This is a genomic window from Pseudomonas sp. SZ40 (genome assembly GCF_052958135.1).
This window is the reverse complement of sequence record NZ_JBQWIF010000004.1, coordinates 168,525-223,862: the sequence shown is the minus strand read 5'-3', so window position 1 is coordinate 223,862 and position 55,338 is coordinate 168,525. Positions and strand designations below refer to the sequence as shown.

Here is a 55,338-nt window from a genome sequence, read left to right as displayed (position 1 = left end):
AGGTGCGCGCGGGTGATGCCGATGCGCTTGACGGTACCGTCTTCCAGGGTGATGTCGAGGAAGCCCTTGCCGACGATGGGGTGGTCCATCTGGCTGGTCTGGTAGCCCTTCGGCAGGTCCGGGTAGAAGTAGTTCTTGCGGGCGAAGACGTTACGCTCGGCGATCTCGGCGTCGATGGCCAGGCCGAACTGGCAGGCCATGCGCACGGCTTCGGCGTTGAGCACCGGCAGGGTGCCGGGCATGCCGAGGTCGACCAGGCTGGCCTGGGTATTGGGCTCGGCGCCGAAGGTGGTGGCGCTGGCCGAGAAAATCTTCGATTGAGTGCTGAGCTGAGCGTGGATCTCGAGCCCGATCACTGTTTCCCATTGCATATCTTGATCCTTCCTCAGAAGCCGCTCGGTGCTTGTTTGTGCCAGTCGCTGACCTGCTGGTACTGATGTGCGACGTTCAGCAGGCGGCCCTCCTGGAAGTAGTTGCCGAGCAACTGCACGCCGACCGGCAGACCGTCGACGAAGCCCGCAGGCATCGACAGGCCCGGGATCCCGGCGAGGTTGGCGGTGATGGTGTAGATGTCTTCCAGGTAGGCCGACACCGGATCCGCGTTCTTCTCGCCCAGTTTCCAGGCCAGGTTCGGCGTGGTCGGGCCAAGGATCACGTCGACGTCCTTGAAGGCGGCGACGAAGTCGTTCTTGATCAGGCGGCGGATCTTCTGCGCCTTGAGGTAGTAGGCGTCGTAGTAGCCAGCGGACAGCGCGTAGGTGCCGACCATGATGCGGCGTTTCACTTCTGCGCCGAAGCCCTCTTCGCGGGAGCGCTTGTACAGGTCTTGCAGGTCCTTCGGGTTTTCGCAGCGGTAGCCGAAGCGCACGCCGTCGAAACGCGACAGGTTGGAGCTGGCTTCCGCCGGAGCGATCACGTAATAGGCCGCAATGGCGTGCTGCAGGTTCGGCAGACTGATGTCCTTGACGGTGGCGCCGAGCTTTTTCAGCGCCTCGACCACGGCCAGGATCTTCTCGCCGATGCGGGCGTCGAGGCCGGCGCCGAAGTATTCCTTCGGCAGACCGATGCGCAGGCCGCTCAGGGGCTGGGCGAGGGTGGCCAGGTAATCATCCACCGGCTGATCGACACTGGTCGAATCCTTCGGGTCGAAACCGGCGATGGCGCCGAGCAGCAGGGCGCAGTCTTCGGCGGTGCGGGCCAGCGGGCCGCCCTGGTCGAGGCTCGAGGCGTAGGCGATCATGCCCCAGCGCGAAACGCGACCGTAGGTCGGCTTGATGCCGGTCAGGTTGGTCAGCGCGGCCGGCTGGCGGATCGAGCCGCCGGTGTCGGTGCCGGTGGCAGCGGGCAGCAGGCGTGCAGCCACCGCGGCGGCCGAGCCACCCGACGAGCCGCCAGGTACGCGGGTCAGATCCCAGGGGTTCTTGACCGGGCCATAGTGGCTGGATTCGTTGGCCGAGCCCATGGCGAACTCGTCCATGTTCAGCTTGCCCAGGCTCACGGTCCCTGCGGCGGCGAGCTTCTCGACCACGGTGGCATCGTAGGGGGCCTTGAAGCCGGTGAGGATCTTCGAGCCACAGCTGGTCAGCACGCCCTTGGTGCAGAACAGGTCCTTGTGGGCGATCGGCGCGCCGAGGAGCGAATTGTTTTCACCAGCGGCGCGGCGCTGATCGGCGGCCTTGGCCTGCTCGAGGGCGAGGTCGGCGGTCACGGTGATGAAGCTGTTGAGCTGCGGATCGAGCTGTTCGATACGCGTCAGCAGGCTCTGGGTCAGCTCGGTGGATGAGAACTGCTTGTCGGCGAGTGCGCGAGCGATCTCGGCCAGGGTCATTTGATGCATGGCAGGGCGCTTTCCTTACTCGATGACTTTGGGAACCAGATACAGGCCGCTTTCCACGGCTGGGGCGATGGCCTGATAGGCGTCGCGCTGGTTCGCTTCGGTAACGGCGTCGGCGCGCAGGCGCTGAGTGGTCTCCAGCGGATGCGCCAGAGGCTCGATGCCGTCGGTATCGACCGCCTGCATGCTGTCGATCAGGCCGAGAATGTTGTTCAGGGTTGCGGTGGTGTGTGGCAGTTCGCCTTCACTCAGGCCCAGTCGGGCCAGGTGTGCGATCTTTTCCACCTCGGAGCGTTCAAGCGCCATCGGGTTCTCCTATAAAGGCAGCCACCAGAGGGCTGCCAGTGAAAATATGAGCGGTTGCCATGCACGGGGGGCAGGGAACGGATGCGTCTGGCCGGCGGTCAAAGGCGGCGATATGTGGCTTGGGGCGAGCCTGGTAGCGCATGACAGGGTTTCGCCGCTGTCGCCGCCAGTGTCGAAGATGCCTCAAAGCCGCGGAAAAACAGGCAATCTAACATATTGGTGCCTTGCTCAAAATCCCTGCCGTTGTTAGAGTTTGCCGCACTTTTTTACCTGCGTGTTTTCTTGCGCTGTATCTTTACCCACGCGTTGCCTAGGGTCCCTATCCCATGTTCAAAAAACTGCGTGGCATGTTTTCCAGCGATCTGTCGATTGACCTGGGCACTGCCAATACCCTTATTTATGTTCGCGAGCGCGGCATCGTCCTGAACGAGCCGTCGGTCGTCGCCATCCGTACCCATGGCAATCAGAAAAGTGTTGTAGCCGTCGGCACCGACGCCAAGCGCATGCTTGGTCGTACGCCAGGCAATATCGCCGCCATCCGTCCGATGAAGGACGGTGTGATCGCCGACTTCAGCGTCTGCGAAAAGATGCTTCAGTACTTCATCAACAAGGTTCACGAGAACAGCTTCCTGCAGCCTTCGCCGCGCGTGCTGATCTGCGTGCCGTGCAAATCGACCCAGGTCGAGCGCCGTGCTATCCGTGAATCCGCGCTGGGTGCCGGCGCTCGCGAAGTGTTCCTGATCGAAGAGCCGATGGCCGCTGCCATCGGTGCCGGCCTGCCGGTCGAAGAAGCCCGTGGTTCGATGGTCGTCGATATCGGTGGCGGTACCACCGAAATCGCGCTGATCTCCCTGAACGGCGTGGTTTACGCCGAATCCGTACGGGTCGGTGGCGACCGTTTCGACGAAGCCATCATCACCTACGTACGCCGCAACTACGGCAGCCTGATCGGCGAGTCCACCGCCGAGCGCATCAAGCAGGAAATCGGTACCGCCTACCCGGGTGGCGAACTGCGCGAAGTCGACGTACGTGGTCGCAACCTGGCCGAGGGCGTGCCGCGCAGCTTTACCCTCAATTCCAACGAGGTGCTCGAGGCGCTGCAGGAATCTCTGGCGACCATCGTTCAGGCGGTCAAGAGCGCCCTGGAGCAATCGCCTCCAGAGCTGGCTTCGGATATCGCCGAGCGCGGCCTGGTGCTGACCGGTGGCGGTGCGCTGCTGCGCGACCTGGACAAACTGCTGTCCCAGGAAACCGGCCTGCCGGTGATCGTCGCCGAAGACCCGCTGACCTGCGTCGCCCGTGGCGGCGGCAAGGCGCTGGAAATGATGGATCGCCACACCATGGATCTGTTGTCCACCGAATAAGGCGCACGCCTTTCGCTGCAGCAGTCAGGACGCCGCATGCAGCTCCCGGAAATCAGTCGTCGATGTTTCGGCGCGATGTTTCCGGGAGCGCGGTATCCTGCCATGCGTTGCCGGAGCACCTGGCAAGGGAAAACCACGGACGGCTAGTCCATTCCCTGCGTTCTGAGCCTGATCGGCTGCTGTCCGTGCCCAGGTAGCAACGCGGCTTGCGCTGAAACGTCAACAGACCCTAGCTGCGAGGTAATCGTCATAAAGCCGCTATTCGCCAAAGGTCCTTCGCTCGGTATCCGCCTGTTGGTGTTCGCCGTGCTGTCGTCTGCGTTGATGGTCGTCGATGCTCGCCTGACCGTTCTGCAGTCGGTACGCAGCCAGATTGGCCTGATCGTCGAGCCGGTGTACTGGCTGGGGCGTTTCCCGGTGACCCTGTGGGAAAGCGCGACCCAGGAGCTCAGCTCGCGCAACGAGCTGGCGGCCGAGAACGAGAAGCTCAAGGCCGAGCAATTGATGATGCAGCGTCGCCTGCAGAAGCTGGCCGCCTTGACCGAGCAGAACGTGCGCCTGCGCGAACTGCTCAATTCGTCTGCCCTGGTCGATGACGAGGTGCTGGCCACTGAACTGATCGGTATCGACCCCAACCCCTTCACTCACCGCATTCTCATCGACAAGGGCGAGAAGGATGGTGTCGTGCTTGGTCAGCCGGTGCTCGATGCCCGCGGGCTGATGGGCCAGGTGGTCGAGGTCATGCCGTACACCTCTCGCGTCCTGCTGCTCACCGATACCACCCATAGCATTCCGGTGCAGGTCAACCGCAACGGCCTGCGCGCCATCGCCACCGGCACCGGCAACCCGGAGCGCCTGGAGCTGCGTCATGTCGCCGATACCGCGGATATCCGCGAGGGCGATCTGCTGGTCAGTTCCGGCCTGGGGCAGCGCTTCCCGGCCGGTTACCCGGTGGCGACGGTGACCGAGGTGGTGCATGACTCCGGCCAACCCTTCGCCATTGTCCGTGCCGTGCCGACCGCCAACCTCAATCGCACCCGTTACATGCTGCTGGTGTTCACCGACCCGCGAACGCCGGAACAGCGCGCTACCGAGTCGGCCGAAGCCCAGGAAGAGGTCGACCGCAAGGCGCTCGAAGGCGAAATGCCGTCCGAGGCCATCACGCCGCCTGCCGATGAACCAAGCCCGGCGCCTGCCAACGGTGAGGAGGCCAGCCAATGATCGCTGCTCGCTCGAACAATCTCTGGGTGATCTGGGCCAGCATGGGGCTTGCGCTGCTGCTCAGCGTATCCACCCTGCCGCGCTTCATGGAGATCGGTCGGCCGCTTTGGCTGGCGCTGTTTCTCACCTACTGGGTGCTCGCCGTACCGCACCGTGTCGGCATGACCAGCGCCTGGTGCGTCGGTCTGCTGGCTGACGTGCTCAACGGCACCCTGCTGGGGCAGAACGCGCTGATCCTCACGTTGACCACGTTCATGGTGCTGAGCCTGCATCAGCGTTTGCGCATGTTCCCCATGTGGCAGCAGAGCATGGTGCTGCTGGTGGTGTTCGGCGTGGCGCAACTGGTGCAGTTGTGGCTCAACGCATTGACCGGCAACCGGCCGCCGATTCTGGTGTTCATACTGCCCGCGCTGGTCAGTGCCCTGCTCTGGCCGTGGGTCTGTACCCTGCTGCGTGCCGTGCATCGTCGTCTGGGTGTCAACTGAAACGCGCTGCGGCGCCTGCTTGTGAGACGTCTGCATGGCAACGCTTTACCTGGCTTCCGCTTCACCGCGCCGCAGTGAGCTGCTGACGCAGATCGGCGTTACCTTCACCACCCGGATCGTGCCCATCGATGAAACGCCGCAGCCTGGCGAGGCGCCGGCGGCCTACGTCGAGCGCCTGGCACGGGCCAAGGCGGCGGCGGTGCTCGATAGCCTGCCCGAGCGTGAGGGTGCGGTGGTACTGGGTTCCGATACCGCAGTGGTGCTCGATGGGCGCATCCTCGGCAAGCCTCTCGACCGTCACGATGCGGTGGCCACGCTGACCGCCTTGTCCGGCCGTGAGCATCAGGTGCTCACCGCCGTCGCGCTGATCAGCGACGAGCGCAGCAGCGCACGGGTGGTGACCAGCAGCGTACGCTTCAAAGCGCTCGAGCAGACACAGATCGAAGCGTATTGGGCCACCGGTGAGCCGCGCGACAAGGCAGGCAGTTATGGTATTCAAGGGTTGGCTGCGGTCTTCGTCAGCCAGATGCAGGGCAGTTATTCAGCGGTGGTCGGCCTGCCGTTGTGCGAGACTGCCGAACTGCTCGCGGAATTCGCGATTCCGTGCTGGCAATGACTGCCAGCGCATAACCCAGAGGTTGCAGGCCGCGATGGGCCGGGCTCGACTGAGTCTGCCGCTGCTTTCAGCTTCATCTCAAGCAGAGATGGGCGCATGAGTGAAGAGATTCTGATCAACATCACGCCGATGGAGTCGCGCGTGGCGGTGGTGGAAAACGGTGTCCTGCAGGAAGTGCACGTCGAGCGCACCCAGCGTCGCGGCATCGTCGGCAACATCTACAAGGGCAAGGTCGTGCGCGTGCTACCCGGCATGCAGGCAGCCTTCGTCGATATCGGCCTGGAGCGGGCGGCGTTCATTCACGCCTCGGAAATTTCCAGCCGTGAAGGCAGCGCGGTGGAAACCATCAGCGCGCTGGTGCACGAGGGCCAGAGCCTGACGGTGCAGGTCACCAAGGACCCCATCGGCAGCAAGGGCGCACGGCTGACCACGCAGTTGTCCATTCCCTCGCGCTATCTGGTGTACATGCCGCGCACCAGTCACGTGGGCATTTCCCTGAAGATCGAAGACGAATCCGAGCGCGAGCGCCTCAAGCAGGTGGTCGCCGACTGCGTGGCCGCCGAAGGCATCGCCGAGGCCGGTGGCTTCATCCTGCGCACTGCCGCCGACGGCGCGCGTGCCGAAGAGATCCTCGTGGACATCCGTTACCTGCGCCGCCTGTGGGCGCAGATCGGCGAGCAGATGAAGAGTGCGCCGACCCCCTCGGTGATCTACGAAGACCTCAGTCTGGCCCTGCGCACCCTGCGCGACCTGGTCGGCCCGCGTACCGAGAAGATTCGCGTCGACTCCCGGGAAACCTTCCAGAAGATCACCGGGTTCGTTGCCGAGCTGATGCCGGAGATCTCCGATCGCCTGGAACATTATCCGGGCGAGCGGCCGATCTTCGACCTGCATGGCATCGAAGACGAGATCCAGAAGGCACTGGAGCGCAAGGTGCCGCTCAAGTCCGGTGGCTATCTGATCATCGACCCGGCCGAGGCGATGAGCACCATCGACGTGAATACCGGCGCCTTCGTCGGCCATCGCACGCTCGAAGAAACCATTTTCAAGACCAACCTCGAGGCGGCCACCGCCATCGCCCGGCAACTGCGCCTGCGCAACCTGGGCGGGATCATCATCATCGACTTCATCGACATGGAGGACGAAGAGCATCAGCGCCAGGTGCTGCGCACCCTGGAAAAGCAGCTGGAGCGAGATCACGCCAAGACCAACATCATCGGCATTACCGAGCTCGGCCTGGTACAGATGACCCGCAAGCGCACCCGGGAGAGCCTCGAGCAGGTGCTGTGCGAGCCGTGCAGTCACTGTCAGGGCCGCGGCAAACTGAAGACGGCGGAAACCACCTGTTACGAGATCTTCCGCGAGATCCTTCGCGAGGCCCGCGCCTACCAGCCAGAAGGCTATCGCGTGCTGGCCAACCAGAAGGTGGTCGACCGCCTGCTCGACGAGGAGTCGGGCAACGTCGCCGACCTCGAAGCATTCATTGGACGAACCATCAAGTTCCAGGTCGAAACCATGTACTCCCAGGAACAATACGATGTGGTGCTGCTATAACGGGGCCCGGCCGGGCCGGGGCGTGAACTGAATGGAGCGGCTGGGGCTGGCCTTCGCCGCGCTGCTGCGTTGGAGTCTGGGGCTGTGCGCCCTGGGTTTGGTGCTGGCCGCCTTTTACGTGAGCCTCGGTCGTCAGCTGGTGCCGCTGGTCGCCGAGTACCGGGTAGAGGCGCAAGCCCAAGCCACCCAGGCACTGGGCTTGCCGGTCACCATTGGCGCACTCGAAGGTCACTGGAGCGGTTTCTCGCCATTGCTGACGGTGCGCGATCTTCGCCTTGGCGAGGGTGATCAGGGCCTGGCTCTTGAGCATGTGCGGGTGGTGCCCGACCTGCTTGGCAGTCTGATGGCCTGGCAGCCGCGTATCGCCGAGCTGCAACTCGACGGCCTGAGCCTGACGCTGCGCCAGGACGCGCAGGGCGCATGGCGCGTGGAAGGTCTGCCTCAGCGGCAGAATCAACCGCCGCTGGACATCGCCAAGGTGCTGCGCCAGTCGCAGATGGTCAGCCGCATCGCGCTCTTCGACAGCCAGGTGAGCGTCCAGGCTCAGGATCTGAAACCCTTCAGCCTTACCGCCATCAACCTGAGCCTGAGTAATGGCAGCTCTCGCCAGCGTCTGGATGCCCGCGTGCAACTGCCGGACGGTCAGCCACTCGCCCTGCAGGTGCGTACGCGCATGCAGGCCGAGCACTGGCAGGACATGCGCGCCGAGTTCTACCTCAGTGCACCGCAGAGCGACTGGGCCACCTGGCTGCCGCCAGCCCTGACCCGCGAGTGGCACCTCGATCACTTGCAACTCGGTGGCGAGGCGTGGGGGCTCTGGGACAAGCGCAACCTGCAACGTGCCGTCACCCGCCTGCACGCCCCGCAGTTGGCAGGGCGTTATGGCGAGCGCAAGGCCGTGGCACTGAACGACCTGTCCCTGAATGCTTATTTCGAGCGCAAGGAGGGCGACTTCGATCTGTTGCTCGACGACTTCGCCTTCAGCCGTGGCGACGACCGCTGGGGTGAGGCGCGTATTGCCCTCGGCCATCAGGCGGCCAGTGGCGAGCAGTCGCAGCGCTGGAGTCTGAGCGCCGATCGCCTCGACGTCGGGCCCCTGGTGCCTTTGGTGGAGGGCCTGGCGCCGATGCCGGAAGCTGCCCTGGACCTGCTGCAGACTCTCAAGCCCCACGGTGCCTTGCGCAACCTCAATGCCAGCTTCCGCCCCGAGGTCGAAGGGCCGGAGCGCCTGCAGTTTTCAGCCAATCTGGAGCGTGTCGGCTTTTCCGCCTGGCACGCCTCGCCTGCCGTCGAGAATGGCAGCGGCAGCATCACCGGCGATCTGGGCCAGGGCGAGCTGAAGGTCGACAGCGAAGATTTCTCACTGCACCTCACCACCCTGTTCCCAAAAGCCTGGAAGTACCAGCAAGCCAAGGGCCGGCTGACCTGGACGCTCGACGATCAGGGCTTCACCCTGCGCGCGCCGTACCTGCAGGTGGAAGGCGAGGAGGGCAAGATCGCTGGCGATTTCCTGATTCGCATGCTCAAGGATCCCGAGCGCGAGGACTACATGGATCTGCGTGTCGGCATGCGTGACGGCGATGCGCGGTTCACCGAGAAGTACCTGCCGACGCCAGTGCTCAGTCCGGCCCTGGACGAGTGGCTGAAAACCGCGATTCGCGGTGGCAAGGTGGAAGAAGGCTATTTCCAGTACCAGGGGTCGATCAACCGCAACCCGGATCCTGCCGTGCGCAGCATCAGCCTGTTCTTCGCGGTGCAGGACGCCGAGCTGGCCTTCCAGCCCGGTTGGCCAGCGCTGCACGATGCCCGTGGTCAGGTGCTGATCGAGGACAGTGGCGTTCGGGTGCGCGTCTCCGAAGGACGTATCCTCGACAGCCAGGTGCGTGAGGCCTATGCCGACATCCCTCATGTCGAGGCTGGAGAAACACCGCACCTCAAGCTCAAGGGCAAGCTGCAGAGCAGTGTCGGCGATGGCTTGAAGATCCTTCAGGAAACGCCCCTCGGGGTTGCCGATACCTTCGCCGGTTGGAAAGGCACAGGTGCCCTGAGTGGCGCGCTGGATCTGGATATCCCGCTGCACAAGGGCGAACAGGCCAACGTGGTCGTCGACTTCAGTGCCGACAAGGCGTCGCTGAAAATCAGCAAGCCGGCGCTGGAGCTGAGCGACGTGACCGGAGACTTTCGTTTCGACACCAGCAAGGGCCTTAGCGCACCCTCGATCAGTGCCCGCGCGCTGGGCCATGCGGTGACCGGCAAGGCCATTGCCGATGGCCGGCCCGGTCATTCGCGCAGCCGCATCGAGGCCAATGGCATCATTCCCCTGGCCAATCTCACTGGCTGGCTGGGTGTCAAGCAGCCGTTGCCTGCCCAGGGAAATGTGCCGTATCGCTTGCGCCTGAGTCTCGAGGGGGCGGACAGCCAACTGCGTGTCGACTCCAACCTCAAGGGCCTGAGCATCGGCCTGCCTGCGCCGTTCGGCAAAACCGCCAGCGAGGAACGCTACGCCGACTGGCGCATGACGTTTGGCAGTGGCGAGCAGCGCTACTGGCTCGATTACGCCAATGTCGCCAGCTTTACCCTGGCAGCGCCGCCCGGGCAGTTCAACCAGAGCCGTGGCGAGCTGCGCCTGGGCGACGGCCCGGCGATCCTGCCAACCGCGCGTGGCGTGCGGGTTCGCGGTCGGGTAGCGGAAGTGAACCTGGCGGCTTGGCAAGAGGCCATCAAACCCTACGAGCAGACTTCGCGTCAGGATGCCCAACAACTGTTTACCGATGCCGAACTGCGCATTGGCCGTTTCGAGGGGCTTGGTCAGAAGCTCGACGATCTCGACGTCGGCTTCCGGCCCATCGATGGCGGCTGGTCGCTGAGTGTGGACAGTGCGCTGGCCAAGGGCCGTGTCGACCTGTTCGAGGCCAGTGGTCGGCCTATCGTCGCCGATCTGGAATATGTGCGTCTGCCTGCCGCCAAGCCGAAAACCGCTGATGCGCCGGAGCCCGAGGCGCCGGACCCGTTGGCTGATTTCGATCCGCGGCAGATTCCGGCGCTGGATCTGCGCGTCGCCCATGTGTTCCAGGGTGAAGACGACATGGGCGCCTGGTCGTTGAAAGCCCGTCCGGATGCCCAGGGCGTGCAGTTCAGCGATCTGGATATCAACCTCAAGGGATTACGCCTTGGCGGTGCCATCGGCTGGCAGGGCGTGCCGGGGCAGACGCGCAGCTGGTACAAGGGGCGCATGCAGGGCGAAAAGCTCTCCGAAGTCCTCAAGGCCTGGGGCTACGCCCCCTCGGCGACCAGCGAGAGTTTCCGTCTGGACGCCGACGGGCACTGGCCCGGCTCACCGGCCTGGTTCAGCCTCAAGCGTTATTCGGGCAGCCTCGATGCGGCTCTGCGCAAGGGCCAGTTCGTCGACGTGCAGGGCTCGGCGTCGGCGCTACGGGTATTCGGCCTGCTCAATTTCAATTCCATCGGCCGCCGTCTGCGCCTGGACTTCTCCGATCTGCTCGGCAAGGGCCTGAGTTATGATCGGGTGAAAGGCAATCTGAATGCAACGGATGGCGTGTTCGTCACTCAGGAGCCGATCACCATGACGGGCCCGTCGAGCAATCTGGAGTTGAATGGCACCCTGAACATGATCGACCAGGGCATCGATGCCAAGTTGCTGGTGACCCTGCCGGTCACCAACAACCTGCCGCTGGCCGCGCTGATCGTCGGCGCTCCTGCCATTGGGGGGGCCCTGTTCATCGCCGACAAGCTGCTCGGTGACCGCGTGGCGCGTTTCGCCAGCGTGCAGTACGACGTCAAGGGCACCCTGCACGATCCGCAATTGACCTTCGACAAACCGTTCGAGAAACCCAACTGACCCTGGAGGCCAGCATGTCTTTCGCCGTGATCCAGATGGTCAGCCAGGACGATATCGCCGCCAACCTGCTGCAGGCCCGTCGCCTGCTCGAAGAAGCGGCCTCCAGCGGCGCGCGCCTGGCGGTGCTGCCGGAAAACTTCTCGGCCCTCGGGCGGCGCGATGCCGCCGACCTGGGGCGTCTGGAAGCCAGCGGTCAGGGCCCTGTACTGCCCTGGTTGAAACGCACGGCACGTGACCTCAACTTATGGATAGTGGCCGGCACCCTGCCGTTGCCGCCGGCCAGTCAGCCGAATGGCAAGCCAAGAGCCTGCTCGCTGCTGCTCGACGATCAGGGGCAAACCGTCGCCCGTTACGACAAGCTGCACCTGTTCGACGTGGATGTCAGCGACAGCCGTGGCAGCTATCGCGAGTCGGACGATTACGCCCACGGTGAACAACTGGTGGTCGCCGATACACCCGTTGGGCGTCTGGGTTTGACCGTATGCTATGACCTGCGCTTTCCTGAACTCTATGGGGCCCTGCGTGAAGCGGGTGCCGAGCTGATCAGTGCGCCGTCGGCGTTCACCCGGGTCACCGGTGCCGCCCACTGGGATGTACTGATCCGCGCACGTGCAATCGAAACCCAGTGCTACCTGCTGGCGGCAGCTCAGGGCGGCGTTCATCCTGGCGGTCGGGAAACCTATGGCCACGCGGCCATCATCGACCCCTGGGGACGCAAGCTGGCGGAACGGGCGGATGGCGAGGCTGCGTTGCTGGCCGAGCGCGATATCACCGAGCAGGCGGCTATCCGCGAGCGCATGCCGGTAGTGCGACACAAACGATTTTTCGCTGCGGCGCAGCCGCGGCAGCCTGATGTGGAGACGTTATGAGCGACATGTTGTTGACCGTCAGCGAGCAGATGCTGAGCCCTGGCGGGCTGACCCTGGAGCATTTGCCGGGGGTGCTCGGCGAACTGGCCGGCCCTGGCATCGATGCCGCCGACCTGTACTTCCAGACCCAGGTGTCCGAAACCTGGGTGCTGGAAGATGGCATCGTCAAGGAGGGCAGTTTCAATCTCGATCAGGGCGTCGGCGTGCGCGCCCAGTCCGGCGAGAAGACCGGCTTTGCCTATAGCAATGCGATTACCCCCGATGCCTTGAGCCAGGCCGCCCGCGCCGCCCGTTCCATTGCTCGCGCCGGGCAACAGGGCCGTGTGCAGGCCTTTGCCGCGACCCAGGTAACGCCGTTGTACGCGCCGGAGAACCCGCTGGATGTCCTGGACCGCGCTCAGAAGGTGGAGCTGCTCAAGCGTGTCGATGTGGCTACCCGTGCGCTGGACTCGCGTATCAAACAGGTGACGGTGAGCCTCGCCGGTGTCTGGGATCGCATTCTGGTCGCCGCTACCGACGGCAGTTTGGGCGCCGACATTCGCCCGTTGGTGCGTTTCAACGTCAGCGTGATCGTCGAGCAGAACGGTCGTCGCGAGCGTGGCGGGCATGGCGGCGGCGGGCGAACGGACTACAGTTATTTCCTCAATGAGGACCGTGCCATGGGCTACGCCCGTGAAGCGCTGCGTCAGGCGTTGGTCAACCTCGAAGCGGTTGCCGCTCCGGCTGGCACCTTGCCGGTGGTGATGGGCGCCGGCTGGTCCGGCGTACTGCTGCACGAGGCGGTCGGCCACGGTCTGGAGGGGGACTTCAACCGCAAGGGCAGCTCCAACTACAGCGGCAAGATCGGCCAGCAGGTGGCTTCCAAGCTGTGCACCATCGTCGATGACGGCACCCTGGCGCAGCGCCGCGGCTCATTGAGCATGGATGACGAAGGCACGCCTACCCAGTGCACCACGCTGATCGAGAACGGTGTGCTCAAGGGCTACATGCAGGACAAGCTCAATGCTCGACTGATGGGTGTGGCACGTACCGGCAACGGCCGTCGCGAGTCTTACGCACATCTGCCGATGCCGCGTATGACCAATACCTACATGCTGGCCGGCGAGAGCGACCCCGAGGAGATCATCCGTTCGGTGAAGAAGGGCATCTATTGCGCCAACCTGGGCGGTGGTCAGGTCGACATCACCAGCGGCAAGTTCGTGTTCTCGACCAGCGAGGCGTACCTGATCGAGGACGGCAAGATTACCGCTCCGGTCAAGGGTGCGACCCTGATTGGCAACGGCCCGGAAGCCATGAGCAAGGTGTCCATGGTCGGCAACGACCTGGCGCTCGACAGTGGCGTCGGCACCTGTGGCAAGGACGGCCAGTCGGTACCGGTTGGCGTGGGCCAGCCGACGCTGAAGATCGATGCGATCACGGTCGGCGGAACCGGCGCGTGAAACCGCTACCGGCCTCGAGCCACGCTGCGCGATATCCAGCGCTCGTGGCTTGCGGCGTGTGGCCTGCTGCTGTCTTAACGCAGCCCGCGCTGGGTTTCGTCGAGATCGCGGATGTACTTGAAGATCTTGCGTGACGAGGCGGGAGCCTTTTCCTGAGCCGCTTCATGCTGGGCATGGCGGATCAGCGCACGCAGGTGTTGGCGGTCGGCTTCGGGGTACTCGACGACGAATTTTTCGAGCACTTCGTCGTTGCCGGCGATCAGACGATCACGCCAGCGTTCGAGGTTGTGGAAGCGCTCGTTGTACTGGCGCGTGGAGGCGTCCAGCTGATCGAGGAGCGTCAGGATCGCTTCGATGTCCTGATCGCGCATCAGCTTGCCGATGAACTGCATGTGGCGTTTTTTTGCCGCATTGGCGGTGTGCTTTGGCGATTCTTCCAGAGCACGGCGCAGGCCATCGGTAAGCGGTAGCTTGTTCTGCAGATCAGGCTTGAGGCCTGCCAGACGCTGGCCTAGCTCCTGTAACGCGTGGAACTCACGCTTGACCTGGGTTTTGCTCTTCTCGCCGGAGAAGTCGTCGAGGTAATCAGACATTTTGCGGTGATCCAATGGGAAACGCCGCCATGATAGCAGCAAGTTTCTTGCCGTATGCGCGACCAGAGTCGTTGCCGCTGCGGCTATCGTTCAGGAGTCGTTATGAGTGAAGTGGAAGTAGTCGGGCCGGGTGCACTACCGGGCCTTCAGGCGCAGGTCGAACAGATTCTCGCCGAGGCGAAGAAGCAGGGCGCAAGTGCCTGCGAAGTGGCGGTATCGGTGGAGCAGGGGCTGTCCACCAGCGTGCGCCAGCGTGAGGTGGAAACCGTCGAGTTCAATCGCGATCAGGGCTTCGGCATCACCCTTTACCTCGGCCAGCGCAAGGGCTCGGCCAGCACCTCGGCCACCGGCGAGGCAGCGATCCGCGAAACCGTGGCGGCGGCCCTGGCCATCGCCAGGCATGCATCCGAAGACGAGAGCGCCGGTCTTGCCGACGCTGCGCTGATGGCTCGCGATCTGCCGCAGCTGGATCTGTACCACGCCTGGGACATCACGCCGGAGCAAGCGATCGAGCGTGCGCTGGTCTGCGAAGCGGCGGCATTCGACGCCGATCCACGCATTCGCAATGCCGATGGCACCAGCCTGGGAACTCACCAGGGTTGCCGTGTATACGGCAACAGCCACGGCTTCATCGGCGGCTACGCCAGCACCCGGCATAGCCTCAGTTGCGTGATGATCGCCGAAAGCGACGGGCAGATGCAGCGCGACTACTGGTATGACGTGAACCGTCAGGGCGAGCTGCTCGCCGATGCCGCGAGCATCGGGCGTCGCGCCGCCCAGCGAGCGGTCAGCCGCCTCGGTGCCCGCCCGGTGCCAACCTGCGAAGTGCCCGTGCTGTTCTCCGCGGAACTGGCCACCGGCCTGTTCGGCAGCTTTCTCGGGGCGATCTCCGGCGGCGCACTGTATCGCAAGTCATCGTTCCTCGAAGGAACCCTGGGCGAGCAACTGTTTCCCTCCTGGCTGAACCTCGACGAGCGCCCGCACATTCCCCGTGCCATGGGCAGTGCGGCATTCGACGGCGATGGCCTGGCCACCTATGCGAAACCGTTCGTGGAGGGCGGCAGGCTGGTCTCCTACATTCTGGGCACCTACGCCGGGCGCAAACTGGGTATGCCCAGCACCGCCAACGCCGGAGGGGTACACAACCTGTTCGTCAGCCATGGCGATGAAGATCAGCAGGCGCTGATCAAGCGCATGGGCCGTGGGCTGCTGGTCACCGAGTTGATGGGCCACGGTCTGAACATGGTCACCGGCGACTACTCCCGCGGCGCGGGCGGCTACTGGGTGGAGAATGGCGAGATCCAGTTCGCCGTGCAGGAGGTGACCATTGCCGGCAACCTGCGTGACATGCTCAAGCAGATCGTCGCGGTCGGCAGCGATCTGGAGCTGCGCAGCAATATCCGTACGGGCTCGGTGCTTATCGAGAAGATGACCGTCGCGGGCAGTTGATTCGAGTGGGCGCTGCAGGCGCCCGATCGTCGAGGCGCTGACGTTTTCGTTGCCACTCCTGAAAACGTCAGCGGACTCTGGCTAGCCACGCAATGTGGTGGTGCCCGTCTTTTCACTCCGTTTCCCGAATACTGAACGCAGATGGCGGCGTATTGCCGGCCGTTCGGCCATTTTCTCTTTCTGCATCTTTGCCATTGGGCGCAGCCGCGATGCTGCGCGGCGAGACCAATGGCGCTTCACATCAATTCGGTATTGATTATTCTTTCTATATAGGAATTAATATTATTAGCTTTTAAAAGGTGAGCCATGAGATTTCGCTCGAGCAATACGCCCTGTCTGGATTGTTGGTACTGGCTGGGTTTTCGGATCCGTTGCGGGCTGCTTCCCGATGAACCAAGGCTGCTCGAGTTGCACTGGGCACAGGGGCGACAACTGGTCGAGCATGGCCGCCTGTGCCCCTGGCGGATGTCGCTGACCACCCTGAATCTGCTCATGGATACCGCCTGCGATACGGCGCTGCCCTGGCACTGGCGCAGTGTCTGCCTCGATCACGCCTACCGCTCCCTCTACGCGCTGCAGCACCTGGCGACCAATCGCGATCAGCAACACAGTCTGAATCGCGTTCGCAACCGTCTGGCCACCTTGCGCATGCAGCCCTCTCTTTCGATGTCCGAATTGGCAGAAGGAAATCCCTATGAGTAACACCCGGATAGAACGCGACAGCATGGGCGAACTGGCCGTCCCCGCCGAGGCCCTCTACGGTGCCCAGACCCAGCGTGCGGTCAACAATTTCCCGGTATCGGGGCTGGCCATGCCCAAGGCGTTCATTCGTGCGCTGGTACTGGCCAAGGCCGCCGCTGCCCGCGCCAACGTGGATCTGGAGCAGATCCTGCCTGCCCAGGGCGATGCCATCGTTTCAGCGTGCCAGCAACTGCTGGCCGAGGATTTCATGCGTCACTTCCCGGTGGATGTGTTCCAGACCGGTTCCGGCACCAGCTCCAACATGAATGCCAACGAAGTGATCGCCACCCTGGCCACGGGCATTCTCGGCGAGCCGGTGAACCCCAACGATCACGTCAACTGTGGTCAGAGCAGCAACGACATCATCCCCACCACCATCCATGTCAGTGCCGCCATCGAGGTCAGCGAGAATCTGCTGCCGGCGCTCGGTCACCTGCTCAAGGTGCTCTGCGAGAAGTCTCTCGAGGTGCAACCCTTCGTGAAGACCGGTCGTACGCACCTGATGGATGCCATGCCGGTGCGCATGAGCCAGGTGCTCGATGGCTGGGCGCAGCAAATCCAGGGCAATATCCAGCTGCTCACCAGCCTGCTGCCCGCCCTCCAGGCCCTGGCCCAGGGTGGTACAGCGGTCGGTACCGGCATCAACGCGCATCCGCGATTTTCCGAACTATTCTGTCAGGAGCTCAATGCGCTGACAGGTCGGCAATTCACCCCCGGCACCAACTTCTTCGCGCTGATCGGCTCTCAGGACACAGCGGTGGCGCTGTCCGGGCAACTGAAGACCACGGCAGTGTCGTTGATGAAGATCGCCAACGATCTGCGCTGGATGAACTCCGGCCCACTGGCCGGCCTCAGTGAGATCGAACTCGAAGCGCTGCAGCCTGGTTCCTCGATTATGCCGGGCAAGGTCAATCCGGTGATCCCGGAAGCCACCGCCATGGTCGCGGCTCAGGTCATCGGCAATGACACCACCATCGCGGTGGCGGGGCAGTCCGGGAATTTCGAGCTGAACGTGATGTTGCCGGTGATCGCTCACAATCTGCTCGGCAGCATCGAGTTGCTGGCCAATGCCAGCCGCCTGCTGGCGGATCGTGCCATCGCCAGCTTCAAGGTCAACGAGCCGAAGCTCAAGGAAGCACTAGGCCGCAACCCGATTCTGGTAACGGCGCTGAACCCGCTGATCGGTTATCAGAAGGCGGCGGAAATCGCCAAGAAGGCGTATCGCGAAGGCCGGCCGATCATCGACGTGGCCGAGGAAATGACCGATCTGGGGCGTGCCGAACTGGAGCAGTTGCTCAACCCGGAACGCCTTACCGAAGGTGGTCTGTAATCGTTGAAACCGCCGCGCAGGTCATCTGGCCTGCGCATTTTCGTCTCAGGGCGAGGAGGCAATCCATGGAGCAGTGGAAGCGACTCATCCAGGCGGGTAACCGCTACTTCGCCGAGGGTTCCTGGGTCGAGGCGCGGGAACAGTATCTGCAAGCGCTGGCGCTTGCTCAAGTGCTGTTCGAGCGCTGGCGGGATGCCGATGCTGCGGTGGCGGCTTTCGTCGTTTCTCAGCACAACCTGGCCGATCTGCAACTGATGATCGGTCATCCGGAAGGCTCCGCGGAGCACCTCTGTGCCTGCCATGAACACCTGTTGCGCTGCATGGACAGTGAGCATCTGTCGCCGTCCTTGCGCCAGGCCGCACTCAATCACAGCGGCCGAACCTACACCAGTCTGTTGAACTTTGTCGCCGAGCACGGGGCCTACCCCCGTACGGATCGATTGTTGGGCGCCCATGCGCCTGGCGATGCTTCACCGGCAGAACGCCCAGCGTCTGTCGTTCGTCAGTACCATTAGAGGAGTGAAAACCATGCCGTATAGCCTGCCTGCTCTGCCTTACGCCTACGATGCCCTGGAGCCGCACATCGATGCGCAAACCATGGAAATCCATCACAGCAAGCACCACCAGACCTACGTCAACAACCTCAACGCTGCCCTGGAAGGCAACTCGCTCGGCGAGCTGCCGGTCGAAGAGCTGCTGACTCGCCTCAAGGACGTGCCGGAAGACAAGCGCGCTGCGGTGATCAACAACGGTGGTGGACATGCCAACCACTCGCTGTTCTGGACCGTGATGAGCACCAGCGGTGGTGGCGAGCCTCAAGGCGAACTGAAAACCGCCATCGACAGCCAGCTGGGTGGTCTGGAGGCTTTCAAGGAAGCCTTCACCAAAGCCGCACTGACCCGCTTCGGCAGTGGCTGGGCCTGGCTCAGCGTGACGCCGCAGAAGAAACTGGTGGTCGAGAGCACCGGTAACCAGGACAGCCCGCTGATGAACGGCAACACGCCGATCCTCGGTCTGGACGTGTGGGAGCATGCCTACTACCTGCGTTATCAGAACCGTCGTCCCGAATACATCGGTGCGTTCTACAACGTCATCGATTGGGCCGAAGTCGCACGCCGCTATCAGGCCGCTCTGGCCTGATCGCATGCCCATGAGCCCACATCGAGTGTGCCTATGAGCCCGCTGCACGAGTTGATTGCGGCCAATGGCCGTTCCTTTCGCTATGCACTGGGCCTGATGCTGCTCGTTGGCGGCGGGACCATTCTCGCCCTCAAGGTCTGGAGTGGTTTGCAGAGCCGGCTTTCGCCGGCTCTGTGGTATGCCTGGCAAGGTGGCATGCTGTGCGCTCTTGGCACGGCTCTGGGCGCCTTGCCGGTCATTTTCATGCGCAGCATTTCGGCACGTTCGTACACGGCCATGCTGGGTTTGGGCGGGGGCATGATGCTCGCTGCCAGTCTTTTCTCACTACTGCCGCCGGCTTTTCAGCTGGCTGACGAGCAGGGCCTGACCAGCAGTCAGGGCTCATTGCTGGTCGCCGCGGCAGTGGTACTGGGTGCTGGCGCCTTATGGGTGCTGGGCCACGGGTTGTCCCGTACATCGCGAGCGCGGGTAAATCAGGGCGTCGGGTCGAGCGTCTGGCTGTTCGTCATCGCCATCGTGTTGCACAACGTGCCGGAGGGCATGGCGGTCGGCGTGGCGGCTGCAGCCAATCTGGCGAATGCCGACGGTTTGACGCTGGGGATTGCGTTGCAGGACGTGCCCGAGGGGCTGATCATTGCCTTGGTGCTGGCCGGGGCGGGCATGTCGCGCTACAAGGCGGTCTTCTGCGGTGCGGCGTCCGGGTTGGTAGAGCCGCTGTTCGCCGTGCTTTCGGCCTGGCTGGCCGGTGCGTCGCTGCAGCTGCTGCCCTGGGGGCTGGCGATGGCCGCGGGAGCGATGCTCTTCGTGGTGCTGCGCGAGATCATTCCCAAGCTGTATCGGCGCGCTGACGTGCCGCCGGCCTCGCTGGGGTTCGCATCGGGGTTCGTGCTGATGCTGGTTCTGGGCAATGCCCTGAGCGTCTGAGAGCGGTTACTCGCCTTCGTCGAAGTAGTTGTTGATCAAATCGATCAGCGCCTGCAGGGCTTCCTCTTCCCGTTCGCCCTCGGTCGCCAGATGCACGGTGGTGCCCTTGCCGGCGGCGAGCATCATCACCGCCATGATGCTCTTGCCGTCCACCAGGCTATCGACGCTGCGCCCGATTTTCACCTGGCAGGGAAAGCGCCCTGCGACTCCGACGAACTTGGCGGCGGCACGCGCATGCAGGCCGAGTTTGTTGATGATGGTGATTTCACGGGCGGGCATCGCGGCAATTCCTTAACTGAGGTCGCGGTGGCGGATCTGAACGTTCTTCAGCAGCGGTTTGAGGGCGTGGCCCAGGCGGTTGGCGAGATACACCGAACGATGATGGCCACCGGTGCAGCCGATCGCAACGGTGACGTAGGAGCGATTGCTGGCAGCGAAGCGCGGCAGCCATTTGTGCAGGTAGGCGAAGATGTCCTGGTACATGTCCTGGACGTCCTCTTGGGCTGCGAGGTATTCCTCCACCGGCTGTTCGAGGCCCGTGAAGTCACGCAGCTCGGGCTTCCAGTAGGGGTTGGGCAGGCAGCGCACGTCGAACACCAGGTCCGCATCCACTGGCATCCCCCGTTTGAAACCGAAGGACTCGATCAGGTAGGCGGTGCCCGGCTCAGGCTGGTTGAGCAGGCGCAGCTTGAGGGTGTCGCGCAGTTGGTAGAGATTCAGGTGAGTGGTATCGATCTTGAGGTCGGCACGGTCGATGATCGGGCTCAGCAGCTTGGTCTCGTCGACCATGGCCTCGGCCAGCGAGCGCTGGTCGTTGGTCAGCGGATGACGCCTGCGCGTCTCCGAAAAGCGCTTGAGCAGCGTTTCTTCGCTGGCATCCAGGTAAAGAACATCGCAGCGGATATTGCGGCCGCGCACTTCGTCGAGCAGTTCGGAGAAACGCTTGAGCTGGCTGGGCAGGTTGCGTGCGTCTATCGACACCGCCACTTGCGGGTGCAACAGCTCGGTGTGCAGCAACGCCCGTTCGGCCAGCTCGGGAAGCAGGCCGGCAGGCAGATTGTCGATGCAATAGAAACCGTTGTCCTCGAGCACGTCGAGAGCGGTGCTCTTGCCCGAGCCGGAACGGCCGCTGACGATGATCAGGCGCATGGGCTCATCCTGTGTAGGGCTATTGGCCGTTCTGCACGTTCACTACGGTCTGGTACAGCGATTGACTGTCCTGAGCCTGGCGCAGTCGCTCGCGAACGTCCTCGCGGTCGAACATGCTGGCGATCTGGCGCAGCAGTTCCAGGTGCTCATCGGTCGCTGCTTCGGGAACCAGCAGCACGAACAGCAAATCGACAGGGGCGCCATCGATTGCGTCGAAATCCACCGCGGCGTCGAGTTTCAGCAGCGCACTGATCGGTGAACTGCATCCGGGCAAGCGGCAATGAGGAATGGCGATGCCATTGCCGAAACCGGTCGAGCCGAGTTTCTCCCGGGCGATCAGGCTTTCATAGATGGTCTGGCCATCGAGATCGGGCAGGTCGCGCGCGATCACGGCAGCTATCTGTTCGAGTACACGCTTTTTACTGCCGCCCGGCACGTTCACGAGGGAACGGCCGGGGGTCAGGATATTTTCAAGTCGGATCATAGGAGAAGGACGAGGTCAGCGGGCCATTGCGCCCTGCTGGCGGTCGAGCTGTTTTTCCTTGTGCTTGATGAGTTGGCGGTCAAGTTTGTCGGTCAGTAGATCGATGGCGGCGTACATGTCTTCATGCTCGGCATTGGCCACCACTTCGCCTCCGGCGATGTGCAAGGTGGCTTCGACTTTCTGCTTGAGCTTCTCGACCTCCAGGATGACCTGCACATTGGTGATCTTGTCGAAGTGCCGCTCGAGACGTCCGAGCTTTTCCTCGATGTAGCTGCGTAGTGCGTCTGTCACATCCAGCTGGTGCCCACTGATGTTGACTTGCATACCGCTTCTCCTTGTTGCCGTGTGTGAGTGGCAGGCTATACACCTGCCGCAGGAACACTGGGGCTCTACTACAAGGCCGCTCACATCAGTCGTTTGCGTTCGCTCGAAGGCGCTATACCGAGCGATTCACGGTACTTGGCGACTGTGCGGCGCGCCACTTGAATGCCCTGTGCTTCCAGTAAACCAGCGATCTTGCTATCGCTCAATGGCTTTTTCGCATTTTCCGCGGCGACCAGTTTCTTGATGATCGCGCGGATCGCGGTGGACGAACATTCGCCGCCTTCGGAGGTGCTGACGTGGCTGGAGAAGAAGTATTTCAGCTCGTAAATGCCACGCGGTGTATGCATGTACTTCTGGGTGGTGACACGCGAGATGGTCGACTCGTGCATGCCCACCGCTTCGGCGATGTCGTGCAGTACCAACGGCTTCATGGCTTCGTCGCCGTAGTCGAGGAAGCCGCGCTGGTGTTCGACGATCTGCGTCGCGACCTTCATCAGGGTTTCGTTGCGGCTCTGCAGGCTCTTGATGAACCAGCGTGCTTCCTGCAACTGATTGCGCATGAAGGTGTTGTCGGCGCTGGAGTCGGCGCGCTTCACGAAACCTGCGTACTGCGCGTTGACGCGCAGGCGAGGCATGGCCTCCTGGTTGAGTTCCACCAGCCAGCGATCGTTGTGCTTGCGCACGATCACGTCAGGCACCACGTACTCGGGCTCGCTCGATTCGATCTGCGAACCGGGGCGCGGGTTGAGGCTCTGAATCAGCTCGATGACCGGGCGCAGCTCGTCTTCCTTGAGCTTCATGCGGCGCATCAGCTGGCTGTAGTCGCGGCTGCCGAGCAGGTCGAGGTAGTCACTGGTGAGGCGCTGGGCCTCGCTCAGCCAGGGGGTATTGGCCGGCAGTTGGCGCAGTTGCAGAAGCAGGCACTCGCGCAGGTCGCGGGCGGCGATGCCGGAAGGCTCGAACTGCTGGATGCGGTGCAGCACGGCTTCGACTTCATCGAGCTCGACATCGAGTTCGGGGTCGAAGGCGTCGGTGATTTCTTCGAGGGTTTCCTCGAGGTAGCCCTGACCATTGATGCAGTCGATCAGCGTCACTGCGATGAGGCGGTCCTTGTCGGACATAGGTGCCAGGTTGAGTTGCCAGAGCATGTGACTCTGCAGGCTCTCGCCGGCAGAGGTGCGAGTGGTGAAGTCCCACTCGTCGTCATCATTGCTTGGCAGGCTGCTGGCGCTGGTCTGATAGACGTCTTCCCAGGCCGTGTCGACCGGCAGTTCGCTGGGGATTCGCTCGCCCCATTCGCCTTCTTCCAGATTGTCGACGGTCTGGGTGTTTTCCTGGAAAGTTGGTTCCTGAAATTTCTCTTCCTGAGCGGCCGCCGTGGGTGCGCTTTCCGCGCCGTCGGCCATGGGGTCCGAATTGTCGAAGTCGTCGCCTTCTTCCTGACGCTCGAGCATCGGGTTCGACTCCAGTGCCTCCTGGATCTCCTGTTGCAGATCCAGCGTGGACAGTTGGAGCAGGCGAATGGCTTGTTGCAGCTGCGGTGTCATCGTCAGCTGCTGGCCCATTTTCAGGACTAGCGATGGTTTCATTGCAGACCTTATCTGGCGTCTGTGCGCGATCCACGACAGGGCGCCAAAGCGCCACTAGGAAGCAAATTATATGCCTGAATCCGAGTGCTTTGCCTAGAGCCCGTTACCATTTCATTACGACCCTGTCGTGGGTAGCGGGCGCTGGGCGTTCATCGGCGGGAAATTCGTTACAGGCGGAATTCGTGGCCCAGATAGACTTCCTTGACCACCTGGTTGGCCAGGATCGCAGCGGAATCGCCTTCGGCGATCAGTTGACCATCGCTGACGATGTAGGCGGTTTCGCAGATATCCAGGGTTTCGCGCACGTTGTGGTCGGTGATCAGCACGCCAATGCCTTTGGCCTTGAGGTGGTGAATGATTTGCTTGATGTCACCGACCGAGATCGGGTCGACGCCGGCGAAGGGCTCATCGAGAAGGATGAATTTCGGCGAGGTGGCGAGGGCGCGGGCGATTTCGACGCGGCGGCGTTCGCCACCCGAGAGGCTCATGCCCAGGTTGTCGCGGATGTGCGTGATGTGGAATTCCTGCAGCAGGCTTTCCAGCTCCTGCAGACGCTGCGCACGGTTGAGGTCCTTGCGCGTTTCCAGGATCGCCATGATGTTGTCGGAGACGCTCAGCTTGCGAAAGATCGAGGCTTCCTGAGGCAGGTAGCCGATACCGGCGCGAGCACGGCCATGCATGGGTTGGTGGCTGACGTCGAGATCGTCGATCAGCACGCGGCCCTGATCGGCCTGAACCAGGCCGACGATCATGTAGAAGCAGGTGGTTTTGCCGGCGCCGTTGGGGCCGAGCAGGCCGACGATCTGCCCGCTTTCGATGCTCAGGCTGACGTCGCGAACGACCTGGCGACCCTTGTAGCTTTTTGCCAGATGCTGGGCTTTCAGTGTTGCCATCGTTATTGGCCCTGCTCGGCGGCGGGTTTCTTCTGCGGCTGAATCACCATGTCGATGCGCGGGCGCGGGGTCGACACGTTGGTGCCCGTGGCGCGACCAGCATTGACGATCTGACGCTGGGTGTCATAGACGATCTTCTCGCCTTCGAAGGTGTTGCCTTCCTGAACCACCTTGGCCTGGTCGATCAGCACGATGCGTTCATTGGCCGCGAAGTATTGGATGGTCAGGCCGTAGGCCTTGACGATCTGCTTGTCGGCAGACGGCTTCTGCTCGTAGTAGGCCGGTTTGCCCACCGAGGTGAACACGTCGATATCGCCCTGTGCATTCTGGGTGATGGTGACGGTGTCGCCAGTGATTTTCAGGGTGCCCTGAGTGATGACGACATCGCCGCGGTACACCGCCACGCCTTGCTTGTCGTCCAGCTCAGCACTGTCGGCCTGCACGCGGATCGGTTGATCGCGGTCGCTCGGCAGAGCCCAGGCGCTTGCGCTTCCGAGCGTGGCGCCGAGGCTGAGAAGTAGGGGGAGGGTTTTAACGAACCTCATGCTGGCCTCTTACGTTGGACTGCAGGAGCATCCTGCCGTCATTCAAGTACGCTTTCATTCCTTGTGCCGTGGTCACCCCGTTGGCCGCGTCGATTCTAACGGCTTGCTGGGTCTGCGCATATTCCTTCTGTGGGAATACGGTCAGGCGGCTGGTGGTGAGTATAGTGGGGCGGCCTTTTTCGTCCGTGCGCTCCACGCGCACCTGATCGATCAATTCGACCTCTTCGCCATCCGGGCCTACCTCGCCACGGGCGCTGCGCACCTTCCAGGGAAGTTCGGTGCCGCGGAACAGATTCATGCGCGGCTCGGTCAGCAGGGTGACGTCGGTGCTCTGCACGTGCTCCAGGCGGTCGCTGGTCATGTCGCTCTGCACCTTGCCGTCGGGCAGGTATTGCACGCTGCGGGCATTCACGGCGTAGAAGTCGATCGGATTGTCCGGCCCGCTCTGCTGTGGCGCGCTGGAGAAACTGTCTGGATTGATGTTCCAGTACCCGGCGGCCACCAGCAGCAGTGCACCGAAGGTCAGCAGGACGGGAGTGATGAATTTGCGCAGCATCGGCAGGCCCTAGAGGTAGGCGGACTGGGCGGCTTCGAGAGTGCCCTGGCCGCGCATGATCAGTTCGCAGAATTCGCGGGCCGCACCTTCGCCGCCACGCGCTTCGGTGACGCCGTGGGCATGCTCGCGCACGAAGCCGTTGGCGCTGGCTACCGCCATGCCCAGGCCGACGCGGCGAATCACCGGCAGGTCCGGCAGGTCATCGCCCAGGTAGGCCACCTGTTCGTAGCTCAGGCCCAGCTCGGCGAGCAGCTCGTCGAGCACGTCGAGTTTGTCTTCACGGCCCTGGTACAGATGCTGGATACCCAGATTCTGTGCGCGACGCTCGACCACCGGGGTCTTGCGGCCGCTGATGATAGCGGTGCGTACGCCTGAGTTGATCAGCATCTTGATGCCCTGACCGTCCAGGGTATTGAAGGTCTTGAACTCGCTGCCGTCGACCAGGAAGTACAGCTTGCCGTCGGTAAGCACGCCGTCGACGTCGAAGATCGCCAGTTTGATTGCGCGAGCGCGCTGCAGAAGGTCGTTCATCACATGACCCCCGCGCGCAGCAGGTCGCCAAGGTTGAAGGCGCCTACCGGGTAACCACTGGTGTCGATTACCACCAGCGCGCTGATCTTGTTGTCTTCCATTATCTTCAGGGCCTCGGCAGCGAGCATATCGGCACGAGCGGTCTTGCCGTGCGGGGTCATGACGTCGTCGATGCGCGCATCACGTACATCGATGCCTTTGTCCAGGGCGCGGCGCAGGTCACCGTCGGTGAAGATCCCGGCCAGACGACCGTCGTTTTCAAGGACCGCGGTCATGCCCAGGCCTTTCTGGGTCATTTCCAGCAATGCATCACGCAGGCTGGTGCCGCGTTTGACCTGCGGCAGGCTCTCGCCCGCGTGCATGACGTTCTCGACCTTGAGCAGCAGGCGGCGACCCAGGGCACCGCCCGGATGGGAGAAGGCGAAGTCTTCGGCGGTGAAGCCGCGGGCCTCCAGCAGCGCGATGGCCAGGGCGTCGCCAAGTACCAGCGAGGCGGTGGTGGAAGAGGTCGGCGCCAGGTTGAGTGGGCAGGCTTCCTTGGCTACGCGGGTGTCGAGGTTGACTTCGGCAGCCTTGGACAGCGGCGACTCCGGGTTGCCGGTCATGCTGATCAGGGTAATGCCGAGGCGCTTGATCAGCGGCAGCAGTGTGACGATTTCGGCCGTGGAGCCCGAGTTGGACAGCGCGAGCACGACGTCGTCACGGGTGATCATGCCCATGTCGCCGTGGCTGGCTTCGGCAGGGTGCACGAAAAATGCGGTGGTACCGGTGCTGGCCAGGGTGGCGGCGATCTTGTTGCCGATATGCCCTGATTTGCCCATGCCGACCACGACCACGCGGCCCTTGCTGGCGAGAATCAGCTCGCATGCCTTGACGAAATCGGCGTCGATACGAGGCAGCAGCTCTTGCACCGCCTCGATCTCGAGGCGGATGGTGCGCTGTGCGGAATCAATCAGGTCGCGGGTCTGGTTCATGCTCTGCTTGGGCTGCTGTACGAAAAAGACAGGGATTATAGCGGGAAAGACTACAGGACTCATCATTCATGGCGCTGCGCAAAAGTGGCAAAGCTGTCACAAGCCTGAACGTCGGTCTTGCTCGGCTTTGGCGGCCATTGGCGCGAATGCTATAGTCCGCTGCCATTTTTGGCCCGCATGGCCGATCGCCGTGCCCTTATTCCGATGCTGGGCGTCTGATTAGGAAGGCAGTACGCAATGGAGTTCCGATGAGCGCCGAAAATCAGTACGCGGTCGAGTTGAAAAACGTCAGTTTTCAACGCGGCGAGCGGCACATCTTCAAGAACGTCGACATATGCATACCGCGGGGCAAGGTCACCGGGATCATGGGCCCCTCCGGGTGCGGCAAGACCACCTTGTTGCGGCTGATAGCCGCCGAGCTGCGCCCGAGCGCGGGTCAGATACACGTCAACGGCCTGAATCTGCCCGACCTGTCGCGCAGCGAGCTGTTCGACATGCGCAAGCAGATGGGCGTGCTGTTTCAGAGTGGCGCGTTGTTCACCGACCTCGACGTGTTCGAGAACGTGGCGTTCCCGTTGCGGGTGCATACCCAGCTCCCCGAAGAAATGATTCGTGACATTGTCCTGATGAAACTGCAGGCAGTCGGCTTGCGTGGTGCCATCGAATTGATGCCCGATGAGCTGTCCGGCGGTATGAAGCGGCGCGTCGCGCTGGCCCGGGCGATTGCCCTGGATCCGCAGATTCTGATGTACGACGAGCCGTTCGTCGGCCAGGACCCGATCGCCATGGGCGTGCTGGTGCGCCTGATCCGTCTGCTCAACGATGCCCTGGGTATCACCAGCATCGTGGTCTCCCACGATCTGGCGGAAACCGCGAGCATCGCCGACTACATCTATGTGGTCGGTGACAGTCAGGTGCTGGGGCAGGGAACGCCTGCCGAGTTGCGCGACTCCGAGAATCCACGGGTGCGCCAATTCATGCAGGGCACGCCAGACGGGCCGGTCCCGTTTCATTTTCAAGCGCCGAGCTACCACGACGATTTACTGGGGGGGCGCTGATGCGCAGGACATCTACACTCGAACGCGTACGCCTGTTCGGGCGTGCGGGTATCGACGTGGTCGCCTCGCTGGGGCGTTCGACGATCTTTCTGCTGCGCGCGCTGTTCGGTCGCGGTACGTCGGGCAACTCGCTGCAACTGCTGATCAAGCAGCTGTATTCGGTGGGCGTGCTGTCGCTCGCGATCATCGTGGTTTCCGGCCTGTTCATCGGCATGGTGCTTTCTCTGCAGGGGTTCAGCATTCTCGCCAAGTACGGGTCCGAGCAGGCGGTCGGGCAGATGGTCGCCCTGACTCTGCTGCGTGAGCTGGGGCCGGTGGTCACTGCGTTGCTGTTCGCCGGTCGAGCCGGTTCCGCGCTGACCGCCGAGATCGGCAACATGAAATCCACCGAGCAGCTATCGAGCCTGGCGATGATTGGTGTCGACCCGCTCAAGCACATCGTCGCACCGCGACTGTGGGCGGGCTTCATCTCCATGCCGCTGCTGACCATGATTTTCAGCGTGGTCGGTATCTGGGGCGGGGCGATGGTCGCCGTCGACTGGCTGGGCGTCTACGAAGGCTCGTTCTGGGCCAATATGCAAAACAGTGTTTCGTTCCGCGAAGACGTGCTCAACGGGATAATCAAAAGCCTGGTCTTCGCCTTCGTCGTTACCTGGATCGCGGTGTTCCAGGGCTACGACTGCGAGCCCACCTCCGAAGGTATCAGCCGCGCCACCACCCGTACGGTGGTGTATGCCTCGCTGGCCGTATTGGGGCTGGATTTCATTCTGACCGCTTTGATGTTTGGAGATTTCTGATGCAAAACCGCACGATGGAAATCGGTGTCGGCCTGTTTCTCCTGGCCGGCCTGCTGGCCCTGCTGCTGCTGGCTCTGCGTGTCAGCGGCCTGGCGCCTGGCAACGCCGTCGACACCTACAAGGTCTACGCGCACTTCGACAACATTGCCGGCCTCACCATGCGCGCCAAGGTGACCATGGCGGGGGTGAGCATCGGTCGGGTGACGGCGATCGATCTGGATCGTGACAGCTACACCGGGCGCGTAACGATGGAACTAGACGGCAGTGTCGACAATCTTCCGGTGGACTCCACCGCGTCGATCCTGACTGCAGGGCTGCTCGGTGAAAAGTACGTGGGGATCAGCGTCGGTGGCGATGAAGAGCTGCTGGCCGACGGCGGAACCATCCATGACACCCAGTCTTCTCTGGTGCTCGAAGACCTGATTGGCAAATTCCTGCTCAATTCGGTCAATAGGGATCAGGACAGCCAATGAGGTACCCGATGATGATCAAGACCGTGCGCAACAGCCTTGTCGCTCTGCTGGCCGCACTGCCGTTGCTGGCAGTGGCCGCGCCTGCCGCCCATGAAGTGGTGCAGCAGACCACCGAGACCCTGCTGGCCGATCTCAAGGCCAACAAGGAGCAGTACCGCAGCAATCCCGACGCGTTCTACAACTCGCTCAACGAGATCCTGGGGCCGGTGGTCGATGTCGATGGCGTCGCCCGCAGCGTGATGACGGTGCGCTACTCGCGTGAGGCCACACCCGAGCAGATGACCCGTTTCCAGGAGAACTTCAAGCGCAGCCTGATGCAGTTCTATGGCAACGCGCTGCTCGAGTACAACAACCAGGACATCCGTGTGCTGCCTGCTTCCGGCAAGCAGGACCCGCAGCGCACCTCGGTCAACATGGAGATTCGCGACGGCAAGGGCACGGTCTATCCGCTGTCGTACACCATGGTCGCCATGGACGGGACCTGGAAGCTGCGTAATGTGGTGATCAACGGTATCAACGTCGGCAAGCTGTTCCGTGACCAGTTCGCCCAGTCGATGCAGAACAACCGCAACGATCTGGACAAGGTCATCGACAGCTGGGCCGATACCGTCGCCCGCGCACGCCAGGCCCGGGGGGCATCGTGAGTTCAGCGGCTATCTTCGAGCAGGCGCCAGGCGTTCTGGCGCTTTCCGGCATCCTCGATTATCAGAGTGGTCCGGCCCTGCGCGAGCAGGGTGGCCGGCTGATCCAGGCCACCCAGGCGCCCGCCTGCGTGATCGACTGCGCGGCGGTTGAGAAGTCCAGCAGCGTCGGGCTTTCCCTGCTGCTCTGCTACACCCGCGATGCCCGAGCTGCCGGCAAGACACTGAGCATTCGCGGTCTGCCCAGGGACATGGCCGGGATCGCCAAGGTGTGCGAGCTTCAGCACGTACTGCCCCTGGAGGCCTGAAGGCACTCTGCGAGCGGCGGCGATGAGCTTCTCGCGGTGGCGTTCGATACCGGGAATTTCTCGTCAGATTTTTTGGTATGATGCTCGCCCCATGTCTACAGGCTCGTGCCGAACGCGGCTGGTGGATCGTGAAGCCAGCATCGTTGCTTCCCGACCTTTCCCGCACTTGCAGCACAGACGCTTGTACACAGATGTCGCCATGCGACGTTCACGCTTATTGAATACGTTGATCGAGGTTGAGCATGCAGGCCCTTGAGGTAAAAAGTTTCTTGGAGACCAAACTGCCGGACGTTCAGGTAGAGGTCGACGGCGAAGGCTGCAACTTCCAACTCAACCTGATCAGCGACGAGCTGGCCGGCCTCAGCCCGGTCAAGCGTCAGCAGCAAATCTACGCTCACCTCAATCCCTGGATCGCCGATGGCAGCATCCACGCCGTGAGCATGAAATTCTTCAGCCGTGCCGATTGGGCCGCGCGTTCCTGAGACGACGAGTTAGCTATGGATAAATTAAGCATTACTGGCGGCGTGCGTCTCGACGGTGAGATCCGCATTTCCGGTGCAAAGAACTCCGCACTGCCGATCCTGGCTGCGACCCTGCTCGGCAGCGCGCCGGTGACCATCTGCAACCTGCCGCACCTGCATGACATCACCACGATGATCGAGCTGTTCGGACGCATGGGTATCGAGCCGATCATCGACGAGAAACTCAGCGTCGAAGTCGATGCGCGCACCATGAAGACCCTGGTCGCGCCCTACGAGCTGGTGAAGACCATGCGCGCTTCGATTCTGGTACTCGGCCCCATGGTCGCCCGTTTCGGTGAGGCCGAAGTGGCGCTGCCTGGCGGTTGCGCCATTGGCTCGCGTCCGGTCGACCTGCACATCCGTGGTCTGGAAGCGATGGGCGCGATCATCGATGTCGAAGGCGGTTACATCAAGGCCAAGGCGCCTGAAGGCGGCCTGCGTGGCGCGCACTTCTTCTTCGATATGGTCAGTGTGACCGGCACCGAGAACATTCTGATGGCCGCCACCCTGGCCAAAGGGCGCACGGTGCTGGAAAACGCCGCTCGCGAACCGGAAGTGGTCGATCTGGCCAACTGCCTGATCGCCATGGGCGCGAAGATTCAAGGTGCCGGTACCGACACCATCACCATCGACGGCGTTGAAAGCCTGCATGGCGCGCGCTTCAACGTGATGCCCGACCGTATCGAAACCGGTACCTACCTGGTGGCCGCTGCCGCCACCGGTGGCCGCGTCAAGGTCAAGGATGCCGACCCGAGCACCCTGGAGGCCGTGCTGGCCAAGCTGCAGGAAGCCGGCGCCGAAATCACTACCGGGCCCGACTGGATCGAGCTGGACATGAAGGGCAAGCGACCGAAGGCCGTGAGCCTGCGTACCGCTCCCTATCCGGCGTTCCCGACCGACATGCAGGCGCAGTTCATTGCCCTCAATGCCATTGCCGAGGGCTCTGGCACGGTGATCGAGACGATTTTCGAAAACCGCTTCATGCACGTGTACGAAATGAGCCGCATGGGCGCGCAGATCCAGGTCGAAGGCAACACGGCCATCGTCACCGGTACCGCGCAGCTCAAGGGTGCTCCCGTAATGGCCACCGACCTGCGCGCTTCGGCGAGCCTGGTCATCGCCGCACTGGTCGCCCAGGGCGACACGGTGATCGATCGCATCTACCACATCGACCGTGGCTACGAATGCATCGAAGAAAAACTGCAATTGCTGGGGGCGAAGATTCGCCGCGTGCCGGGCTGACCACATGCTGACCATTGCCCTGTCGAAAGGCCGTATTCTCGATGACACCCTGCCGCTGCTCGCGGCGGCAGGCATCGTGCCGACCGAGAATCCGGACAAGAGCCGCAAGCTGATCATCCCGACCACCCAGGACGACGTACGTCTGCTGATCGTCCGTGCCACTGACGTGCCGACCTACGTCGAGCATGGTGCCGCCGACCTCGGTGTCGCTGGCAAGGACGTGTTGCTCGAGTACGGTGGCCAGGGGCTCTACGAGCCACTGGACCTGCGTATCGCTCGTTGCAAGCTGATGACCGCTGGTGCCGTGGGTGCGGCCGAACCCAAGGGCCGCCTGCGCGTGGCCACCAAGTTCGTCAACGTCGCCAAACGCTACTATGCCGAGCAAGGCCGGCAGGTCGACATCATCAAACTGTACGGTTCCATGGAACTGGCGCCTCTGGTTGGCCTGGCCGACAAGATCATCGATGTGGTCGACACCGGTAACACCCTGCGTGCCAACGGTCTGGAAGCCCAGGAACTGATCGCCCACATCAGCTCGCGTCTGATCGTCAACAAGGCCTCCATGAAAATGCAGCATGGCCGCATCCAGGCCCTGATCGACACGCTGCGTGAAGCGGTCGAGACGCATCATCCGCATTGATCCTCTCCCGCGCGGCCTTCGGGCTGCGCAGTGCCTATCCGTGTCATAGCCAAATTCTCAGGTGCCCGCACGGTGGGCTTGCTACTCTAGCGGCGCCTGAGAACACGCCATCCAGATGAGGCTTTCGCTATGACCGCTCCAGTTGCCATTCGCCGACTCAACGCTGCCGACCCGGATTTCGCTCATCATCTGGATCATCTGCTGAGCTGGGAAAGCGTCTCGGACGACGGCGTCAATCAGCGCGTGCTGGATATCATCAAGGCCGTGCGTGAGCGTGGCGATGCTGCGCTGGTCGAGTTCACCCAGCGTTTCGATGCCCTTGAAGTCGCCTCCATGGCTGACCTGATTCTGCCGCGCGAGCGTCTGGAACTGGCGTTGACGCGCATTACCGCGGAGCAGCGCCAGGCGTTGGAAATCGCCGCCGAGCGGGTACGCAGCTACCACGAAAAGCAGAAGCAGGATTCCTGGACCTACACCGAAGCCGACGGCACGGTGCTGGGCCAGAAGGTCACGCCGCTGGATCGTGCGGGGCTGTACGTGCCGGGCGGCAAGGCATCCTACCCGTCGTCGGTACTGATGAATGCCATTCCGGCCAAGGTCGCCGGAGTACCCGAGGTCGTGATGGTGGTGCCCACGCCCCGTGGCGAGATCAACGAAATCGTTCTGGCTGCCGCGGCGATTGCCGGGGTCGACCGGGTCTTCACCATCGGGGGGGCACAGGCTGTCGCAGCGCTGGCCTATGGCACCGAGAGCGTACCGCCGGTGGACAAGATCGTCGGCCCGGGCAACATCTATGTGGCCACTGCCAAACGTCATGTATTCGGCAAGGTCGGTATCGACATGATCGCCGGGCCGTCGGAAATCCTCGTCGTGTGCGACGGCCAGACCGACCCGGACTGGATCGCCATGGACCTGTTCTCCCAGGCCGAGCACGACGAAGACGCGCAGTCGATTCTGGTCAGCCCGGATGCGGCGTTCCTCGACAAGGTTGCCGAGAGCATCGCCCGCCTGCTGCCGAGCCTGGAGCGGGAGGCGATTGCCCGAACTTCAATCGAAGGTCGCGGCGCGCTGATCCTGGTCGCGGACATGGGCCAGGCCATCGAGGTGGCCAACCGTATCGCGCCAGAACACCTGGAACTCTCGGTCGAGAACCCGGAGCAGTATCTGCCAGAGATTCGCCATGCTGGCGCCATCTTCATGGGCCGTTACACCGCCGAAGCACTGGGCGATTACTGTGCGGGGCCGAACCACGTATTGCCTACATCGGGCACTGCGCGTTTCTCGTCGCCGCTGGGGGTCTACGACTTCCAGAAGCGTTCGTCGATCATCCACTGTTCGGCCGAAGGTGCGTCCGAGCTCGGCAAGGTGGCCTCGGTGCTGGCCCGTGGCGAGTCGCTGACCGCCCATGCCCGCAGTGCCGAGTACCGCATCAAGAACTGACCCAACGACCCAACCGAATTCGAGGAGAGCGGGCAGATGAGCAAATTCTGGAGCCCCTTCGTCAAAGACCTGGTGCCATACGTACCGGGTGAGCAGCCCAAGCTGAGCAAGCTGGTCAAGCTCAACACCAATGAAAACCCCTACGGCCCGTCGCCCAGGGCCATCGCCGCCATGGGCGAGGCGCTCAACGACGACCTGCGTCTGTACCCCGACCCCAATGGTGATCGCCTGAAGCAGGCAGTCGCCCAGTTCTACGGCGTAAAGGCCGCTCAGGTATTCGTCGGCAACGGTTCTGACGAAGTGCTGGCCCATGCCTTCCACGGCCTGTTCCAGCACGGCAAACCGTTGCTGTTCCCCGATATCAGCTACAGCTTCTACCCGGTCTACTGCGGCCTGTATGGCATTCAGGCCGAACCGTTGGCGCTGGACGAGCAGTTCCAGATCCGCGTCGAGGATTATGCGCGGCCCAACGGCGGCATCATTTTCCCCAACCCCAACGCCCCCACTGGCTGCCTGCTGGCCCTGGAAGCCATCGAGCGGTTGCTGCAGGCCAACCCGGATACCGTGGTGCTGGTGGATGAAGCCTATATCGACTTCGGCGGCGTCTCGGCCATCGGCCTGGTCGACAAGTACCCGAACCTGCTGGTCACCCAGACCCTGTCCAAGTCACGTTCCCTGGCGGGCCTGCGGGTTGGCCTGGCGGTCGGGCACGTGGACCTGATCGAGGCGCTGGAACGGATCAAGAACAGCTTCAACTCCTACCCGCTGGACCGTATTGCCATCGCCGGTGCTGCGGCTGCGTTCGAGGACCGCGCCTACTTCGAGCAGACTTGTGCCGCGGTGATCGACAGCCGCGAAAAGGTCACCGCTGGTTTGCAGGCACTGGGGTTCGAGGTGCTGCCTTCGGCTGCCAACTTCATCTTCGCCCGTCATCCGCAACGTGATGCTGCCGGTATCGCGGCAGCACTGCGTGAGCAGGGCGTGATCGTGCGCCACTTCAAGCAGGCGCGCATCGCCCAGTTCCTGCGTATCAGCATCGGTTCGCCGGAGCAGAACCAGGCGCTGCTGGAGGCCCTGGCGGCGCTCTGAGGTTTGCGGGCAGCATGAAAAAGCCAGGGCAGATGCCCTGGCTTTTTCGTTTTAGTGTCGGCGCCGGCTTGGTCTCGAACGGCAGTACGCACCACCGGTGTTGCCATCGCCATTCGCCGCGAGGTCGCGGCTCCTGCAGCTGCGTAGGAGCGTCGCCCACGGCGCGAATCGGGCGATGGAACCTCAGGCTCGATGCCGCTGACCGGCTCGAGCGTCGACCATCAGTGATGATGCCCCTGGCCGATGAACGTCAGCGAGGTGAAGTAGCCACGGCTGTCGATATCGGCGTCACCTTTCACCGGCTGGCTGGCCTCGGCGGCGATGATGTTCAGGCCTTCGTTGCGAATCACCACATGCGCTTCGCCCTTGGCATTGGTGGTGGCGCTGACCTGATCCGGTGCACTGCGATAGTCGCCGATCAGCTTGATGTCGGCAGCTGGCTTGCCGTCGACCAGCACACGGACCGGCAGTGGCTTGCCGACACCGACTTCGATGGGGTCGGCCAACGGCACGATCACCATGCGCAGGTCTTTGAGGTCAGGCAGGCGGGCACCTTCCTGATAGATGGCCAAGCTGTATTTGTAGGTATGCAGTGCTTCCACGGCGTTCGGGACGTGGCTGCGGCCCTGGTTGATCCATTTGCCATCCGCGGTCTTCGACCAGGCACCATTATCCAGCGCCACGGCCAGCGACGCTGGTGCGCTCAGCGGCTTCAGGCGGGCGTGGTCGGCGAGGCGCTCGATGGTCACCGGAATGCTCTTGCCGGCGCCATTGAAGGCCCAGGCGCGGCTGACCTTGTCGGCCTTGAACGCGTCGTCTTCGGCACCGTGGCCGTAGACCACTTCGATATTGCCGCGACGTTGCTCCGTCCACAGGCCGTGGGCGCCGGCTTGGCCGGCGACGACCAGAAGTGCCAGTAGAGCGGCGGTTTTGCTTGAGATGCGCATGATGCGTCCTTTCGATCAGAGGTTGAGAGTCAGGCTGACGCTGACATTGCGAGGTTCGCCCGGAACTACCCAGGCGCTGTTGAACGAGCGCTCGTAGTATTTGCGGTCCAGCAGGTTGTTGAGGTTCAGGCCCACGGTGACTTCTTCGCTGGCCTTGTAGTGGGCCAGCAGATCGACCGTGCTGTAAGAGGGCAGGGTGAAGTTGCTACCCGCCTGGCCGGAGCGCTCGCCGACGTAGTTGAGGGCTGCGCCGATGTCGGAGCCGCGCAGGGCTCCATTCTGGAACTCGTACACACTCATCAGGCTGGCGCTGTTGCGAGCGATGCCGAGCAGGTCGCTACCTTTCGGCAAGGCCGCGTCGCCTTTGGTTACCTCCGCATCGATGTAGGCGTAGGCACCGATGACCCGTACGGCATCGCTCAACTGGCCGCTGAACTGCATGTCGAGACCCTGGCTGCGTGCTTCGCCGGCGGCAACGCTTTCGCCCAGAGCATCGGTGGTGATGACGTTTTCCTTGTCGATCTGGAACAGCGCGATGGTCGCGCCGAGGCGTCCGTCGAGCAGGTCGAGTTTCACCCCGGTCTCGTAGCCAAGGCCCTTTTCTGGTTTGTAGACCTGGCCCTGTGTGCCAATGCTGTTGGGTTTGAACGAGGTCGAGGCATTGGCGAATACGCCGACCTGCGGAGTCAGTTGATAAAGCAGGCCGAGGCGCGGTGTAGCGACGTCCTTTTCCTGGCTGTTGCTGACGCGCGTCGCACGGTTCAGTGAGGTCTGTTCAACATGCTCCAGGCGTACTCCGACCAGACCACGCAGGCGCTCGGTAAAGGCGATCTGATCCTGAAGGTTCAGGGCGTAGCTTTCGGTGCGCTCGTGGAAGTCGTTGGCACGGGTCAGCGCTGGCTTGGCCTGGCCGTACACCGGGTTGTAGATATCCAGGCCGTAGCTCAGCAGGGTCGCGCTCTGTGGATACTTCTGACTGTTGCGGTAGTTCTCGTACTCCAGGCCAATCAGCGTCTGGTGCTGCCAGCCGGCGAACTCGAAATCACCATGCAGTTCGGCCTGGGTGATGTTGTCGTTCCACTCGAAGTCACGCTGGCGATAGAAGCGGCTGATAGTGGTGCCCACCAGTGCCTGAGGTTCCGAGCTGTTTCCCTGCAGTGTGCCCTGGGTGTAGTGGTTGGCCAGGCGCAGCTTCCAGGTGTCGTTGAGGTATTGCTCGAGGGCCAGATCCAGGGTCTGGTTGTCATTGCGAATTTCGCCATCGTTGGGCTCACCGACGTAGGTCGAGCGTTTGACCGAGCCCAACTGACCGTTCACGGCCGGGATGCCGCGGTCGAACACGGATTCGGTGCGCGAAAACTCGGCATCCAGCATCAGCCGGGTGTCCGGGGAGATCTGCCAGCTCAGTGACGGGCTGATGATGCGTCGCTCGCTGGTGACGTGATCGCGGAAGCTGCCGTTGTCCTCGATGGCCATGTTGACCCGGGAAAGCAGGCTGCCGTCTTCGGTAAGCGGAGTGTTAACGTCCAGGCTGCTGCGGTAGCGGTCCCAGCTGCCGGCACTCAGCGAGAGGGTGGTGAATGCTTCTTCTTGCGGACGCTTGGTGACGATGTTGACCAGGCCGCCAGGGTCGCCGCGACCATAGAGACTGGCAGCGGGGCCCTTGAGAACCTCGATTCGTTCGATGTTGGAGGTGTCCGGCGAGCTGTAGCTGCCGCGGTTGATCGCAAAGCCGTTCTTGTATAGCTCGCCTGTGGTGAAGCCCCGTACGCTGTAGTTGAGGAAGGTCAGCCCGCCGAAGTTGTTCTGCCGCGAAACGCCCCCGGCGAAGTCCAGCGCGCGGTCGATACGCGTGGTATTGAGATCCTTGAGCACCTGAGCCGGTACCACCTGAATGCTCTGTGGGGTATCGCGGATGTCGGTGTCGGTGCGGGTAGCCGTTGCCGATCGTGTGGCGCGGTAGCCCTGTACCGGGCCGTCGGCGGACTCCTGGCGATGTTCGGCGTTGATCACGCTCTCATCCAATAGCAGCGTGTCGGCGTTTTCGGCGTACGTGGGGATGCTCAGCAGGCTGAACGGTAGGCTGGTTAGCAGGGCGAGGGAGCGACGCAAGATGCAGGTCCTTAGCAGGTTAAAAACGTAATAACATTACATTTTAATGCTGTCAGGTTGCAACTACAGGTTGCGATATCGCTAGCTGTGTCTTATTCGGGGAGTTGCGCTGTACAGGTCTTCAGGCCGAAGCCAAGCGGTGGATGTGGCAGGTCAGGGAGGGCTGGGCGAGCGGCCTTTCACGTTCAGCGTTCCTGGCCGACCGCCGCTCGGTCACGCGATACCTATCGCTGCAACGTTTAGTTGCTGTTGGTCGCGACGGGAGGGCGCACGCCGATTTCAGCGCTCAGTTCCATCATCTTGCCGTTACGCATGACTTCGATGCGAATCGTCTCGCCCGGTTTGGCGCGCGCGACCTGGTTCATCGAGCGGCGGGCATCGCCGGCGGGTTCGCCATCGATCTTGAGAATCAGGTCATTGGGCTGCAAACCGGCCTTCTGCGCCGGGCCGTTGCGGTAGATGCCCGCGACGATGATGCCCTGACGGCCTTCGAGGCCGAAGGATTCGGCCAGCTCCGGGGTCAGCGGCTGCACCTCCAGGCCCAGCCAGCCGCGAATCACCTGGCCATGCTCGATGATCGCCTGCATCACTTCCATCGCCAGCTTCACCGGGATGGCGAAGCCGATGCCCTGGGATCCGCCGGACTTGGAGAAGATCGCCGTATTGATGCCGACCAGATTGCCATAGGCGTCGACCAGCGCACCGCCCGAATTGCCGGGGTTGATCGCCGCGTCGGTCTGAATGAAGTCTTCGTAGGTATTGAGGCCCAGCTGATTGCGCCCCGTGGCGCTGATGATGCCCATGGTCACGGTCTGACCAACGCCGAACGGGTTGCCAATGGCCAGGGTGACATCACCGATGCGGATATTGTCGGAGCGCCCCAGAGTCATCGCCGGCAGGTCCTTGAGGTCTATCTTCAACACCGCCAGGTCGGTTTCCGGGTCGCTGCCAATCACGCGGGCCAGGGTTTCACGGCCATCCTTGAGCGCTACCACGATCTGATCCGCGTTGGCGGTCACGTGGTTGTTGGTCAGCAGATAACCCTCGGGGCTCATGATCACCGCGGAGCCAAGGCTGGACTCCATGCGCCGCTGGCCAGGCAGGCTGTCACCGAAGAACTTGCGAAACTGCGGGTCTTCGATCAGCGGGTGGGTCGGTTTGCTCACGTACTTGGTGGTGTACAGGTTGGCCACCGCTGGCGATGCGGTGTTCACTGCACTGGCGTAGGAGGCTGGGCCCTCCTGGGTGCGTGCATAGGCGGGCGCCTGGCGGAACTGCACATCATGCATCGGCAGGCCCACCAGTTGCGGGTACTGCTGCATGATCAGCAACGACACCAGAATGCCGACCAGTAGTGGCCAGCCGAAGAAACGCAGGGCCTTGAACATCTATCCAATCCTGAGGGTTGCGAGGCCCTGATCGGGCCCTTAAGGTGCGCCATTATAGAGAACCGCGCCAAGAAAGCAGCGGTTCGCAACAGCTCGTGAGGAAACTGTATGGCCATTGCTCTGACGACCCTGGTGGAAGACGCCGAACGCTATCTCGGCGCTTCGCGCATCAGCGATTATTGCCCCAACGGCCTGCAGGTCGAAGGGCGGCCACAGGTGCAGCGCATCGTCAGCGGCGTGACCGCCAGCCTGGCGCTGATCGAAGCTGCCGTCGAGGCCCGTGCGGACGTGCTGCTGGTGCACCACGGCTACTTCTGGAAGGGCGAGAACCCCTGCATCACCGGGATGAAGCAGCGCCGTCTGAAAACACTGCTGGCCAATGACATCAGCCTGCTGGCCTATCACCTGCCGCTGGATGTACATGCCGAGGTGGGCAACAACGTGCAGCTCGCCCGGCAGTTGGAGATTACCGTCGAGGGCCCGCTGGAACCGGACAACCCACGTACCGTCGGCCTGGTCGGTTCGCTGGCACAGCCCATGAGTGCCCGGGACTTTGCCCGCCGCGTGCATGACGTGCTGGGGCGAGAGCCATTGCTGGTGGAGGGCGAGGGAATGGTCAGCCGCATTGGCTGGTGTACGGGGGGCGGGCAGGGTTACATCGATCAGGCCATCGCCGCGGGCGTCGACCTCTATCTGACCGGAGAAGCCTCCGAGCAGACCTATCACAGCGCCCGGGAAAACGCTGTCAGCTTCATCGCTGCCGGGCATCACGCGACCGAGCGTTACGGCGTTCAGGCGTTGGGTGACTACCTGAGCCGGCGCTTCGCCATCGAGCACCTGTTCATCGATTGTCCGAATCCGATCTGAGCCCTGAACGGTAACCGGGCACTAGGCGCCCGGTTACCGTAGCGGGGGTGAGGCTCAGAAGTCGTAACGAACCTTGGCACGCAAGGTGTCGGCATCGAAGCCCGAACGGCCGACGTGCTCATAGCCCGCACCGAGGCTCAGCGCCCCGACGCGGTAGTTGAGCCCCAGGGTCGCTTCGTAGCTGTCACGCGCCGGCTTAGCGCCGTTGCTCACGAACGACGAGCCGCCAAGCAGGTAGGACGAGGTACTGCTGACCTGATCGGCTGCGAAGTCGTGATAGGCCATCAGCTTCAGTTCCGGTTCCAGCGTGCCCTGGCCAACGGAGAACTGGCTGGCCAGACGCGCACCCGCGCCCAGTTCGATCACCTCGTTGCGCTGGCTGGAGACGTCCAGTGCCGCGGCCGAGCCTTTTTCACGGTAGCTGTCGATGTCCAGTCGGCTGTAGCGTGCTGCCACGCGAGGCTCCAGGGTCAGCGGACCGGCACTCAGGCCGTACCCGGCTTCCAGGTTGAGGCCGAGCGACTTGCTGTCGAAGTCACCTTTGGCACGGGTACCGGCAATGTTGCGCTTGCTGGTGTTGTCGTGGAAGCCGTAGCTGATGCTGGAGTCGACGAAGAACTGGCCATGCTCGAAGCCCGAGTAGAGGCTCAGCACCTGGCTGTCGATGTCGGACTTGTTGCCGTTGCGGCCTGTCACGCTGGTGTCCAGGTTGCTGTAGGCGACGCCCAACGTCCATTGCTCGTTCAGCTTGCCATCCACACCGAGGCTGAGCCCGCGGCTATCGGCATCGTAACCGGCGATGCCGTCACGGCGACCCTGACGCAGGTCCGTGTCATGACCCTGGGCCCAGAATCCGCCCTGGCTGAGCGGGGAGCCCGAGGATTCGCCGCGCAGTGCCGAGGTACGGGAGCCCACGGCGCCCGAGACCAGATTGTGCGTGGCGCGGGTGGCGGCCTGGAGGGCACCATCGGCTTGCGGTGCGAGCTGCTCGCTCAGTGTCGCGAGCTGAGCGTCGTCGGCGTTGGCGAATGCCTGGAATACAGGATCGTCGTTATCCAACTGCCCCATGACACTTGCATAGAAGGGCTGGAAAGCGCGGCTGGCATTCGGGCTGCTGCCAGCATGCTCGATGAGCTCACCGGCTTGCTGGCCTGATACGGTGCTGACTGTTGCCAGAACTTCGGTGTCCGTGACTCTGGATGCGTTGATCGTCAGTAGGGGGGAGCTGCTGACAACCTGCGGACCTGCGCCGTCATACTCGAGTATTCCGGCTTCGATTAGTTTGTACTCCTTGCCAGAAGCCCGAAACGCTTCAGATGTCGGGCGCAGAGCGATGCTGCTCGTAGGAGCAAAGTAGGCGTCGTCGCGCACCGTGACAATGGCACGGTTGGGATCAGTGGCTTCGCTGAGGTTCAGCTGCAGCACGGTGCCCCTGTTCATCTCCAGATAGCCATCCAGGGTGACGTGAGGTTGAGTCAGCGTCAGGTGGCCGGCCGAGCCGAGAGGACTATCCTCGGCGTTATATACATCCACGCCGCCGAATCTGAGTGCATCTATATGGGTACCCTCGAAGACCGCTGTACCCGTCACATCTATGTACGACACGCCCGAGATGTTTCCTTTGATCGTTCCACCCGCCAGTCGTAGACGAGATGGTGCTGTACCCTCCGAATAGATCGCATACTGGCCGCCCTCGATCAGGCCACCGTTCTGCTGGATCACAGGAATGTTGAATTGTGCACTGCTGGGATAGTTGAGATAGATGCCAACACGCTCGCCACTGACAGTGCCGCTGTTGACGATATCGCCACCGATGCGACCACCATCGACATAGATACCTACAGAGTCGGCGCCCTTCGCTGAAATCGTACCGCTGTTATCGAGAGCGCCACCAATCTGCCCGTGAGAGATCTCGATGCCACGTGCAGTTGCGCCATCCTCGGCCACTGCGGTCACGTCGATGGTGCCGCTGTTGAGCAGGTCTCCACCGATGCGCGCCTTGTTGTCATCACCGTCATAGGCGCGAAGGTCGATACCGGTCGCTTCATAGCCGCTAACGGTAACGCTGCCGCTGTTGTTCAAGGTGCCATGGACGATGCTGCTGCCAATGGTGATGCCGCCCGCTTCACTGAGATTGGAGGTATCGCCGATGCCGGTAATACCTATCGCTCGGAGGGTTCCAGCGTTGGTCAGTTCAGCCAATTCGCTTTGAAAATTGACCAAAATAGCGTTGGCTTCATCACCGGTTGTCTCGATCACGCCGCTGGCAGTGTTTTCCAGCTTGGCGCCGGACAAGTCGCTATTGCTCAGTGCGATGCCTCTGGCAAGGTCTGTGCTGGATACCTCGATCCGACCGCTGTTGCTCAAGCTGTTGCCCAGGCTCGTCTCATACAGGGCCAGCCCAGCGGGCATCGCGTTATCCAGCCCTTGGCTCAAAGGGTGGAGGAACTGGCTATCGCGGATGTTGATGACCCCTTCGTTGCTGATCCCGCCGCTGATTCGTGCATGACCGGCGTTGATACCGACGGCAGCGAAACCGCCGGTAATCAGGCTGCCTCTATTGACCAGGGCACCGTCGATTGTCACCTCATCATTCGGGCCTCGGCCCAGGGTGACCGGCCGCGCATATCGGGCCTGGTCATTCTCGGCGCCAGTGGCAATGATCGTGGCATCGAGCGTCAGGTCGCCCTGCACATGGGTACCTGGCTGCAGCGTGATTGCACTGGCTGGAGTGGTCAGTTCACCGCTGATGGTCAGGCCGTCTGCAATGACCTCGTTACCCCAGCTCTTGGGGCCGTCGTCGATCTGGTAGGTTTCTGCCTGGACCGAAAGGCTGGCGGTGGTGATGGCAATAGCGAGAAGGGAATAGGACAAAGGGCTAGATTGCATGTGGCTCTCCTTGAGCGCGGCAGCTGGAATCCAATGGCGCGGCGAGCTGGGAGCTCGCTCCCCGGTAGGCGAGGTTGCGTTGTGGCGTAGGTTGGTTTGCAGCCACGTGAGTGTCAAGGCTTTGACGTGCGGAGTGCTTTGCGCTTCGCAAAACCGGAAGAATCCACTTCTCATTTTGAGGCAGGCGGGGTGTGACCCGAGCCTGACGTTTCGAACGATTGTTCGTATTGCCGGCAGCGATGGGCAGCCTATTTCAGTGGAATAAAGCTAGATCGTTTCGATCTAAGTGCCTCCCTGAATAGAATGAGGCGCTGTGCTAGAGTGCGCGCTCGTCCAAGGCCCGCCGGCCTGAATAAAATACCGTGATCCCGTGAGTAGCCATGCTCGACAAACTGACGCACTTGAAACAGCTCGAGGCGGAAAGCATCCACATCATTCGTGAAGTGGCCGCCGAATTCGACAACCCGGTGATGCTCTATTCCATCGGCAAGGATTCCGCCGTGATGCTGCATCTCGCGCGCAAGGCCTTCTTCCCCGGGAAGCTGCCTTTCCCGGTGATGCACGTGGATACGCGCTGGAAATTCCAGGAGATGTACCGTTTCCGCGACAAGATGGTCGAGGAAATGGGCCTGGATCTGATCACTCACGTCAACCCTGACGGCATCGCTCAGAACATCAATCCGTTCACCCACGGCAGTGCCAAGCACACCGATATCATGAAGACCGAGGGCCTCAAGCAGGCGCTGGACAAGCATGGTTTCGATGCGGCTTTCGGCGGTGCCCGCCGTGACGAGGAAAAGTCCCGGGCCAAGGAACGTGTCTATTCGTTCCGCGACAGCAAGCACCGCTGGGACCCTAAGAACCAGCGCCCGGAGCTGTGGAACGTCTATAACGGCAAGGTCAAGAAGGGCGAGTCGATCCGCGTGTTCCCGCTCTCCAACTGGACCGAGCTGGATATCTGGCAATACATCTACCTCGAGCAGATCCCGATCGTGCCGTTGTACTTCGCCGCCGAGCGCGATGTCATCGAGAAGAACGGTACGCTGATCATGATCGACGACGAGCGCATCCTCGAGCACCTCAGCGATGACGAGAAAGCGCGCATCGAGAAGCGCAAAGTGCGTTTCCGCACCCTTGGCTGCTACCCGCTGACCGGCGCCGTGGAGTCCGAGGCGACCAGCCTCACCGACATCATCCAGGAAATGCTCCTGACCCGAACTTCCGAGCGCCAGGGCCGCGTGATCGATCACGACGGTGCCGGTTCCATGGAAGAGAAAAAACGTCAGGGGTACTTTTGATATGTCGCACCAATCCGAACTGATCAGCGAAGACATCCACGCCTACCTGGCGCAACACGAGCGCAAGGAACTGTTGCGTTTCCTGACCTGCGGCAACGTCGACGACGGCAAGAGCACCCTGATCGGGCGCCTGCTGCACGACTCCAAGATGATCTATGAAGACCATCTGGAAGCCATCACTCGCGATTCGAAGAAGAGCGGCACCACCGGCGAGGAGGTCGATCTGGCGTTGCTGGTCGACGGCCTGCAGGCCGAGCGCGAGCAAGGCATCACCATCGATGTCGCCTACCGCTATTTCTCCACCGCCAAGCGCAAGTTCATCATCGCCGACACCCCCGGCCATGAGCAGTACACGCGCAACATGGCCACCGGTGCTTCGACCTGCGACCTGGCGATCATCCTGATCGACGCCCGTTACGGCGTGCAGACCCAGACCAAGCGCCACAGTTTCATCGCCTCGCTGCTGGGCATCAAGCACATCGTCGTCGCCATCAACAAGATGGACCTGAAGGGCTTCGATGAAGGCGTGTTCGAGCAGATCAAGGCCGATTACCTGTCCTTCGCCGACAAGATCAACCTCAAGCCCACGTCGCTGTTCTTCGTACCCATGTCGGCGCTCAAGGGCGACAACGTGGTCAACAAGTCCGAGCGCTCGCCGTGGTACAGCGGCCAGTCGCTGATGGAAATTCTCGAGACCGTGGAAGTGGCGGGTGACCGCAATTTCGATGATCTGCGTTTCCCGGTGCAGTACGTCAACCGCCCGAACCTGAACTTCCGCGGCTTCGCCGGCACCCTGGCCAGTGGCATCGTGCGCAAGGGTGACGAAGTCATCGCCCTGCCATCGGGCAAGGGCAGCAAGGTCAAGTCCATCGTCACCTACGAAGGCGAGTTGGAGCAGGCCGGTCCAGGCCAGGCGATCACCCTGACCCTGGAAGACGAGATCGACGTATCGCGCGGCGACATGCTGGTGCATGCCGATAACCGTCCCCAGGTGGTCGACAGCTTCGATGCCATGCTGGTGTGGATGGCCGAAGAGCCGATGCTGCCGGGCAAGAAGTACGACATCAAACGTGCCACCAGCTACGTGCCGGGCTCCATCGCCAGCATTGCCCACCGGGTCGATGTGAACACCCTGGAGGAGGGCGCTGCGAGCAGCCTGCAGCTCAACGAAATCGGCAAGGTGAAGATCGCCCTCGATGCGCCGATCGCCCTGGATGGTTATGCCCACAACCGCACCACCGGTGCCTTCATCATCATCGATCGGCTGACCAATGGCACCGTCGGTGCCGGGATGATCATCAGCGATGCGCGCGTTTCCGGTTCCGGCCACCACAGCGAATCCGGCCATGTCTCCACCGAGGAGCGTGCATCGCGGTTCGGCCAGCAACCGGCCACCGTATTGTTCAGCGGCCTGTCTGGCGCGGGCAAGAGCACGCTGGCCTACGCGGTAGAGCGCAAGCTGTTCGACATGGGCCGCGCGGTGTACGTGCTCGACGGCCAGAACCTGCGCCACGACCTGAACAAGGGTTTGCCGCAGGATCGTGCCGGGCGTACCGAGAATTGGCGTCGTGCCGCCCACGTGGCGCGTCAGTTCAACGAAGCCGGTCTGCTTACCCTGGCCGCTTTCGTGGCGCCTGATGCCGAGGGGCGCGAGCAGGCTAAGGCGTTGATCGGTGCCGAGCGCTTGATCACCGTCTACGTGCAGGCTTCACCGCAGGTGTGTGCCGAGCGCGATCCGCAAGGTCTGTATGCGGCGGGCGGCGATAACATCCCGGGTGATTCCTTCCCCTACGATGTGCCACTGAACGCGGATCTGGTGCTCGACACCCAGAGTCTGTCGGTAGACGAGGGCGTCAAGCAGGTGCTGGCCATCCTGCGTAGCCGTGGCGCTATCTGACAAAGGCAGCTGCAAGTGCCAAGCTTCAAGCCGCAAGTAAATGAAGTACGGTTTAACCGTCCTTGCTTTGCTTAATGCTTGAAGCTAAAAAAATGCCCGCTCTCCTTGGAGGCGGGCATTTTTCATTGCGGGCGGCTGGATCAGATGCCGTTACCGCGGGCGCGTTCGCGCTCGTTGGTTTCCATCTGCTCGCAGGTCAGGAAGCCTTTGCTGTCGACGCGATCGGCGGAGTTGAAGGCAACGTAGTAGGGCTGCTCTTTGCCGTCACGGTTGAGCACGTAGTTGTTGCAGGTGCCCGGAAGAAGCGTGCGGGTCATTTCCGAGGAGGGTGGGCCGCCCAGTTCCAGAACGGTCGACTTGCTCATGTCCTTCTCGACTTGCTTGACCAGCGGCTCGTTGCGGTAGGTGATGTGGTCGACCGGATTTTCCGGCTTGCCGGCACAACCGGTAAGGACGGCCAGAACGCATGCGGCACCCAGACTTTGCTTGAACATGGTGTATTTCCCTTGTGATGAACCTGACCATTTTTTCGAGCCTGGCGGGTGTGGATAAGTTCGTCCTAAATCACCCGGGGTTCGCTTTGGTCATGCCCGCATGGCATTCACGGGCCACAGCGGGCGTTCATTCAGGGCTGCGGCGCTCAGCGCTCGGTTGCCGGCTGTTGCAGGCTGCTGTCCACGGCTTCGCCCAGAATGGGCGCCGGGCCGCGGCTTGGCAGGGCAAGCGCATTGGCGCTCAAAAGGCTCAGGGTCAGGACGATGGTCAGGGCTTTCATGGTGTACCTCTTTCTCTCTGCATACGGTGTTTCACGGAACCATGCTAAGGGCGAGGCAGTCAGGGATGAAGTCGACTGTCTCGATAGTGGCCATCGACAATCATGATGTGCTTTCCCTGGCGTTCCCCCGATGCTGTCTTTCGCCGGGTGGCGCCCCTCCATGGAGACTGAAATGGGTCATCGTGCAGTTCCCCGGTATCCACTGGTGCTGGTTCCAGGCTTTCTGGGTTTCGTCAGCCTGTTTGGTTTCGAATACTGGTATGGCATCGTCACAGCCCTGCGCAACCAGGGTGTGGACGTCTATCCGGCGCGTTTGTCGGCGGTACATGCCACCGAGCTTCGTGGCGAACAGTTACTGCTGCAGATCGCCGAGGCGCGGCGCCGCAGTGGTGCTGAGAGGGTGCATTTGATCGGCCACAGCCATGGTGCTCTGGTGTGTCGCTACGCCGCTGCGCACCGGCCGGAATGGGTGGCGTCGGTGACTTCTCTGGCTGGCCCGCATCAGGGGTCCGAGCTGGCCGACCACATCGAGCGCAAAGCTGCACCGGGCAGCCTGCGCGGCACGCTGCTGCAGCTGGGCGTGCATGTGCTGGCACGGCTGGTGACACTGTTCGATAGCGGTGCTCGCGGCGCGAGCATGCCGATCAATGCCACCGCCGCCCATCGTTCGCTGACCACCGAGGGGGTCGGCATCTTCAACCACCAGTATCCGCAGGGCCTGCCATCGGTCTGGGGCGAAGAGGGGCCGGAGGAGGTCAATGGCGTGCGCTATTACTCCTGGTCCGGCACCTTGCAGCCGGGGATTACCGATCAGGGTGGCAACCGCCGCGACCTGTCGAACTGGTTCTGCCGCCGTTTCGCGCGAACCTTCGTACGTGAGGCCGGGCAGTGCGACGGCATGGTCGGTCGTGTCAGCTCCCATCTGGGCAAGGTGATTCGCGACGACTACCCGCTGGATCATCTGGATATCGTCAATCAGCACTTCGGCCGTGCCGGCGAGGGCGTCAACCCGGTCAGCCTGTACATCGAGCACCTGCGCAGGCTGCACGACGCCGGGCTGTAGCTCTGCCGGCGCCGATGCCCAGGCATCTCTCAGGGCCGTGACGCGAGAACCTGGGCCCGCCCCAGGCTTACTGCTCGGCCTGCGCCGCCTTCAGGGTTTCATGGGCCGGTGCCGCGTAGATGCCCACTTCCACCGCCAGCTCCAGCACCCGTGGCAGATCGCTGGTGTACACCAGTACGGCTTGCAACTCATCGTCCAGCGGTTCGCTGAAGTCCACCAGCACGTAGCCCTGGGTTTCCTTGGACAGACTGCTCAGTTGCACCTGAATGCGGTTCAGGGCCTTCAGGGGCTCGACCTTGTGCAATTGCTTGGCGGTGAGGACGAAGCTCACTTCCGGGCCGAACGATTCGGTGATCTGGCGAAACAGCTCATCGTAGCTGTCGGCCTGGAACAGCACGGTGTCGGGCAGGTTGCCCACCACCATCCATTCACCCAGCGGGATGGGAAAGCTGTCGTCGTAGTTGATGTCCGGGTTGGCCGCCAGAAATGCCTGTGGGTCAGCGTAGGCCTGGGCAGCCTCGTCCGCGATACGGGTGATTTCGTCCTGCGGCAGGCAGCCCGAGCTGATTTTGCCGATGAGTTCTTCGAGCTGGGCGCGCATGGCAGATTCCTGATCCTGGGTTGGGGGCGCAAGGCTGCCCTTTACCGGCGATCAGCGCAACTGACTTTCCGCCAGGTTACGTGTCCGCGGGATGCGGGTTGCATCCCAGTGGCGTGCGCTCCACAGCAACAGCTCGTCGGCGCTGGCGTCCGCGAGCTCGCTCGGCGCCTGCTGGCCCAGCGCGCGCAGGGCGCGAATCAGCAACGGGGTGGCCTGATCTTCAGGCAGGGGCGGTGAGCGATAGGATTTGCCGAGCTTGTGGCCATCGGGCTGGATGATCAGCGGTACGTGCAGGTAGCGCGGCTGAGAGAGCCCGAGCAATTCCTGCAGATAGAGTTGCCTTGGCGTCGAGTCGAGCAGGTCGGCACCGCGTACCACGTTGTTGACGCCTTGCCAGGCATCGTCCAGCACCACGGCGAGCTGATAGGCGTACAAACCATCACGACGACAGATGACGAAGTCGCCAACCTCCTGGCCCAGGTGCTGGCTGTACTCGCCCTGTACCCGGTCGATGAAGCGATAGGTCAGCTGTGGCACGCGCAGGCGGATAGCGGCGTCATGGCGGCCATGGCCGGCATTGCCGCAGTAGCCCGGATAGACGCCGCCGTTGCCTTCCAGCTTCTTGCGTGAGCAGGTGCAAGCGTAGGCCAGGCCCTGATCGAACAGGCGCTGCAGCAGCGCTTCGTACTCGGCATGGCGCTCGCTCTGGCGAACCAGTTCGCCGTCCCAGTGCAAACCGTAGCGTTCGAGGGTCTGCAGAATCGCGCTCTGTGCGCCGGGGACTTCCCGGGGCGGGTCGAGGTCTTCCATGCGCAGCAGCCAGCGGCCGCCGACGGAGCGGGCATCGAGGTAGGAGGCGAGGGCAGCGACCAGCGAGCCGAAGTGCAGATAGCCACTGGGCGTAGGGGCGAAGCGACCGATATAGGGGGTGTTTTGCATGGCGGGGTGTTTGGCAGGGCGAAACGAAACGGGGCGCCTGAGCGCCCCGTTGTTCGATCGACTCAGGAGCCGACCTGTTTTTCCTTGATTTCCGCCAGGGTCTTGCAATCGATGCAAAGGGTGGCGGTTGGGCGGGCTTCCAGACGGCGGATGCCGATCTCGACGCCACAGGAATCGCACCAGCCGTAATCTTCGTCCTCGATCAGTTGCAGCGTTTCGTCGATCTTCTTGATCAGCTTGCGCTCACGGTCGCGGGCACGCAGTTCCAGGCTGAACTCTTCTTCCTGGCTGGCACGGTCTGCCGGATCCGGGAAGTTGGCTGCTTCGTCCTGCATGTGGTGCACGGTACGATCGACTTCCTGCATCAGCTCCAGCTTCCATTTGTTCAGGATGCCGGTGAAGTGGGCGCGCATCGCCTCGCTCATGTACTCCTCGCCCTTGGTTTCCTTGTAGGGTTCGAAGCCACGAATCAATTGGCCGTTTGTTGCTTTTGCTTTGATGGGCATGGATGACCGCCTCTCACTCTCTCTAATCCACCGCGCAGGGAATGTGTCCGTTGCCGTTTACAATAACGGCCCTGCGACTGCAAGCCGGCGAACTTACCAGATCGACTCAAGCCGCGCCACTCCCGGATGTCGTGGTTATGCGTCTTGGTCCGATAGAGCGTTGCCAGCGGCTTTGCCAGGGCGCTACGGGCTTTGTCTATCTGCCGAACGGATGGCTGCAATCGCAATGTAAACACGTGTTTCAGTGGTGCGTTGGCACGGTATGACCGGGCGGCCCTGATAGAATTCCACCTTTAATAGGTTTCCCAAGGCATTTCCCCATGGCCCAGCTCTACAGCGCCCGCAGTCGCGCGATCGAACCGTTCCACGTAATGGCACTGCTGGCGCGGGCCAATCAATTGCAGGCCGAGGGCCATGATGTCATTCATCTGGAAATCGGCGAGCCGGACTTCACCACCGCCGCGCCCATCGTCGCGGCCGGGCAGGCTGCACTGGCGGCAGGCCATACCCGCTATACCGCCGCTCGCGGCTTGCCCGCCCTGCGTGAGGCAATCGCCGCTTTCTATGCGCAACGCTACCGGCTGAGCATAGACCCACAGCGCATCCTCATCACCCCGGGCGGCTCCGGTGCGCTGTTGCTGGCGGCCAGCCTGCTGGTCGATCCCGGCAAGCATTGGCTGTTGGCCGACCCGGGCTATCCCTGCAATCGGCATTTTTTGCGTCTGGTGGAAGGCGCTGCGCAGTTGGTACCGGTCGGGCCCGAGGAGCGCTATCAGCTGACCGCTCGGGCGGTGGCCGATTGCTGGAACGCCGACAGTGTCGGCGCCTTGCTCGCCTCGCCTGCCAACCCCACCGGCACCTTGCTGAGCGCTGCAGAGCTGGCGTCGCTTTCCCAGGCGCTCAAGGCCCGTGGTGGTCACATGGTGGTGGACGAGATCTATCACGGCCTGACCTATGGCGTGGATGCCAGCAGCGTACTGGAGGTGGATGACGACGCCTTCGTGCTCAACAGCTTCTCCAAGTATTTCGGCATGACCGGCTGGCGGCTGGGCTGGCTGGTGGCGCCCGAAGAAGCAGTGGGGGATCTGGAAAAACTGGCGCAGAACCTCTACATCAGCGCGCCGAGCATGGCCCAGCATGCCGCGCTGGCCTGTTTCGAGCCGCAGACCCTGGCGATTCTCGAAGAGCGCCGTGCCGCCTTTGCCGAGCGCCGTGACTTCCTGCTGCCAGCGCTGCGCGACCTGGGCTTCGGCATCTCCGTGGAGCCGCAGGGCGCCTTTTATCTGTATGCCGATATCAGCGCCTTCGGTGGCGATGCCTATGGGTTCTGCCAACACTTTCTGGAAACCGAGCATGTCGCGTTCACCCCGGGCCTGGACTTCGGTCGTCATCAGGCAGGGCATCACGTGCGCTTCGCCTACACGCAGAGCCTGCCGCGCCTGGAGCAAGCGGTCGAACGCATTGCCCGCGGCCTGAAGACGTGGAGCGCCAATGCGATTTGATCCGCCGCTCGAAGAAGGTCGCCTGCTGCGTCGCTACAAGCGTTTCCTCGCCGACATCGAAACCGCCAGCGGCGAACTGCTGACCATCCACTGTCCGAACACCGGCTCGATGCTCAACTGCATGAGCGAGGGCTGCCGGGTCTGGTTCAGCCGCTCCAGTGACCCCAAGCGCAAGCTACCGGGCACCTGGGAGATCGGTGAAACGCCCCATGGTCGGCTGGCCTGTATCAATACCGGGCGTGCCAATGGGCTGGTCGAGGAGGCGCTGCGCGCCGGGGTTATTTCCGAGCTGGCGGGCTTCACCGCGCTGCGCCGTGAGGTGCCTTATGGCGTGGAGCGCAGTCGGGTGGACTTCTGCCTCGAATACGCCAGCGGTGTGGCTTTCGTCGAGGTGAAGAGCGTGACCCTGGGCTTCGCCGACAGTGCCGTGGCGGCCTTCCCGGATGCGCGTACCGAGCGCGGCACCAAGCACCTGCGTGAGCTGGCCGCCCTGGCGCGCAGTGGCGTGCGCGCGGTGCAACTGTATGGCGTGAACCTGTCGGGTATCGAGGCGGTGCGACCTGCCGGGGAAATCGACCCGGCCTACGCGGCGGCCCTGACCGAGGCGGTGCAAGCCGGTGTCGAGGTGCTGGCCTACGGTGTGGATATCTCGCCGCAGGGCATCGAGGTGGTACGGCGCCTGGATGTAGTGCTGGCTTGAGAGTGCTCCCTCCAGGCGACGACGCTGCGTTCGCGTCAACATGCCTCCGTAGCTGGGCCTCGAGCGAAGCGATCCCCGGGTTCTGACCTACAGATCGACCCAGATCCCGTCCGTATCCTCTTTGCTGTTGATCACGTGCAGAGCATCGCCCTCGCAGGGCCCGGCCACGCATTCGCCGGACTCGATCAGGAACAGCGCACCATGCCGGGCGCATTGAATCAGGCTGGCGCTGGGGTCGAGGAACTGGTCCGCCTGCCACTCGAGCGGCACGCCGCGATGCGGGCAACGGTTGCGGTACACGAACACCTCGCCGCCCTTGCGTACGGCGAACAGCTGCGTACCTGTAATGGAAAAGCCCCGGCTTTGAGCTTCCGGAAGCTCGTGCGGGGCGCATAGACGAATCATCGAAGTCTCCAGGCCTGAGCGGGGATTATCCCGGATCGGCCTGGCGATGGAAGGGGGCGCGCGTCCTTGCGCGAATGGGCTCAGGTTGCGCTGTTCATATTTCCCAGATCAGGTTGAAGGCTGCGTGGCGTCCCGGTTGGGAATAGCGCCCGAGGCTCGAGCTGTTCTCGGTAAGGCTGCGTACGTCGCCCCATTGCCAGTACTGCTTGTCCGTCAGGTTGAACAGGCCCGCGTTGACCGATACGCCGGAACCGATATTCCAGTAAGCGCTGAGATCGAGGGTGCCGTAGCCCGAGGGCTCGAACTGGTTGGCGATCTGCGTTTGGTCGACACGCTTCTTGGCGGCCGCCACCGTCCAGGTCAGCTCACCGCCGAACTGGCCGCTCGGCGCATCGTAGCCAAGGCCGAGCACCGCCTTGAGCGGGTCGACGCTATTGATCGGTTGCCCGGTTGCCTCGTCCTTGCCGCGTGCATAGGCGATGGCGCTACGCAGATGGCTGCCGGCAGGCATGCCGAAGCTCTCGAGCAATAGCTCACCGCGGGCCTCCGCACCACGGATCGTGACGCGATCAAGGTTCTGATACTGGAAAGTCATGCGTCCGGCGCCGGTCGGGTCGCTGGCCAACGTCATCTGCTCGATGAAATCATCGTAACGGTTGTAGAACAGTGCCACACCGAAGGCGCCGCTATCGTACTGACCGCGCAGGCCGATCTCGTAACTGTCGCTGGTCTCCGGTTTCAGGCCGGGGTTGGCGATGGTCTGGTAGTTGCGGGCGAAGTTGATGAACTCGCCAAAGATGTCCACGGGATTCGGCGCTCGGAATCCTGCCGCGTACTGACCGTAAACGCTGTGGGCATCGTCGATCTGATAGGTGATGCCGAGTTTCGGCGAGATGGCCTCGTCCCGATAGTCCGATGGGTTGCGGTTCAACGGTTGGCTGTTCAGATAGTGCTGAGTGACCTTCGGTTTCATCTCGTAGTGGTCGTAGCGCAGGCCAGGCAGCAATGTCCAGCGGCCTATCTCGATATTGTCCTGAACGAAGAACGCATATTCGGTCGAGGTCGGATCCGGGAAGTCGCTGAGCGGGAAGGTCTCGTCGCCAGGAATCGCCGGAACCGGCAGGCCGCTGCTGGCGAACACTTCACGGCCTTTGCGCAGGTCACTGCTCTCGAGGCGCTTGAAGTCGAAGCCATAAATGAGTCGATGGTTGGCCGGGCCGGTCTCGAAGGCCTTGTCGAACTTGGTGTTGAAGGCCCAGAGATCTTCCTGATAAGTCGAGTCTCGGCTGCGCTCACGCAAGCTGCCGCCGCTGAAACGCTGCTGGTAAGTGCGCTGACGGATCTGGCTTTCCTGATAGCTCAGTTGCCATTCGACATGATCACTGAGCGCAGTATCCAGAGCGAAGCTGTGCAGCAGGCTGATCCGGTCGCGATCGGTGTTGTCGGTTGCATCGGAGGTGCGCACGGTGGCCGTGGTGCTGTATTCGCTGAGCACCCTGGTGTCGGCATCGTCCTCGTAACGCTCGTAAGTCAGTTGCAGGCGGTCGTCGTTGAGGTAATTCCAGCCGATCTTGGCGAGCAGGTTGCTGGCCGTGTAGTCCTGATGGTTGGCCTCTTCACGGCTGGCACCTATCCCGCTTCGGCCTCCGTAGGTGTCGAGGGCCTGGCCGTCACGCCTGCCCAGGTGCAGCAGACCATCGAGTGAGCCCTGGCGGGCGGCCAGCGTCGCACTGCGCGACCAGCTGTCGTCTGCCCCGTCGTAGCCGGTCTTGAGGCGGGCATAGGTGTCGTCGCCGGCTTCGAGGTAATCGGCGGCATCCTTGGTCAGGAAGCTGACCGCACCGCCAATGGCATCGCTGCCGTACAGCGAACTGGCCGGGCCGCGGATGATCTCCACGCGCTTGAGGGTATCCGGGTCGACATAATTGCGCCGTGCGTCGAGGAATGGCCCGAAGGTGAAGGCGTCCGGCATGGGCACCCCGTCCACTTGAGTGAGGATGCGGTTGCCGCCGATGCCCCGGATAGTGAAGCCTGACAGTCCGAAGCGACTGCCCGTGCCGCTGACCGAAACACCCGGTTCGTAGCGGGTCAGGTCCTTGATGTTCTTCACCGTCTTGCGGTCGATATCCTGCTCGGTAATCACTGACACGGTATTGGGAACGCTGTTGGTGCTCTGTTCCGTGCGGGTCGCACTGATCGTGGTCTGGTCCAGTTGCAGGGTCTGTGCGCTGACCAGTGACGGGCCGAGCAACAACAGGGCCAGGCATGAGCGAAGCGGGAAAGGCGGGGTGGGCGACATGCAGTTCTCCTCGATCATGTCGAACAGCGGATAGGCAGGGATGACATATTTAATGCTAGTGATTATCGTTTGTAAACGAGACTTCATGACAATTAAGATGATTTAATATTTGCGCCGTTTCGCTCTCGGAACGGGGCGTTTACCCTTTTCCAGTCTGCGGTTTCCCTCGCCT

Annotated in this window: 55 protein-coding genes (1 of these 55 cut by a window edge); 30 read left to right on the top strand and 25 right to left on the bottom strand. The window is 62.5% G+C overall.

The window, feature by feature from the left end; genetic code table 11:
* The 3 genes in view from gatB to gatC are tightly spaced (at most 15 nt apart) and all read right to left on the bottom strand, a layout consistent with a single transcriptional unit that may run on beyond the window.
* Positions 1 to 371 carry the 5' portion of an Asp-tRNA(Asn)/Glu-tRNA(Gln) amidotransferase subunit GatB gene (gene gatB / locus ACT9T4_RS06090; RefSeq protein WP_042554788.1) on the bottom strand. Its footprint begins 1,078 nt before the window's first position, so 371 of the gene's 1,449 nt are visible here — the first part of the coding sequence; its start codon is at positions 369 to 371; its stop codon lies off the left edge, out of view.
* 14 nt (positions 372 to 385) lie between these two features.
* The gene (gene gatA, locus ACT9T4_RS06085) at positions 386 to 1,837 is read right to left on the bottom strand and encodes an Asp-tRNA(Asn)/Glu-tRNA(Gln) amidotransferase subunit GatA (protein ID WP_042554789.1); all 1,452 of its coding nucleotides are present in this window, start codon (positions 1,835 to 1,837) and stop codon (positions 386 to 388) included.
* 15 nt (positions 1,838 to 1,852) lie between these two features.
* Complete coding sequence (gene gatC / locus ACT9T4_RS06080) at positions 1,853 to 2,140, bottom strand: Asp-tRNA(Asn)/Glu-tRNA(Gln) amidotransferase subunit GatC (RefSeq protein WP_042554790.1); 288 nt, start codon at positions 2,138 to 2,140, stop codon at positions 1,853 to 1,855.
* Positions 2,141 to 2,466: 326 nt separating this feature from the next.
* On the opposite strand from gatC, the gene mreB reads away from it, so the two are divergent.
* From mreB to tldD, 8 genes are all read left to right on the top strand, one after another.
* On the top strand, positions 2,467 to 3,504 hold the full coding sequence (gene mreB, locus ACT9T4_RS06075) for a rod shape-determining protein MreB (protein ID WP_042554791.1): 1,038 nt from the start codon (positions 2,467 to 2,469) through the stop codon (positions 3,502 to 3,504).
* A 285-nt stretch (positions 3,505 to 3,789) separates the two neighbouring features.
* Positions 3,790 to 4,725 carry a rod shape-determining protein MreC gene (mreC, locus tag ACT9T4_RS06070; RefSeq protein WP_042554792.1) on the top strand — a complete coding sequence of 312 codons (936 nt, stop codon included), beginning with the start codon at positions 3,790 to 3,792 and terminating at the stop codon, positions 4,723 to 4,725.
* Entirely contained in the window at positions 4,722 to 5,210 is a 489-nt protein-coding gene (gene mreD / locus ACT9T4_RS06065) for a rod shape-determining protein MreD (RefSeq protein ID WP_042554793.1), read from the top strand. Before mreC ends, mreD begins: the two co-directional genes overlap by 4 nt.
* Before the next feature lie 34 nt (positions 5,211 to 5,244).
* Positions 5,245 to 5,826, top strand: coding sequence for a Maf family protein (locus ACT9T4_RS06060; protein WP_499116063.1), 582 nt, complete (start codon positions 5,245 to 5,247; stop codon positions 5,824 to 5,826).
* A 96-nt stretch (positions 5,827 to 5,922) separates the two neighbouring features.
* Positions 5,923 to 7,380: a ribonuclease G gene (gene rng, locus ACT9T4_RS06055; RefSeq protein WP_042554795.1), complete on the top strand. Its 1,458-nt coding sequence runs from the start codon at positions 5,923 to 5,925 to the stop codon at positions 7,378 to 7,380.
* 31 nt (positions 7,381 to 7,411) lie between these two features.
* Positions 7,412 to 11,239, top strand: coding sequence for a YhdP family protein (locus ACT9T4_RS06050; protein WP_499115979.1), 3,828 nt, complete (start codon positions 7,412 to 7,414; stop codon positions 11,237 to 11,239).
* A gap of 14 nt (positions 11,240 to 11,253) precedes the next feature.
* Positions 11,254 to 12,108 carry a carbon-nitrogen hydrolase family protein gene (locus ACT9T4_RS06045; RefSeq protein WP_042554797.1) on the top strand — a complete coding sequence of 285 codons (855 nt, stop codon included), beginning with the start codon at positions 11,254 to 11,256 and terminating at the stop codon, positions 12,106 to 12,108.
* A complete protein-coding gene (tldD, locus tag ACT9T4_RS06040) occupies positions 12,105 to 13,547 on the top strand; it encodes a metalloprotease TldD (RefSeq protein WP_499115977.1) in 1,443 nt (480 codons plus the stop codon). The genes ACT9T4_RS06045 and tldD overlap by 4 nt, the downstream gene beginning before the upstream one ends.
* Positions 13,548 to 13,621: 74 nt before the next feature.
* Here tldD and yjgA read toward each other — a convergent pair whose 3' ends face one another.
* The gene (gene yjgA / locus ACT9T4_RS06035; protein WP_042554799.1) at positions 13,622 to 14,140 is read right to left on the bottom strand and encodes a ribosome biogenesis factor YjgA; all 519 of its coding nucleotides are present in this window, start codon (positions 14,138 to 14,140) and stop codon (positions 13,622 to 13,624) included.
* Positions 14,141 to 14,242: 102 nt separating this feature from the next.
* Here yjgA and pmbA point away from each other — a divergent pair, with 102 nt between their 5' ends.
* The 6 genes from pmbA (at position 14,243) to ACT9T4_RS06005 (ending at position 19,724) form a co-directional block, all read left to right on the top strand.
* On the top strand, positions 14,243 to 15,589 hold the full coding sequence (gene pmbA, locus ACT9T4_RS06030; protein WP_042554800.1) for a metalloprotease PmbA: 1,347 nt from the start codon (positions 14,243 to 14,245) through the stop codon (positions 15,587 to 15,589).
* A gap of 306 nt (positions 15,590 to 15,895) precedes the next feature.
* Positions 15,896 to 16,291, top strand: a complete 396-nt coding sequence (locus ACT9T4_RS06025) for a FagA protein (protein WP_231570190.1) — start codon at positions 15,896 to 15,898, stop codon at positions 16,289 to 16,291.
* Entirely contained in the window at positions 16,284 to 17,660 is a 1,377-nt protein-coding gene (locus tag ACT9T4_RS06020) for a class II fumarate hydratase (protein ID WP_042554802.1), read from the top strand. Before ACT9T4_RS06025 ends, ACT9T4_RS06020 begins: the two co-directional genes overlap by 8 nt.
* Positions 17,661 to 17,725: 65 nt before the next feature.
* Positions 17,726 to 18,175, top strand: coding sequence for a DUF2753 family protein (locus ACT9T4_RS06015; RefSeq protein WP_042554803.1), 450 nt, complete (start codon positions 17,726 to 17,728; stop codon positions 18,173 to 18,175).
* A gap of 13 nt (positions 18,176 to 18,188) precedes the next feature.
* Positions 18,189 to 18,800: a superoxide dismutase gene (locus tag ACT9T4_RS06010; protein ID WP_042554804.1), complete on the top strand. Its 612-nt coding sequence runs from the start codon at positions 18,189 to 18,191 to the stop codon at positions 18,798 to 18,800.
* A gap of 33 nt (positions 18,801 to 18,833) precedes the next feature.
* Positions 18,834 to 19,724: a ZIP family metal transporter gene (locus ACT9T4_RS06005; RefSeq protein WP_499115973.1), complete on the top strand. Its 891-nt coding sequence runs from the start codon at positions 18,834 to 18,836 to the stop codon at positions 19,722 to 19,724.
* A gap of 6 nt (positions 19,725 to 19,730) precedes the next feature.
* Here the strand turns inward: ACT9T4_RS06005 and ACT9T4_RS06000 are convergent, their stop codons facing one another.
* The 10 genes from ACT9T4_RS06000 to ACT9T4_RS05955 all read right to left on the bottom strand — a co-directional run bounded on the left by ACT9T4_RS06000 (position 19,731) and on the right by ACT9T4_RS05955 (position 26,769).
* Positions 19,731 to 20,003, bottom strand: coding sequence for an HPr family phosphocarrier protein (locus tag ACT9T4_RS06000; RefSeq protein ID WP_042554806.1), 273 nt, complete (start codon positions 20,001 to 20,003; stop codon positions 19,731 to 19,733).
* A 12-nt stretch (positions 20,004 to 20,015) separates the two neighbouring features.
* Positions 20,016 to 20,873: an RNase adapter RapZ gene (gene rapZ, locus ACT9T4_RS05995; protein WP_042554807.1), complete on the bottom strand. Its 858-nt coding sequence runs from the start codon at positions 20,871 to 20,873 to the stop codon at positions 20,016 to 20,018.
* Positions 20,874 to 20,892: 19 nt separating this feature from the next.
* A complete protein-coding gene (gene ptsN / locus ACT9T4_RS05990) occupies positions 20,893 to 21,357 on the bottom strand; it encodes a PTS IIA-like nitrogen regulatory protein PtsN (RefSeq protein ID WP_042554808.1) in 465 nt (154 codons plus the stop codon).
* Positions 21,358 to 21,372: 15 nt separating this feature from the next.
* Positions 21,373 to 21,681 carry a ribosome hibernation-promoting factor, HPF/YfiA family gene (hpf, locus tag ACT9T4_RS05985; protein WP_042554809.1) on the bottom strand — a complete coding sequence of 103 codons (309 nt, stop codon included), beginning with the start codon at positions 21,679 to 21,681 and terminating at the stop codon, positions 21,373 to 21,375.
* An 80-nt stretch (positions 21,682 to 21,761) separates the two neighbouring features.
* On the bottom strand, positions 21,762 to 23,270 hold the full coding sequence (locus ACT9T4_RS05980; RefSeq protein WP_042554810.1) for an RNA polymerase factor sigma-54: 1,509 nt from the start codon (positions 23,268 to 23,270) through the stop codon (positions 21,762 to 21,764).
* Positions 23,271 to 23,437: 167 nt separating this feature from the next.
* A complete protein-coding gene (gene lptB, locus ACT9T4_RS05975) occupies positions 23,438 to 24,163 on the bottom strand; it encodes an LPS export ABC transporter ATP-binding protein (RefSeq protein WP_042554811.1) in 726 nt (241 codons plus the stop codon).
* A gap of 2 nt (positions 24,164 to 24,165) precedes the next feature.
* Positions 24,166 to 24,708: a lipopolysaccharide transport periplasmic protein LptA gene (gene lptA, locus ACT9T4_RS05970; protein WP_042554812.1), complete on the bottom strand. Its 543-nt coding sequence runs from the start codon at positions 24,706 to 24,708 to the stop codon at positions 24,166 to 24,168.
* The gene (lptC, locus tag ACT9T4_RS05965; RefSeq protein ID WP_042554813.1) at positions 24,695 to 25,264 is read right to left on the bottom strand and encodes an LPS export ABC transporter periplasmic protein LptC; all 570 of its coding nucleotides are present in this window, start codon (positions 25,262 to 25,264) and stop codon (positions 24,695 to 24,697) included. The genes lptA and lptC overlap by 14 nt, the downstream gene beginning before the upstream one ends.
* 9 nt (positions 25,265 to 25,273) lie before the next feature.
* On the bottom strand, positions 25,274 to 25,795 hold the full coding sequence (locus tag ACT9T4_RS05960) for a KdsC family phosphatase (RefSeq protein ID WP_042554814.1): 522 nt from the start codon (positions 25,793 to 25,795) through the stop codon (positions 25,274 to 25,276).
* On the bottom strand, positions 25,795 to 26,769 hold the full coding sequence (locus ACT9T4_RS05955; RefSeq protein WP_042554815.1) for a KpsF/GutQ family sugar-phosphate isomerase: 975 nt from the start codon (positions 26,767 to 26,769) through the stop codon (positions 25,795 to 25,797). The genes ACT9T4_RS05960 and ACT9T4_RS05955 overlap by 1 nt, the downstream gene beginning before the upstream one ends.
* A gap of 248 nt (positions 26,770 to 27,017) precedes the next feature.
* Between ACT9T4_RS05955 and ACT9T4_RS05950 the strand changes: the two genes are divergently transcribed.
* The 10 genes from ACT9T4_RS05950 to hisC all read left to right on the top strand — a co-directional run bounded on the left by ACT9T4_RS05950 (position 27,018) and on the right by hisC (position 34,978).
* Positions 27,018 to 27,827, top strand: a complete 810-nt coding sequence (locus ACT9T4_RS05950; RefSeq protein ID WP_042554816.1) for an ATP-binding cassette domain-containing protein — start codon at positions 27,018 to 27,020, stop codon at positions 27,825 to 27,827.
* Positions 27,827 to 28,624: a lipid asymmetry maintenance ABC transporter permease subunit MlaE gene (gene mlaE, locus ACT9T4_RS05945; RefSeq protein ID WP_042554817.1), complete on the top strand. Its 798-nt coding sequence runs from the start codon at positions 27,827 to 27,829 to the stop codon at positions 28,622 to 28,624. The genes ACT9T4_RS05950 and mlaE overlap by 1 nt, the downstream gene beginning before the upstream one ends.
* Entirely contained in the window at positions 28,624 to 29,097 is a 474-nt protein-coding gene (gene mlaD, locus ACT9T4_RS05940) for an outer membrane lipid asymmetry maintenance protein MlaD (RefSeq protein WP_042554818.1), read from the top strand. The genes mlaE and mlaD overlap by 1 nt, the downstream gene beginning before the upstream one ends.
* Before the next feature lie 11 nt (positions 29,098 to 29,108).
* A complete protein-coding gene (locus tag ACT9T4_RS05935; RefSeq protein WP_499116072.1) occupies positions 29,109 to 29,741 on the top strand; it encodes an MlaC/ttg2D family ABC transporter substrate-binding protein in 633 nt (210 codons plus the stop codon).
* Entirely contained in the window at positions 29,738 to 30,046 is a 309-nt protein-coding gene (locus ACT9T4_RS05930; RefSeq protein WP_042554819.1) for an STAS domain-containing protein, read from the top strand. Before ACT9T4_RS05935 ends, ACT9T4_RS05930 begins: the two co-directional genes overlap by 4 nt.
* Positions 30,047 to 30,288: 242 nt before the next feature.
* Positions 30,289 to 30,528 (top strand): BolA family protein, encoded by a 240-nt coding sequence (locus ACT9T4_RS05925; RefSeq protein ID WP_027909990.1) that lies wholly within the window; start codon positions 30,289 to 30,291, stop codon positions 30,526 to 30,528.
* Positions 30,529 to 30,543: 15 nt separating this feature from the next.
* A complete protein-coding gene (murA, locus tag ACT9T4_RS05920) occupies positions 30,544 to 31,809 on the top strand; it encodes a UDP-N-acetylglucosamine 1-carboxyvinyltransferase (RefSeq protein ID WP_042554820.1) in 1,266 nt (421 codons plus the stop codon).
* A gap of 4 nt (positions 31,810 to 31,813) precedes the next feature.
* On the top strand, positions 31,814 to 32,449 hold the full coding sequence (gene hisG / locus ACT9T4_RS05915; protein WP_042554821.1) for an ATP phosphoribosyltransferase: 636 nt from the start codon (positions 31,814 to 31,816) through the stop codon (positions 32,447 to 32,449).
* Positions 32,450 to 32,578: 129 nt separating this feature from the next.
* Positions 32,579 to 33,889 carry a histidinol dehydrogenase gene (hisD, locus tag ACT9T4_RS05910; RefSeq protein ID WP_042554822.1) on the top strand — a complete coding sequence of 437 codons (1,311 nt, stop codon included), beginning with the start codon at positions 32,579 to 32,581 and terminating at the stop codon, positions 33,887 to 33,889.
* Positions 33,890 to 33,925: 36 nt separating this feature from the next.
* Entirely contained in the window at positions 33,926 to 34,978 is a 1,053-nt protein-coding gene (gene hisC, locus ACT9T4_RS05905) for a histidinol-phosphate transaminase (protein ID WP_042554823.1), read from the top strand.
* Positions 34,979 to 35,199: 221 nt separating this feature from the next.
* On the opposite strand, the gene ACT9T4_RS05900 is transcribed toward hisC, so the two are convergent.
* From ACT9T4_RS05900 to algW, 3 genes are all read right to left on the bottom strand, one after another.
* On the bottom strand, positions 35,200 to 35,925 hold the full coding sequence (locus ACT9T4_RS05900; protein ID WP_042554824.1) for a DUF4198 domain-containing protein: 726 nt from the start codon (positions 35,923 to 35,925) through the stop codon (positions 35,200 to 35,202).
* Positions 35,926 to 35,940: 15 nt separating this feature from the next.
* Positions 35,941 to 38,019: a TonB-dependent siderophore receptor gene (locus ACT9T4_RS05895; RefSeq protein WP_499116070.1), complete on the bottom strand. Its 2,079-nt coding sequence runs from the start codon at positions 38,017 to 38,019 to the stop codon at positions 35,941 to 35,943.
* A 257-nt stretch (positions 38,020 to 38,276) separates the two neighbouring features.
* Positions 38,277 to 39,425 (bottom strand): Do family serine endopeptidase AlgW, encoded by a 1,149-nt coding sequence (algW, locus tag ACT9T4_RS05890; RefSeq protein ID WP_042554825.1) that lies wholly within the window; start codon positions 39,423 to 39,425, stop codon positions 38,277 to 38,279.
* A 108-nt stretch (positions 39,426 to 39,533) separates the two neighbouring features.
* Here algW and ACT9T4_RS05885 point away from each other — a divergent pair, with 108 nt between their 5' ends.
* Complete coding sequence (locus ACT9T4_RS05885) at positions 39,534 to 40,292, top strand: Nif3-like dinuclear metal center hexameric protein (protein ID WP_042554826.1); 759 nt, start codon at positions 39,534 to 39,536, stop codon at positions 40,290 to 40,292.
* Positions 40,293 to 40,346: 54 nt separating this feature from the next.
* On the opposite strand, the gene ACT9T4_RS05880 is transcribed toward ACT9T4_RS05885, so the two are convergent.
* Positions 40,347 to 43,181 (bottom strand): autotransporter family protein, encoded by a 2,835-nt coding sequence (locus ACT9T4_RS05880; RefSeq protein ID WP_499115964.1) that lies wholly within the window; start codon positions 43,179 to 43,181, stop codon positions 40,347 to 40,349.
* Between the two features lie 380 nt (positions 43,182 to 43,561).
* On the opposite strand from ACT9T4_RS05880, the gene cysD reads away from it, so the two are divergent.
* Entirely contained in the window at positions 43,562 to 44,479 is a 918-nt protein-coding gene (gene cysD, locus ACT9T4_RS05875) for a sulfate adenylyltransferase subunit CysD (protein WP_042554827.1), read from the top strand.
* Between the two features lies 1 nt (position 44,480).
* Positions 44,481 to 46,376: a sulfate adenylyltransferase subunit CysN gene (gene cysN / locus ACT9T4_RS05870; protein ID WP_499115961.1), complete on the top strand. Its 1,896-nt coding sequence runs from the start codon at positions 44,481 to 44,483 to the stop codon at positions 46,374 to 46,376.
* A 140-nt stretch (positions 46,377 to 46,516) separates the two neighbouring features.
* On the opposite strand, the gene osmE is transcribed toward cysN, so the two are convergent.
* On the bottom strand, positions 46,517 to 46,870 hold the full coding sequence (osmE, locus tag ACT9T4_RS05865; RefSeq protein ID WP_042554829.1) for an osmotically-inducible lipoprotein OsmE: 354 nt from the start codon (positions 46,868 to 46,870) through the stop codon (positions 46,517 to 46,519).
* Positions 46,871 to 47,016: 146 nt separating this feature from the next.
* Positions 47,017 to 47,151 carry a hypothetical protein gene (locus ACT9T4_RS05860; RefSeq protein ID WP_257026990.1) on the bottom strand — a complete coding sequence of 45 codons (135 nt, stop codon included), beginning with the start codon at positions 47,149 to 47,151 and terminating at the stop codon, positions 47,017 to 47,019.
* A gap of 172 nt (positions 47,152 to 47,323) precedes the next feature.
* On the opposite strand from ACT9T4_RS05860, the gene ACT9T4_RS05855 reads away from it, so the two are divergent.
* Complete coding sequence (locus ACT9T4_RS05855) at positions 47,324 to 48,214, top strand: lipase family alpha/beta hydrolase (RefSeq protein WP_499115959.1); 891 nt, start codon at positions 47,324 to 47,326, stop codon at positions 48,212 to 48,214.
* Positions 48,215 to 48,281: 67 nt separating this feature from the next.
* Here ACT9T4_RS05855 and ACT9T4_RS05850 read toward each other — a convergent pair whose 3' ends face one another.
* The 3 genes from ACT9T4_RS05850 to dksA form a co-directional block, all read right to left on the bottom strand.
* The gene (locus tag ACT9T4_RS05850) at positions 48,282 to 48,815 is read right to left on the bottom strand and encodes a hypothetical protein (RefSeq protein WP_042554831.1); all 534 of its coding nucleotides are present in this window, start codon (positions 48,813 to 48,815) and stop codon (positions 48,282 to 48,284) included.
* A 51-nt stretch (positions 48,816 to 48,866) separates the two neighbouring features.
* A complete protein-coding gene (gene gluQRS / locus ACT9T4_RS05845) occupies positions 48,867 to 49,754 on the bottom strand; it encodes a tRNA glutamyl-Q(34) synthetase GluQRS (RefSeq protein ID WP_499115957.1) in 888 nt (295 codons plus the stop codon).
* 62 nt (positions 49,755 to 49,816) lie between these two features.
* The gene (gene dksA / locus ACT9T4_RS05840) at positions 49,817 to 50,260 is read right to left on the bottom strand and encodes an RNA polymerase-binding protein DksA (RefSeq protein WP_042554833.1); all 444 of its coding nucleotides are present in this window, start codon (positions 50,258 to 50,260) and stop codon (positions 49,817 to 49,819) included.
* Between the two features lie 320 nt (positions 50,261 to 50,580).
* Between dksA and ACT9T4_RS05835 the strand changes: the two genes are divergently transcribed.
* Together ACT9T4_RS05835 and sfsA are read left to right on the top strand one after the other, a co-directional pair.
* Positions 50,581 to 51,762 carry a pyridoxal phosphate-dependent aminotransferase gene (locus ACT9T4_RS05835; RefSeq protein ID WP_499115955.1) on the top strand — a complete coding sequence of 394 codons (1,182 nt, stop codon included), beginning with the start codon at positions 50,581 to 50,583 and terminating at the stop codon, positions 51,760 to 51,762.
* Positions 51,752 to 52,462: a DNA/RNA nuclease SfsA gene (gene sfsA / locus ACT9T4_RS05830; RefSeq protein ID WP_042554835.1), complete on the top strand. Its 711-nt coding sequence runs from the start codon at positions 51,752 to 51,754 to the stop codon at positions 52,460 to 52,462. Before ACT9T4_RS05835 ends, sfsA begins: the two co-directional genes overlap by 11 nt.
* A gap of 87 nt (positions 52,463 to 52,549) precedes the next feature.
* On the opposite strand, the gene ACT9T4_RS05825 is transcribed toward sfsA, so the two are convergent.
* Both ACT9T4_RS05825 and ACT9T4_RS05820 read right to left on the bottom strand, forming a co-directional pair.
* On the bottom strand, positions 52,550 to 52,867 hold the full coding sequence (locus ACT9T4_RS05825; RefSeq protein WP_499115953.1) for a Rieske (2Fe-2S) protein: 318 nt from the start codon (positions 52,865 to 52,867) through the stop codon (positions 52,550 to 52,552).
* A 94-nt stretch (positions 52,868 to 52,961) separates the two neighbouring features.
* The gene (locus tag ACT9T4_RS05820; protein ID WP_499115952.1) at positions 52,962 to 55,166 is read right to left on the bottom strand and encodes a TonB-dependent hemoglobin/transferrin/lactoferrin family receptor; all 2,205 of its coding nucleotides are present in this window, start codon (positions 55,164 to 55,166) and stop codon (positions 52,962 to 52,964) included.
* Positions 55,167 to 55,338 lie beyond the last annotated feature (172 nt).

Coding starts and splice junctions, on each gene's coding strand:
- ACT9T4_RS05960 (WP_042554814.1), bottom strand. CDS start 25,795: ATGAACGACCTTCTGCAGCGCGCTCGCGCAATCAAACTGGCGATCTTC.
- ACT9T4_RS06045 (WP_042554797.1), top strand. CDS start 11,254: ATGTCTTTCGCCGTGATCCAGATGGTCAGCCAGGACGATATCGCCGCC.
- ACT9T4_RS05850 (WP_042554831.1), bottom strand. CDS start 48,815: ATGCGCGCCCAGCTCGAAGAACTCATCGGCAAAATCAGCTCGGGCTGC.
- ACT9T4_RS05980 (WP_042554810.1), bottom strand. CDS start 23,270: ATGAAACCATCGCTAGTCCTGAAAATGGGCCAGCAGCTGACGATGACA.
- mlaE (WP_042554817.1), top strand. CDS start 27,827: ATGCGCAGGACATCTACACTCGAACGCGTACGCCTGTTCGGGCGTGCG.
- osmE (WP_042554829.1), bottom strand. CDS start 46,870: ATGTTCAAGCAAAGTCTGGGTGCCGCATGCGTTCTGGCCGTCCTTACC.
- lptC (WP_042554813.1), bottom strand. CDS start 25,264: ATGCTGCGCAAATTCATCACTCCCGTCCTGCTGACCTTCGGTGCACTG.
- yjgA (WP_042554799.1), bottom strand. CDS start 14,140: ATGTCTGATTACCTCGACGACTTCTCCGGCGAGAAGAGCAAAACCCAG.
- ACT9T4_RS05880 (WP_499115964.1), bottom strand. CDS start 43,181: ATGCAATCTAGCCCTTTGTCCTATTCCCTTCTCGCTATTGCCATCACC.
- gluQRS (WP_499115957.1), bottom strand. CDS start 49,754: ATGCAAAACACCCCCTATATCGGTCGCTTCGCCCCTACGCCCAGTGGC.
- ACT9T4_RS06025 (WP_231570190.1), top strand. CDS start 15,896: ATGAGATTTCGCTCGAGCAATACGCCCTGTCTGGATTGTTGGTACTGG.
- algW (WP_042554825.1), bottom strand. CDS start 39,425: ATGTTCAAGGCCCTGCGTTTCTTCGGCTGGCCACTACTGGTCGGCATT.
- lptA (WP_042554812.1), bottom strand. CDS start 24,708: ATGAGGTTCGTTAAAACCCTCCCCCTACTTCTCAGCCTCGGCGCCACG.
- gatC (WP_042554790.1), bottom strand. CDS start 2,140: ATGGCGCTTGAACGCTCCGAGGTGGAAAAGATCGCACACCTGGCCCGA.
- ACT9T4_RS05955 (WP_042554815.1), bottom strand. CDS start 26,769: ATGAACCAGACCCGCGACCTGATTGATTCCGCACAGCGCACCATCCGC.
- ACT9T4_RS06060 (WP_499116063.1), top strand. CDS start 5,245: ATGGCAACGCTTTACCTGGCTTCCGCTTCACCGCGCCGCAGTGAGCTG.
- ACT9T4_RS05900 (WP_042554824.1), bottom strand. CDS start 35,925: ATGCGCATCTCAAGCAAAACCGCCGCTCTACTGGCACTTCTGGTCGTC.
- ACT9T4_RS05855 (WP_499115959.1), top strand. CDS start 47,324: ATGGGTCATCGTGCAGTTCCCCGGTATCCACTGGTGCTGGTTCCAGGC.
- dksA (WP_042554833.1), bottom strand. CDS start 50,260: ATGCCCATCAAAGCAAAAGCAACAAACGGCCAATTGATTCGTGGCTTC.
- lptB (WP_042554811.1), bottom strand. CDS start 24,163: ATGGCAACACTGAAAGCCCAGCATCTGGCAAAAAGCTACAAGGGTCGC.
- hisD (WP_042554822.1), top strand. CDS start 32,579: ATGACCGCTCCAGTTGCCATTCGCCGACTCAACGCTGCCGACCCGGAT.
- cysD (WP_042554827.1), top strand. CDS start 43,562: ATGCTCGACAAACTGACGCACTTGAAACAGCTCGAGGCGGAAAGCATC.
- gatA (WP_042554789.1), bottom strand. CDS start 1,837: ATGCATCAAATGACCCTGGCCGAGATCGCTCGCGCACTCGCCGACAAG.
- ACT9T4_RS05860 (WP_257026990.1), bottom strand. CDS start 47,151: ATGAAAGCCCTGACCATCGTCCTGACCCTGAGCCTTTTGAGCGCCAAT.
- ACT9T4_RS06000 (WP_042554806.1), bottom strand. CDS start 20,003: ATGCCCGCCCGTGAAATCACCATCATCAACAAACTCGGCCTGCATGCG.
- ACT9T4_RS05825 (WP_499115953.1), bottom strand. CDS start 52,867: ATGATTCGTCTATGCGCCCCGCACGAGCTTCCGGAAGCTCAAAGCCGG.
- sfsA (WP_042554835.1), top strand. CDS start 51,752: ATGCGATTTGATCCGCCGCTCGAAGAAGGTCGCCTGCTGCGTCGCTAC.
- ACT9T4_RS05835 (WP_499115955.1), top strand. CDS start 50,581: ATGGCCCAGCTCTACAGCGCCCGCAGTCGCGCGATCGAACCGTTCCAC.
- mlaD (WP_042554818.1), top strand. CDS start 28,624: ATGCAAAACCGCACGATGGAAATCGGTGTCGGCCTGTTTCTCCTGGCC.
- ACT9T4_RS06020 (WP_042554802.1), top strand. CDS start 16,284: ATGAGTAACACCCGGATAGAACGCGACAGCATGGGCGAACTGGCCGTC.
- ACT9T4_RS06005 (WP_499115973.1), top strand. CDS start 18,834: ATGAGCCCGCTGCACGAGTTGATTGCGGCCAATGGCCGTTCCTTTCGC.
- ACT9T4_RS05885 (WP_042554826.1), top strand. CDS start 39,534: ATGGCCATTGCTCTGACGACCCTGGTGGAAGACGCCGAACGCTATCTC.
- cysN (WP_499115961.1), top strand. CDS start 44,481: ATGTCGCACCAATCCGAACTGATCAGCGAAGACATCCACGCCTACCTG.
- mreB (WP_042554791.1), top strand. CDS start 2,467: ATGTTCAAAAAACTGCGTGGCATGTTTTCCAGCGATCTGTCGATTGAC.
- ACT9T4_RS05950 (WP_042554816.1), top strand. CDS start 27,018: ATGAGCGCCGAAAATCAGTACGCGGTCGAGTTGAAAAACGTCAGTTTT.
- pmbA (WP_042554800.1), top strand. CDS start 14,243: ATGAGTGAAGTGGAAGTAGTCGGGCCGGGTGCACTACCGGGCCTTCAG.
- rng (WP_042554795.1), top strand. CDS start 5,923: ATGAGTGAAGAGATTCTGATCAACATCACGCCGATGGAGTCGCGCGTG.
- hisG (WP_042554821.1), top strand. CDS start 31,814: ATGCTGACCATTGCCCTGTCGAAAGGCCGTATTCTCGATGACACCCTG.
- ACT9T4_RS06015 (WP_042554803.1), top strand. CDS start 17,726: ATGGAGCAGTGGAAGCGACTCATCCAGGCGGGTAACCGCTACTTCGCC.
- ptsN (WP_042554808.1), bottom strand. CDS start 21,357: ATGATCCGACTTGAAAATATCCTGACCCCCGGCCGTTCCCTCGTGAAC.
- ACT9T4_RS06050 (WP_499115979.1), top strand. CDS start 7,412: ATGGAGCGGCTGGGGCTGGCCTTCGCCGCGCTGCTGCGTTGGAGTCTG.
- ACT9T4_RS06010 (WP_042554804.1), top strand. CDS start 18,189: ATGCCGTATAGCCTGCCTGCTCTGCCTTACGCCTACGATGCCCTGGAG.
- hpf (WP_042554809.1), bottom strand. CDS start 21,681: ATGCAAGTCAACATCAGTGGGCACCAGCTGGATGTGACAGACGCACTA.
- ACT9T4_RS05925 (WP_027909990.1), top strand. CDS start 30,289: ATGCAGGCCCTTGAGGTAAAAAGTTTCTTGGAGACCAAACTGCCGGAC.
- murA (WP_042554820.1), top strand. CDS start 30,544: ATGGATAAATTAAGCATTACTGGCGGCGTGCGTCTCGACGGTGAGATC.
- tldD (WP_499115977.1), top strand. CDS start 12,105: ATGAGCGACATGTTGTTGACCGTCAGCGAGCAGATGCTGAGCCCTGGC.
- mreD (WP_042554793.1), top strand. CDS start 4,722: ATGATCGCTGCTCGCTCGAACAATCTCTGGGTGATCTGGGCCAGCATG.
- ACT9T4_RS05935 (WP_499116072.1), top strand. CDS start 29,109: ATGATCAAGACCGTGCGCAACAGCCTTGTCGCTCTGCTGGCCGCACTG.
- ACT9T4_RS05820 (WP_499115952.1), bottom strand. CDS start 55,166: ATGTCGCCCACCCCGCCTTTCCCGCTTCGCTCATGCCTGGCCCTGTTG.
- rapZ (WP_042554807.1), bottom strand. CDS start 20,873: ATGCGCCTGATCATCGTCAGCGGCCGTTCCGGCTCGGGCAAGAGCACC.
- hisC (WP_042554823.1), top strand. CDS start 33,926: ATGAGCAAATTCTGGAGCCCCTTCGTCAAAGACCTGGTGCCATACGTA.